This window comes from Enterobacter vonholyi (genome assembly GCF_008364555.1).
In the GTDB taxonomy this organism is placed as follows: domain Bacteria; phylum Pseudomonadota; class Gammaproteobacteria; order Enterobacterales; family Enterobacteriaceae; genus Enterobacter; species Enterobacter vonholyi.
Map to the genome: position 1 here is coordinate 629098 of NZ_VTUC01000006.1, position 57671 is coordinate 686768.

Below are 57671 nucleotides of genomic sequence, written 5' to 3' on the forward strand. Positions count from 1 at the left end.
CCGCGCCCCGCCGCCACGCTAAACCACTTCAGCGTAAGCCCCTGAGGCGGAAAGCTGAAAGCGGCGTCTTCGGTGTTGAAGGCGTAGGTCGCGATAATCAGCAGCGGGAAGTGCAGGAAGATGACGCCTCCCCACGCTGCCACTTTGAGGAACAGCGGTGCGCGTTCAGAGTGCATCGAATGCTCCCAGACGTTTCACGAACGCCAGATAAAGAGAAATCAGCACGATGGGAACCAGCGTGAACGCGGCAGCCATCGGCATATTGCCAATTGCGCCCTGCTGGGAGTAGACCATGTTACCGATGAAGTAGCCCGGCGGCCCCACCAGCTGCGGAACGATAAAATCCCCCAGCGTCAGGGAGAACGTGAAAATTGATCCCGCCGCAATGCCCGGAATGGCCAGCGGCAGAACAACGTAGCGAAAGGTCTGGCGCGGGCGGGCGCCGAGGTCGGCCGAGGCCTGCAGCAGCGAGGCCGGCAGGCGTTCCAGCGCTGCCTGGACGGGCAGGATCATAAACGGCAGCCAGATGTAAACGAAGACCAAAAACCGTCCCAGCCCCGAGGTGGACAAGGTGTTGCCGCCAATCGCCGGGAGCGTCAGGAGTGAGGTCAGAATCGGCTCCAGCCCGAGATGGTTGAGAAACCATTGCGCCACGCCGTCCTTCGCCAGCAGCAGCGTCCAGGCGTAGGCTTTGACGATGTAGCTCGCCCACATCGGCAGCATGACAGCGATATAGAAAAACGCTTTCCACTTGCCGCGGGTGTATCGCGCCATGTACCAGGCCATCGGGAATGCGAGGATGGCGCTGGCAATAGTCACCGCAATCGCCATCGTTAAGGTTCGCAGGATGATGTCATAGTTTGCCGGGTTGAAGAGCGCCTGAATGTTCGCCAGGGTCAGGTCCGGCGTGACCGCCATGGTGAAATCGTCAAAGGTGTAGAAACCTTGCCACAGCAGGGTCAGAAGCGATCCTAAATAGACGATGCCAAACCACATGAGCGGCGCGAGCAGAAGCAGGAACAGGCCGAGCGACGGTTTCCGCCAGAACAGCGCCGTCATTCGGCTGAAGCGGCCGTGCGAGGCGGGAGGATGCGCGACACTCATAGACATTTCACCTCTCCTCATGCAGGCGAATCATCGCCTCGCGTGACCACGACGCCATCACCGCCTGCCCCGGCGCAATGCCGCTCAGCGGCGAGGTTTCACTGAGATTGGCCTGGCTCACCAGCAGTTTGGCGCCATCGGCAAGCTTCAGCTCCAGCCGCGTGGCCGCCCCCTGGTACTGAACGGCCTGCACGATGCCCTGAACCTGAACGTCTCCGCCCTCGTTAAGACGGATATGTTCCGGACGCAGGGAATAGCTGCCTTCCATGCCGCAAATTTTGTGCGCTAGTCCTGCATCAAAGACGTTGGAAGTGCCCACAAAACTCGCGACAAACGGCGTGCGCGGACGCATGTAGAGATCGCGCGGGGTATCCACCTGCTCGATCCGCCCGTTATTAAACACCGCCACCCGGTCTGACATTGAAAGGGCTTCACCCTGATCGTGGGTGACAAAAATGAAGGTAATACCGAGTTCCTGCTGAAGTTTCTTCAGCTCGAACTGCATCTGTTCACGCAGTTTGAGATCGAGCGCACCTAAGGGCTCGTCCAGCAGCAGGACGCGCGGCTCATTGACCAGCGCGCGGGCGATGGCGACACGCTGCCGCTGGCCGCCGGAAAGTTGCGAAGGTTTGCGGGCAACGGCAAAGCTCAGGCCCACTTTTTCCAGGGCATCACGGGCCTGCGCATGGCGTTTTTTCTTGTCGATGCCTTTGACCATCAGCCCGTAGGCGACATTGTCGAGGATCGACATATGCGGGAACAGCGCATAATCCTGAAACACGGTGTTCACGTCCCGCTCCCAGGGGGGCAGTTCGCTCGCTTCTTTACCGAAGATAGAAATCGTCCCGCCTGACAGCTGTTCAAAACCGGCTATCAGGCGCAGGCAGGTGGTTTTGCCGGAGCCCGAAGGCCCCAGCATGGAGAAAAACTCTCCGTCACGAATCGCAATGGTGACCCCATCCACCGCCCGTACGTCGCCGTACAGACGGGAAACATTGTTAAACTCTACCGCGTACGTCATGTTCTGCTCCCGGGCAATTAACGACCGCCCATGATGGCGATGTAATCCTGCGTCCAGCGGCTGTAAGGGACAAACTTGCCGCCTTCGGCGATGGGGGTTTTCCAGAACATGATTTTGTCGAACTCGTTATAACCGTTTGTTTCACAGCCTTTATCGCCCAGCAGCGTGCTGGCTTTACACCCTTCCGGCACCACGGGCAGGGAGCCAAACCATGCTGCCAGATCGCCCTGCACTTTCGGCGTCAGAGACCAGTTCATCCACTTGTAGGCGCACATCGGGTGTTTTGCCTGCGCGTGCAGCATGGTGGTATCCGCCCAGCCTGTCACCCCCTCTTTCGGGAAGACGGTTGCAATAGGCTGGTTCTCGGCCTTCAGGGCATTTGCCTGATACGGCCAGGCGCTGGAGGCCACGACGCCTTCGTTTTTGAAGTCGCTCATCTGGACGGTGGTGTCGTGCCAGTAGCGGTGAATCAGAGCATGCTGGTCGCGAAGCACCTTAAGCACGGCGGCATACTGTGCTTCGGTGAGCTGGTACGGGTCTTTAATACCCAGCTGCGGCTGCGTGGCTTTGACGAACAGCGCGGCATCCGCGATGTAAATCGGGCCGTCATACGCCTGCACGCGTCCCTGATTGGTTTTCCCGTCCGGCAGATCCTGTTTGGTAAAGACCACGCTCCAGCTGTCCGGCGGCGTCGGGAAGGTTTTGGTGTTGTACATCAGCAAGTTTGGCCCCCACTGGTACGGCGTGCCGTAGACTTTCCCGCCGACGTTAAACCATTCCCCTTTCACAATCCGTTCGTCGAGGGTTTTCCAGTTGGGGATAAGATCGGGGTTAATCGGCTGGACGCGTTTGCCCATGATCAGGCGCAGGGAAGCGTCACCTGAGGCGGTGACCAGGTCATATCCCCCTTTCGCCATCAGGCTGACCATTTCATCCGACGTGGCCGCCGTTTTGACGTTCACCGCACACCCGGTCTCTTTTTCAAACTGGGTGACCCAGTCGTAGTTTTTATCCGTCTGTCCGCGTTCGATGTATCCCGGCCAGGCGATAATATCCAGTCGACCTTCCCCGTCGCCGATGGCCTTTGGTGGTTCTGCGGCTTGCGCTGTCATGATAGTCATGCCGAGCGCGCACAGGCTGCTGCGGGCAAATTTTTTGCTCATAAGGGTTACTCCTGTCGCAATGAAATTTAGCGGCAGCCGTGCCGTAAAAATATCTCCCTTATTAAACGTAGACCGCGCGAATGCGCCGCACCGTTCGGCTTAAGGAAATTTCATCAAGGTGTGACCGAGGGCGCATTCCCCGTTAACTGGATTATAGACAAGGAGTTAGCCGCGAGAGACGGTATGCAGATTTCCTATGACAGGGCACCGCGAAATATTCACAGTGCCGTCATCAGGATAAGAAATGAATATTTAAAAAACGAAAAAAGGATTATTCCAGCATCGTGCTAATTAATTTGCCTAACTGAATGACCGCCTGCTCTTCTCGCTCTCCCCAGGCCCACGACGTATTAAAACGGAAGAACGGCGTCCATGCGTCAGAAGTGGAAAACATCTTTCCGGGGGCAATGCTGATGTGATGCGTTAGGGCTTTTTCGCTCAGCAGCCCCGCGTCCAGATGCGCCGGAAGCTCCAGCCATAAAAAGTAACCGCTGTCGTTATGATGGATTTTGACGCCGGCAGGCATATGGCGCAAAAGGGACTGCCAGGCCTGCTGCTTTCGCTCGGCGAGCGTACGCCGCAGGCGGCGCAGATGGGCGTCGTAGCGTTTCGTCGCCAGGTAATCAACCAGCGCCAGCTGCACAGGTGAGCTTGTGGAGAGCGTGCTCATCAGCTGCAGCTGCTGAATACGTCGCGCGTGTTTTCCTGCCGCAACCCAGCCGATGCGAAAACCGGCCACCAGACATTTTGAAAAGGACGAGCAGTGCAGCGTCATATCCTGACGATCCCATGCTTTCGCCGGAAGCGGTTTTTCGCGCCCAAAATAGAGCTCGCTGTAGACGTCGTCTTCAATCAGAGGAACGTTGTGCTGCGTTAACAGGGCGACAAGCTGCGCTTTTTTCTCCGCGCTCAGCGTGAAGCCAAGCGGGTTCTGACTGTTGGTCATTATCCAGCAGGCTTTAACCGGATACTCCTTCAGCGCCTGTTCAAGGGCATTCAGGTCAATCCCTTCGCGGACGTCCGTCGCAATCGACAACGCTTTAAGCTTCAGGCGTTCCAGGGCCTGCAGCGCGCCGTAAAAACAGGGGTTTTCGACTATCACCCAGTCGCCCGGCTCGGTCACCGCCTGCAGGCTGAGATTGAGCGCTTCAAGGGCGCCTGCGGTGATCACGATCTCTTCCGGGGAGATGTTCATCCCCTGCTGCGCGTAGCGGCGGGCAATGGCGTGGCGGAGATCGACGTTACCCGGCGGCAGGTTCTCAATCACGCTCATCGCCGTCGCGGTTTTGCTGACGTTCGCCAGCGATCGGTTGAGCTGCTGCAGCGGGAAAAGCCGTGGGTCGGGAAAAGCGGAGGCAAAAGGGACAACGGACGGGTCGCGGCTAGCCTGTAAGACGTCGAAGATGTAGGTGTTAATATCCACTACTTCGTCACGCATCACCTGGGCAGGCGGAGCAGGCTGATGTGCGGTCGGGCGCGAGGCAACGTAATAGCCCGACTGCGGTCTGGCGACAATGCGCCCCTGACTTTCCAGCATCTGATACGCGTGGCCAACGGTCATAAAACTCATGCCGCTGCTCGCCACCTGCTCTCGCAAAGAAGGCAGCTTATCGCCCGGCAGCCATACGCCAAGCTCTATCTGCGAGATAATTTGTTGCGCCAGACGCTGGTATTTTTTCATCAGATTCTCCTTGTGGCTGATAGTGTATATCAGCAGGAGAAAAAGAGAAGATTTAGCTAACTGTTATAGTTCGGGAAACGAATTACTTACGGTACTCGGTAACGTGGCTTTGCGCCTGACGCGCAGCGGCCAGGTGATCGAGCGTTATCATCGACGATTTGCAAAAGATGCATTTCGCGCCGAGTGGGTTTTTCTCAGACACATCAAAGACTGAGGTACGGTACTGCGAGCCATGACAGCATGGGCAGCGGAAATGGATATAAGAAGTCATAGGATTCTCCTGTAAACGTAAAAACGTAAATTACTAATGGGCCGATTGGGCATAATGGTTTTAAACAAAACGAATCGGAATGTAGATAAAGACCCAAGAGAGGCTGCGGAGAGGCACAACGTGATGAGAACTGCTTTATAAAACTACGTCAGATATTTATTTGGACTCAAAACCAGAAGACCATTAACGCACGGCGCTGACGACAAAGCAAGCAGTTTTATGCGTAAAATTCATAAAAACAGTGTTTTTATTCCTCATCCGAGAAGTATATCAGATGGCTAAAGCATGAGTATTATGCCAACTGTTATGGTTAAAAATCACTTTTCTGAGTCTGATAGTGAGATCTTCGCCCCTATACCATAACAGCACACCGTTTGACATTGAGGCTGTGCATGTTTGGTTTAGATGCGTTTCACCTTGCACGGATACAGTTTGCCTTTACCGTATCCTTTCACATTATTTTCCCGGCCATTACCATCGGTCTTGCAAGCTATCTTGCCGTGCTCGAAGGGTTGTGGCTGAAAACAAAAAATCCGGTCTGGCGATCGCTGTACCATTTCTGGTCGAAGATTTTTGCCGTCAACTTTGGCATGGGCGTGGTGTCCGGGCTGGTGATGGCCTACCAGTTTGGCACCAACTGGAGCGGCTTTTCGCAATTTGCGGGCAGTATTACCGGCCCGCTTCTGACCTATGAAGTGCTTACCGCCTTCTTCCTCGAAGCCGGGTTCCTCGGCGTAATGCTGTTCGGCTGGAACAAGGTCGGACCGGGTTTGCACTTTTTCTCCACCTGCATGGTGGCGCTGGGGACCATTATCTCTACCTTCTGGATCCTCTCTTCAAACAGCTGGATGCAGACCCCGCAGGGCTATGAGATCGTCAACGGTCAGGTGGTGCCGGTGGACTGGCTCGCGGTGGTGTTTAACCCCTCCTTCCCTTACCGCCTGCTGCATATGTCGATAGCCGCGTTCCTGAGCAGCGCCCTGTTTGTGGGCGCCTCCGCGGCATGGCATCTGCTGCGCGGGAATAATACTCCCGCCATCCGGGCGATGTTTTCGATGGCGTTGTGGATGACGCTGATTGTCGCCCCCATCCAGGCCATGGTTGGCGATATGCACGGATTGAACACCTTAAAGCACCAGCCCGCCAAGATTGCCGCGATTGAAGGACATTGGGAAAATCCGCCGGGTGAGCCTACCCCGCTGCTGCTGTTTGGCTGGCCGGATATGGAGCAGGAGCGCACCCGCTTTGGGCTGGAGATCCCGGCGCTGGGGAGTCTCATCCTGACGCACAGTCTGGATAAACAGGTTCCGGCGCTGAAAGAGTTTCCAAAGGAAGAACGCCCGAATTCCACCATCGTCTTCTGGTCGTTCCGCATTATGGCGGGTCTGGGCATGCTGATGCTGCTTCTTGGGGTAACTGCACTCTGGCTGCGATATAAAAAGCGCGTTTATTCGTCGCGCCCCTTCCTGTGGTTTGCGCTGTTGATGGGGCCATCGGGGCTGATTGCCATTCTGGCCGGGTGGATCACCACCGAAGTGGGCCGCCAGCCTTGGGTGGTCTATGGGCTCCAGCGAACGAAGGATGCGGTTTCTGCCCATGGTGATTTGCACATGAGCGTGAGCCTGCTGGCCTTCTTCGTCGTCTATACCTCGGTATTCGGCGTGGGTTACAGCTATATGGTGCGCCTCATCCGAAAAGGCCCGCAGCCGCATGAATCTTTCGCCACCGAGTCCGACGGACGTCCGGCGCGCCCGCTTTCTGCCGTCACAACTGAACATAAGGAGCAGCCATAATGGGTATTGATCTTTCCATTATCTGGTTTGTGATCATCGTTTTCGCCACGCTGATGTATATCGTCATGGACGGTTTTGATCTGGGAATTGGCATTCTGTTCCCGGCCACGCAGAACGCCGACGATCGCGACGTAATGGTCAACAGCGTCGCGCCGGTCTGGGACGGAAATGAAACCTGGCTGGTGCTTGGCGGCGCTGCGCTGTTCGGCGCATTCCCGCTTGCCTACGCGGTGATCGTGGATGCCCTCACCATTCCGCTGACATTAATGCTGATCGGACTTATTTTCCGCGGGGTGGCATTTGAATTTCGTTTTAAGGCCACCCCGGCGCACCGTCCTTTCTGGGATAAGGCGTTCATAGGTGGTTCAATTCTGGCGACGTTTACCCAGGGCGTGACGGTAGGCGCCGTCATTAACGGCTTTACCGTCACCGGCCGGGCCTATACCGGCGGCCCCTTTGACTGGTTTACCGCGTTCAACCTGTTTTGTGGCGCCGGGCTGGTGGTAGCTTATGCGCTGTTAGGCTCGACCTGGCTGGTGATGAAAAGCGAAAATGCGCTGCAGCAGCGGATGCGCGAGGTATCTAAAACGCTGTTAATCGTGCTGCTGGCGTTTATTGCCGCCATTAGCCTCTGGACGCCGCTGGCGCAACCGGCCATCGCCGCGCGCTGGTTTACGGTGCCGAATCTGTTTTATCTGCTGCCGGTTCCTGCTCTGGTGGTGATTTTTAGCCTGTACCAGTGGCGCTGCCTGAATAATCCCGCCAGCCATAGCCGTCCGTTTATTCTGACATTGGGGCTGGTATTCCTCGGCTTTAGCGGACTTGGGATCAGCATCTGGCCGCATATTATTCCACCGTCGATTACCCTGTGGCAGGCCGCCGCACCGACGCAAAGCCAGGGCTTTATGCTGGTCGGCGCGCTGTTGATCATTCCCGTTATTCTGGTCTACACCTTCTGGAGTTATTACGTATTTCGCGGCAAAGTTCAGCATGGGGAGGGTTATCACTGATGCAACAACCGGTCTGGAAAAGATTACTGTGGCTGGCCATTATCTGGGGCGGCAGCGTACTGGCGTTGGCTGCTGTCAGCATGCTCTTCCGTATGCTGATGACGGCTGCAGGGTTTAAATCGCATTAACATCATTCCGGGCAACCGCTGCGTTGCCCTGTTCCCCCGCACTTTCAGATAAACCCCATTAACGCGCGACAGCGTATCGTTACACTGGAAAAAGAATCACAGTGTTTATAGTTTGAGAAGAAAAATGAAAAAGCTCATCGCGTTAAGTGTTATCAGTCTTGTTCTTACCGGCTGCGTTAACCCGGGTAAAGCCTCCGTTCAGCCGGAGCAACTTCAGAATCACCGCTTCGTGCTGGAAAACGTGAACGGTAAGGCCGTGAAGACCTCGACAACGCAACCTGAGCTCAGTTTTAGTGCGCTGCCAGACATCAGCCTGGTGAATAACATCAGCGTTTCCGGCCAGATGTGTAACCGCTTCAACGGACAGGGGAAATTGTCCGAAGGCGAGCTTAAGGTTAAAACGCTGGCCATGACGCGCAAGCTCTGTACTGAAAAGCAGCTGAATGAGCTGGATCAGGCCATCGGCGACATGCTGCGCAAAGGGGCGCAGGTCGACCTGACTGAAGACCAGTTAACGCTGGCGACAGCCGATAAAACGCTGATGTTTAAGCGTGTAGAATAATCAGTAGTTACCGCAGCTTCCAACGGCAAGCGACTGTTCGCTACAGCGTTTGCCGTTTGGCAAGGCGCACATCCCAATAGCAGAACCATCAAGCTGGCGAGCGACAGACAGCGAACCGCCAATCATTGCGCAGTTAGCCTGACCAGAGCTGGACATCGCCGCTTTCATTCCCGGCGCCACGTGGGCTGCCGTTGCCTGCTGAACGGGTTCACTGCTACATGCCGACAACAATAATGCGGCACACCCTACCAAAAACGCTGAGCGCATGCTTTCTCCCCCATAAATGATGCGAAACCTATGCATAATAGGCATCACAGCCCATGTCGTCGAGAGCGAAAGTGCGTATTTATGCGCTCCGGAAACAATTTCTCGCAATTTTTTCGCCAAAAGTTTGATCTACTCATTGATGGCGAGAATACCAAGGACACAAAAGCGAAAATCGTAAAATCCCCCGTTTGCTAGAATACACAGATAATATTCAGGGTTTGTTGCCGTAATACAGACCCCTATTTTTTGCGCAATGTAAGGGTGTTGTCCTATGCAAACTATTGACGGTAATGGTGCAGTTGCCTCAGTCGCGTTTCGCACCAGTGAAGTTATCGCCATCTACCCGATTACGCCAAGTTCTACCATGGCCGAGCAGGCGGATGCCTGGGCTGGTAACGGGTTAAAAAACGTCTGGGGCGATGTCCCGAGAGTGGTAGAAATGCAGTCTGAAGCCGGTGCGATTGCCACGGTGCACGGCGCGCTGCAAACCGGCGCGCTTTCCACGTCGTTTACCTCATCTCAGGGATTGCTGTTAATGATCCCTACTCTTTACAAACTCGCCGGTCAACTGACCCCCTTCGTTCTGCACGTTGCGGCGCGTACCGTTGCCACTCACGCGCTCTCTATCTTTGGCGATCACTCTGACGTGATGGCGGTACGTCAGACCGGCTGCGCGATGCTGTGCGCCAGCAGCGTTCAGGAAGCCCAGGACTTTGCCTTGATTTCGCATATCGCCACGCTCAAAAGCCGCGTGCCGTTTATTCACTTCTTTGATGGTTTCCGAACCTCTCACGAAATTAACAAAATCGTCCCGCTGGCTGACGAGACAATCCTGAATCTGCTCCCGCAGGCGGACATTGACGCGCACCGTGCCCGGGCCCTTAATCCGGAACACCCGGTTATTCGTGGCACATCGGCAAACCCGGATACCTATTTCCAGTCCCGCGAGGCCACGAACCCGTGGTACAACGCGGTTTACGACCATGTTGAACAGGCTATGAATGACTTTGCCGCCGCGACCGGTCGGGAATATAAACCTTTTGAGTACTACGGCCATCCGCAGGCGGAACGGGTCATTGTGCTGATGGGGTCGGCCATTGGCACCTGCGAGGAAGTTGTTGATGAACTGCTGACGCGCGGCGAAAAAGTTGGCGTGCTTAAGGTGCGGCTCTATCGCCCGTTCTCGGCCAAACATCTGCTTTCGGCTCTGCCTGAAAGCGCGCGCGCTGTGGCGGTGCTCGACCGTACCAAGGAGCCGGGCGCGCAGGCAGAACCGCTGTATCTGGATGTGATGACGGCCCTGGCAGAAGCCTTTAATCAGGGCGAACGTGAAACGCTGCCGCGCGTGATCGGAGGTCGCTATGGGTTATCGTCCAAGGAATTTGGGCCGGACTGCGTGCTGGCGGTATTCAACGAACTCAGTGAAGCGAAGCCCAAGCCGCGCTTTACCGTCGGTATTTATGATGATGTGACGAATCTGTCCCTGTCGTTGCCGGAAAATACCCTGCCCTCGACCGCCAAACTTGAGGCGCTGTTCTATGGTCTGGGCAGCGACGGCAGCGTCTCCGCGACAAAAAACAACATCAAAATCATCGGCAACTCAACGCCATGGTACGCCCAGGGATACTTCGTCTACGACTCCAAAAAAGCAGGCGGCCTGACCGTTTCCCACCTGCGGGTGAGCGAACAGCCCATCCGCTCTGCGTATCTTATTTCTCAGGCAGATTTTGTTGGCTGTCACCAGCTGCAGTTTATCGATAAATACCAGATGGCCGAGCGCCTGAAGCCCGGCGGTATTTTCCTCCTGAATACGCCATACAGCGCGGATGAGGTCTGGTCTCGCCTGCCGCAGGAAGTACAGGCGGTGCTGAACCAGAAAAAAGCCCGTTTATTTGTGGTGAATGCGGCAAAAATTGCCCGCGAATGTGGCCTGGCCGCGCGCATCAATACCGTTATGCAGATGGCCTTCTTCCATCTGACCAATATTCTGCCGGGCGACAGCGCGCTGGCGGAACTGCAGGGCGCGATTGCCAAAAGCTACAGCAGCAAAGGACAGGAATTAGTCGAGCGTAACTGGCAGGCGCTGGCGCTGGCGCGCGAGTCGCTGTATGAGGTACCGCTGCAGCCGGTCAATGCCGCAAGCCCGAACCGCCCTCCGGTGGTGTCCGATGCGGCGCCTGATTTCGTTAAGACCGTGACGGCGGCGATGCTGGCCGGTCTGGGTGATGCCCTGCCCGTCTCTGCGCTGCCGCCGGATGGCACCTGGCCGATGGGCACCACGCGCTGGGAAAAACGTAACATCGCCGAAGCGATCCCTATCTGGAAAGAAGAACTGTGTACCCAGTGCAACCACTGCGTAGCGGCATGCCCGCACTCGGCCATTCGTGCCAAAGTGGTTTCACCGGAAGAAATGGAATCCGCCCCAGCCAGCCTGCATTCACTGGATGTGAAATCCCGCGATATGCGCGGTCAGAAATACGTTCTGCAGGTCGCGCCGGAAGATTGCACCGGCTGTAACCTTTGCGTCGAGGTCTGTCCGGCGAAAGACAGGCAGGATCCGGAGATCAAAGCCATCAATATGATGTCGCGTCTGGAGCACGTTGAAGAGGAGAAAATTAATTACGACTTCTTCCTGAATCTGCCGGAAATCGATCGCAGCAAACTGGAACGTATTGATATTCGCACTTCGCAGCTGATCACGCCGCTGTTTGAATACTCCGGCGCCTGTTCAGGCTGCGGTGAAACGCCGTATATCAAGCTGCTTACCCAGCTGTACGGTGACAGGATGCTGATTGCCAACGCAACCGGCTGTTCGTCTATTTATGGCGGTAACCTGCCCTCCACGCCCTACACCACCGATGCCAACGGTCGCGGTCCGGCATGGGCAAACTCGCTGTTCGAGGACAACGCCGAATTTGGTCTGGGCTTCCGCCTGACCGTTGATCAGCACCGCGCACGCGTGATGCGCCTGCTGGAGCAGTTTGCCGGGCAGCTCCCTGCCGGGCTCAATGACGCGCTTCATGCGGATGCAACGCCAGAAGAACGTCGTGAGCAAGTTGCCGAGCTGCGTCAGGCGCTTCAGGGCGTGGCGGGAGCTGAGCAGCTGCTGACCGACGCGGACGCGCTGGTCGAAAAATCGATCTGGCTGATTGGCGGTGACGGCTGGGCTTACGACATCGGCTTTGGCGGGCTGGATCACGTGCTGAGCCTGACCGAAAACGTCAATATCCTGGTTCTGGATACGCAGTGTTATTCCAACACCGGTGGTCAGGCGTCGAAAGCGACACCGTTAGGCGCTGTGACGAAATTCGGCGAACACGGCAAACGCAAGGCGCGCAAAGATCTCGGTGTAAGCATGATGATGTATGGTCATGTTTACGTCGCGCAAATTTCGCTGGGTGCCCAGCTTAACCAGACGGTAAAAGCGATTCAGGAAGCCGAAGCGTATCCTGGCCCATCGCTGATCGTTGCATACAGCCCTTGCGAAGAGCATGGCTACGATCTGGCGCTCAGCCACGACCAGATGCGTCAGCTGACCGCGACGGGCTTCTGGCCGCTGTACCGGTTCGACCCGCGTCGTGCTGATGAGGGTAAATTACCGCTGGCGCTGGATTCGCGTCCGCCGTCAGATGCCCTGGCTGAGACCTTAATGCAGGAACAGCGCTTCCGTCGCCTTAACGCGCAGCAGCCGGAAGTGGCCGAACAGCTCTGGAAAGATGCCGCGGCCGATCTGCAAAAACGTTATGACTTCCTGGCGCAAATGGCGGGTAAAGCCGAAAAACCGACCAGCGACTAGTACCTCTGCCCGGCTTGTCCGGGCATATTTTTGCCATAAAAAAGCCCGGCGCATTCACACCGGGCGAATCCAGATAATCAATGAATATCTATTTTGTTTGCTTAATAGCATTCGTGTTAATTATGATTCAATCATCTTAAAAGCATATAAATGCATATAACACCATCAAGAAAACAGTAATTAATAACCACTTAATAATTGCTATTTAATATACTCACTTTTAAATCATTCATCCGACCAATGATCATTTCCGCTGATTTATTCGGTTTAGATTTAACTTATTTCGTAACAATTATATTTTATTACTCTCTCACAGGGGTGATTTAGCATGAGACAACTTTCTCATTCTGAAAGTTCAACAGGTAATTAAATAAAAACAACTGCAAAGGAATATCACAATGCAAAGAAAAGTACTGGCCCTGATGATTCCGGCTCTGTTAATGGCTGGCGCAACTCATGCAGCAGAGATTTATAATAAAGACGGTAACAAATTAGATCTGTATGGAAAAGTAGATGGTCTGCACTATTTCTCCGACGATAAAGGTGCTGACGGCGATCAAACCTACCTGCGTCTGGGCTTCAAGGGTGAAACGCAGATCAACGATATGATGACCGGCTACGCGCAGTGGGAATACAACATTCAGGCTAATAATACGGAAGGGTCTGATAATCAGTCCTGGACGCGTCTGGCCTTCGCTGGTGTAAAGGTGGGTGACTACGGCTCCTTCGATTACGGTCGTAACTACGGCGTGCTGTACGACGTGGAAGGCTGGACCGATATGCTGCCTGAGTTCGGCGGAGACTCCTACTCTAAAGCCGACAACTTTATGACCAGCCGCGCCAACGGTGTGGCAACCTACCGTAACACCGACTTCTACGGTCTGGTGCAGGGCCTGAACTTTGCGCTGCAGTATCAGGGCAAAAATGAAGATGCCAGCAACAACCAGGAAGGCACCAACAACGGCCGCGACACGCGTCACGAGAACGGCGACGGCTTCGGTATTTCTACCACCTATGACTTCGGCATGGGCATTACTGCAGGTGCGGCGTACACCTCTTCAGACCGCACCAACGAGCAGGTCATGAATACCACTGCGGGCGGTGACAAAGCGGATGCGTGGACTGCGGGTCTGAAATATGACGCCAATAACATCTATCTGGCGGCAATGTACTCTGAAACCCGTAATATGACACCGTATGGTGATAAAACCAATTCCGTAGCGAATAAAACCCAGAACTTTGAAGTGACCGCCCAGTACCAGTTCGACTTTGGCCTGCGTCCGTCCCTTTCCTACCTGCAGTCGAAAGGTAAGGACCTGGGCAACGGTCAGGGCGATCGGGATCTGGTTAAATACGCTGACGTAGGCGCGACCTACTACTTCAATAAAAACATGTCCACCTACGTTGATTACAAAATTAACCTGCTGGATGAAGATGACAGCTTCTACAAAAACAACGGCATCGGCACGGATGACGTCGTAGCGTTAGGTCTGGTTTACCAGTTCTGATTGTCAGAGCCCGCATCATGGTGCGGGCTCGCTTGTTTTTGAAGTAAGTCACAAAAGATAGTTTCAGAAAGGGATTGGTTGAGGGAAAGTTGAAAGAAAGCTGGTTAGACTACGGAGATAGCCCTTTTGTCATTAAGGATAACAGCGTTGTTTGGTCGTGTATCTCTTGCCGTCCTTACCCTTTTAGCATTGGTGTGGATGGCGTTAATTTTTGATTTTGGTGATATTGTCGGGCATCTCGGCTCGCTGTTAAACCATCTGGATGGCAGTTGACTGTTTACCAGGAAACAAAAAGCCACCAGCAGTGCCGGTGGCGGATATACGCATAGGTCGCGTTATTTTTTCACAGGTTGAGGCTTTTTATCGCCTGATTCAGGGGCCTCACGCGGATCGTCTTTTTCAACACAAAGCATAGTTTCTCCTGTATCAGATAACCATTCTCCACTATAGCCAGGCTGATTAAAGAGTGGCCAGGCGGCAATCATGCCTGCTGTTCACCTTTCTCTCGAAAAGTGAGATAGCCAAATACGCCACTTTCTCCATCCATGGGATGATTAACCCCGTCCATCACCTTCACCTCTGGAAAATCAAATGGTGAAACGTTTTCAAAACAGGCGACATTCACGCCATATTCGTTTGGGTTAGAACGCCGCTGATGGAACGTGTAGATCCCGCACACCGAGCAGAAGAAATGCCGTGCCGTTCCCGTGTTAAAGCGGTACTCGGTGAGCTTATCCTCACCTTTGGTCACCGTAATCCCCGACAGCGGTGCAGAAACGACGACAGCGCCTCGCATTCGACAAAAGGAACAGCTGCAGCGCCGCGCGGTGTTGAGGCCATCAGTAAGTTCAACGGTGAATGCCACCGCGCCGCAGTGGCACTTCGCATTTCGTCTTTCAGCCATGGGCTATACCCCTTTTCTCACGAGCTCGGCCGCTTTAACGAAAACCTCGTCTTCTACACCATCGCCTTTTTGCCTGCCGAGTCTGACCAGTTCATCCACTATACTGTTACGATGGATCGGTTTTTGCGCTGAAACCAGCCCAATAACGGCGGCCCCAATCGCCAGCCCCACTAATCCGGTTTGTTCATCTTTGTTTTTCATATTCATGCTCCTGGTACAACAAACAAGGGTAGCAGGAATATGGTAAAACGGAATGCCAGACACATGATCCGTGAATAATATTTAAATAGTTCAAACAGGTACGACTTCTAAAATCGACAGATACGAACGGGTGTCTATTATTTTGTTTAGCTTCAGACGAGTCTTTTCAAACAAGGTCTGATACTCAGACTCTGTTCTTGCCCGTCCTCCATCAAAGCTTGTTAACAAAAGAAGATCAATTTCAAATCGTCCCTGTTCATTATTTTCTTTTTTAATAAGTGGCTCAAAAATTAATAGCCTGGAGTTTTCTTTCATAGCATTTCTGCAGCATTCAAGTATCTGAATAGCCTTTTCATCAGGCCAGTCCATTAAAATGTATTTAAGTAGATAAATGTCTGCTACAGGACAGGCTTCAAAAAAACTGCCCTCAACGGTCTCCCATCGGCGATGATCATTCAACAGATAAAGTCGATTCCGCTCAAGCACGTCTGTTTGATCAAAAAGGATCCCCGTCAGGGTCGGGTTTCGACGTAAAACGGCCAGCAATAAATTACCCAGCCCACCGGCGATATCGGCAACGACAGCGTTTTGAGGGAATGAATAGCTATCTGCGATGACTTCATTCTCTACGGATGACATAGAGGCCATACCGGCATGAAAAATGTTGCTGTCAGCCCCACTATCGTCATGCTGCCAGTACTCGTAAAAAGGCTTGCCAAACAATTCATTAAAGACAGGTTTGCCTTGCAATATCTCATCCATTTTTGCCGCTGGCTGCCAGAATGTCTGGTCTGTCAGCATGAGCACTGCCGCACGCAAGGAAAATTCATGCTCAGAACACAGGAATTGTGCTGATTGGCTAAGGCTGTATTCGGCGTCAGATAATTCGTTGAAAACCCCACGAGAGGACAATAAGCGCATGATTCGATGAAGATAGTCAACGTCGACATTCAACTCCTTCGCCAGTTGATTCACGGATTTTTTTCCATCAACCAGAAGATCTGCGACCCCTAATACCGCGACAGCCCGAAGTGCTGCCTGCCAGACAAAACCCATGCTTTGCTCTAACAAACACATTCCTTCTTTACGGCTTAGTAAATCCAGACTATTACGTTGTGACATTTTCTGCTCCTTACCAATAAAGATGTGTTGAACAACTAAAAAGTTGCTAACAAGCCTAAGTCTGGCAGTGAGCTTTATCCATAATCTCAGCAAGGTTTAGTTATGCTGTTTCGTATTGGTTTGCATACAGTACATTTAAACACGTAAAAAAACAGGGCCACTTACTCTTCATTTTGATTAGTAATGCGTAGAAACTATTACTTTGTAAATGATTATCTTACACCCAAAAAAAGCCTGTAACAAAACAGGCATTCTCTATTTAGAATCTCGGCGTCAGCCCATACTTTGGCGTTTTGATATTTGCAGCCCAAACCTTGATATTGTTTTGCAACAGAATAGTGAAATCTGATTTTAAATGCGTCACCATACCATTGACGCTGTCCGCATCAACCACAGAAAAATGTTCAATTCTATTTTGCCCCACCTCAACACAATAATATTTTGCGGGCAGCTCCTTACCATTCACATTTAGCGGCTGGTTGTTTTCACCACAACGGCCTTCAGTAATAAATGACACCAGCAAGTTAGCGGATTTCTTCCCTGGCTGAGAAACACTCACCATGACCGGGAAACCTTCCGATGTCTGTGTCATATCATAAAGGACGGCATTTTTTATATACCAGGTATTATATTCCCGCTCCTGAAAAGCAGACCAGGAAGGCGCAGAAAAGACCACCAGCACAACCAGTATAAGAGATTCTATTTTCATGGGATGTTGTCGTCCGTGTTGTTGCACGTATTATTCAGATTGTGCAAAAAACAGCAACCCCTTAAGAAAAGCCCTACTACTATTGGCAGTAACGGAGGGATTAATACAAAGAAGAATAAGAAGATAAATGGTAAACCACCGCCATCATGGCGATGCTGACCACGACGCTGATGAAAAAGTACTTTTTGAAAGGCTGCTTTTGGGTTTTATGGCGAAAGAGCTGTTGCCCCACAATGGCACCAGGCCAGCCACCTGTTACGCCAAATACCAGCAAAGTAGCTTCCGGCACCCTGCGCATCCCCTTCCGCGCCGCCATTTTATCGGCGCCATACATGACTATTGTCAGCAGATTGATCAGCAGAAACCACGTGACCAGCGGATTGGTAGTAAGCAGGCTGCCGATCGCAGCGGTCATCAGGAGTAAGTAACAAAAGCGATTAAGGGACATAGCACGAGCCACTGGGGATTTAGCGGTTTTGGATGACGCATTATACGCTAAATCACGGAAATCTCAGAGTGTGACGTTTATTCTAAAATCATACTGAGACTCTGGCCATTACTGGTTGATATTCATACTGCGGTAATACGTAAGTATTATTTCATTATGCTTTGGCCGCTAGCATTTTTTTCTTAAAAAATTAACCTGAAATGCCTTACTTCGAAAACACAGCGCCAGAGCATTATTTTAACAAAAAAATAATTTTTACATCCATTAACCTGACGAGTATACGACAACATTGATTAGAATCATATTAAAGCTTAGGCTACTAATGTTTCTGATCAATCATTCCTTTTAGAACATTCAAAATAATGTTGAAAACAATTAATTTGACCACCAGGTCAATAGACAACAAAATACGACTGCGGTTAAAACAATAATTGTCTGCATTTTTGGGGGATGATGCCCCCCCTTTTTTAATTCCCTCAGAAACAACCGAATAAAGATTATTCAACTCTTACTTTAACTTTGGGCTTCGATAAGAGAACTTTGATCAGCTCCTTGAAAGGAAGAGGTTTGTAGAAGTAGAACCCCTGTAAAAAACGGATATGATTGCTTGTTAGGTAATCAAGTTGCTCTTCTGTTTCAACGCCTTCCGCCACGATACTTATTGACAGTTTTTTTGCCAACTCCAGTACCGAATCAAGGATTAGCGTTGAGTCCTCATTCGCGTTAACCCTGGCAACAAAGCTTTGATCGATTTTAATGTAATCGATATGCAGGTCCTGCAGATAGGATAGACCGGAATATCCCGTGCCAAAGTCATCCAGTGCAATGGCAAATCCGTTATTGTGTAACTCATTCAGTGTGTTAACGAGGTGCTCATCAATGTCGAGTGGTTCACGCTCCGTCACCTCAACGACAAGGTTAAGATCCTGTTGAGTAAAACTGCGTTTGTAGTGGAGACACTCGCCAACAAAGGTAGGCGCAACGATATGAGAAGCGCTGAAGTTAATCCCTATGTGAAACCCTTCTGGCAACAATGACGAAATAGAATTCATTTGTATTGCAACCTGCTTCATTAAGCTCTGAGTCAAAGGAATAATTAAACCAGATTTCTCGGCAAGAGGAATGAAGGACGCGGGAGAAATAAACCCTGATTGAGGATGCTTCCATCTGGCCAGCACTTCGACGCCCCGCAAGATTCCCTCTTTGCCGCTCACAACAGGTTGGTAATACGGAATAATTTCATTTCTGTAAATGGCGATGCGCAGTGACTCTTCGGGTGAGACATCCTTAGAAATATAGCGCTGAAGAATATAAGCAGAAAGAGACGATATTATCAGCAGGAATAACACCACGCCTCCGGCTCGATTGAATAATCTCTTAAGACTAAAAAGAGGTGGAGAATTAAATTGTACCGAGAAAGGAAAAGCTGAGGCCTTGACCGTTAATACCTCTTTCTTCGTATGGTCTACCGTAGTCACATCGCCTGTCAGGCCTAAAAGGGTATTGCCTACTCTTAGAGAATATTCAACGCCGTTTAATGGCATATCCAGCGCATCCCGGATATGGCTATCACTGATACTAACGATGATTCGGCTTCCGGCGTGGGTTGTCTGGTATAAGAGAACCGGAAGACCGTTGACGGTACTCCCCGAAGGAACCAGGAGCAATGATGACTCAGGCAGCACTGAGCTATTAACCAACAATACGCGGTTTCCCGGTAATGAGGAGCACCAGACCGCGTTCTTTTTCAGAATAATGATCGTTCTCAGGTGAGGCTGTAATGCTGCCTCGGTACCCAGCCGATATTGCCCTTCTGCATCACACTCATTCTCGGCAAGTTGCATTGCCATCTGAGTCGCATGACGGGCTTCTTTAAGAATAACGTTCATGTTCCGTACGACGTAGCGCGCCTCTGCCAGGCTGTCAGCACGTGCAGAATACCAAACCTGTAAATTGATGATAAAAACGCCGAGCAAAAAAATTGTCGTGGCTGCAGCTAAGGGAATAGATGCATGGCGCATTCAGGGTTCTCGATTTGAGTAAAGTTGCCGCTTCAGCGATCCTGGAGTGATTGAATTATCTTCGTCTTAAGCATGGTTGATAAAGAAATAAATACCATATCAGGCGTCAGAAATTTTCTCGCAAGCCAGATGGAGGGGAAACAAAAGGCCGCCGAACGGCAGCCCTGGTGGATAAGTGTTTATTAGTACCGCTTTATTGTATTGATCGGGGTTCTTTCTGACCAGTCAGGTCGCTCGCCAGCCATGATTGCACGCTGTTGCGTTGGCGTCACAGACTGCGTTATTTCTGGCATTGACTTGTATTCGGGTTGCTTAGGTGGATTGAGAACCAGTTCGGAGCTACAGCCTGACATCAGCAAAACCGCCAGTAGGTATGAATTAAGCTTGAACACGTTAAACCCTTCCAATGGGATAAAGTTTTTAGAAAAGCGTGGTGCTGGTTGCATCCCGGTGACTCGTTACTCATATACAAAGCCACGCGCGTGGCTGCAGACAGCAGATTCACCACACAGATAACCCCATAAGGTTATATTTACTCGGGCAATACACGCAACGCTTTGTTTTCGTACCCACCAGAGCAAAAAGGTGGAAGGAAAGCCGACTACGCTTCTAATATCGAGGGGGTTTATGCTAAAAACGCTACTTCGTTTCTTTTGGTCAAGTGTTAAGAAGGAATTTAAATGGTTAAGGTTGAGGAATTAAAAACGAAGTACCCAGGCGCAGCGGCCTGGCAATTGGGTGACAGCCCGGAACTGGCAAGCAAGCTTGCGGACCTGATTAAAAAAGGAATCAAAACGGCCACCTGCGGATCTTTTGCCTCGTACTCGCAGGATGTGTCTGCACCGCGGGTGGGGAGCTACAACATAATCCTTGATGGACAAAACGTCCCGGTCTGTGTGATCAGGCTGGTTTCACTGCGGCTGGTGCGTTTTTGCGATGTTACTGAAGAATTCGCTCGCAAAGAGGGTGAAGGTGATTTAAGCCTTGAATACTGGCAGAAAGAGCATCAGCGATTTTTCGTCCGCGAAGGCCATTTTTCTGAAGATATGGAACTGATCGCAGAAGAATTTGAATTGGTTGAGGTGCTGTAAGCGGAGATTAAGTGGCCAGGATGGTACCTTCGCTGAATTCGTTCCGGTAAAACACAACGTAAGTACTCCCCGCGCTGGTCCTCATGGAAGCATCAAAATCTGCGATTTGTTTTTATGCCCAGAATGCGCAGGGGCACTCAGAAAGCCTGCTACGCTTTTCGCGTATCGGCTCCGGATTTAATGAGCTGTAAAACGTGCTGGTATTCGTCGCCGGAATCCGTACCATACGCGGCATACAATGTTTGCCCCTGCTGGCTCCGAAGGTAGTACTCAATGCAAGAGAATCAAGAGATTAACAAAAAAGAGCAATACAACCTGAACAAACTGCAAAAGCGACTGCGCCGTAACGTGGGCGAAGCCATTGCAGACTTCAACATGATTGAAGAAGGCGACCGCATCATGGTTTGCCTGTCAGGGGGTAAAGACAGCTATACCATGCTGGAGATCCTGCGTAATCTTCAGCAAAGTGCGCCGGTGAATTTTTCCCTGGTGGCGGTCAACCTTGACCAGAAACAGCCGGGTTTCCCGGAGCACATTCTGCCGGAATACCTCGAAAAGCTGGGCGTCGAGTACAAAATCGTCGAAGAGAATACCTACGGCATTGTGAAAGAGAAAATCCCGGAGGGGAAAACCACCTGCTCACTCTGCTCTCGCCTGCGCCGCGGCATTCTGTATCGTACCGCGACGGAGCTGGGCGCGACCAAAATTGCGCTGGGCCATCACCGCGACGATATCCTGCAAACGCTGTTCCTCAATATGTTCTACGGCGGCAAGATGAAAGGCATGCCGCCTAAACTGATGAGCGATGACGGCAAGCACATTGTGATCCGCCCTCTCGCCTACTGCCGCGAAAAAGACATTGAGCGTTTTTCTCAGGCTAAGGGATTCCCGATCATTCCATGTAACCTGTGCGGCTCTCAGCCGAACCTGCAGCGTCAGGTAATTGGCGACATGCTGCGCGACTGGGATAAGCGTTATCCGGGTCGTATCGAAACCATGTTCAGCGCGATGCAAAACGTCGTCCCTTCCCATCTCGCGGATGTGGAGCTGTTCGACTTTAAAGGCATCAACCACAAGTCAGAAGTTGTGAACGGCGGGGACCTGGCGTTCGATCGGGAAGATATTCCCATGCAGCCAGCGGGCTGGCAGCCGGAAGAAGATGACAATCAGTTTGAAGAGCTGCGTCTGAACGTGCTTGAAGTGAAGTAAACGATTAGCGTCTCAGAAAAACCGTCTGAGACGCTTCATTCTTTATTTCAGCAGACGTACGCGACAGGTTTTACCCTTAATTTTCCCGTTTTGCAGCTGCTTCCATGCCTTATGGGCAACCTTCTGGCGAACCGCTACGTAGACATGCGCCGGATGGACCGCAATCTTACCGATATCCGCCCCGTCCAGCCCCACATCCCCTGTCAGCGCGCCTAATACGTCACCTGGACGCATCTTAGCTTTTTTACCGCCATCAATGCACAGCGTCGCCATTTCAGCCTCCAGCGGCACAAGGCTAACGCCGGCCGGTGCATTCACCCAGTTCAGCTTAATCTGCAGCATCTCAGAAAGAATATTGGCGCGCTGCGCCTCTTCAGGTGCGCAGAAGCTGATGGCCAGGCCGCTGTTTCCCGCGCGCGCGGTACGGCCAATACGGTGCACGTGTACTTCAGGATCCCATGCCAGCTCAAAGTTCACCACCAGTTCAAGCGATTTGATATCCAGACCGCGTGCAGCGACGTCGGTTGCGACAAGAACGCGGGCGCTGCCGTTAGCGAAACGAACCAGCGTCTGATCGCGATCGCGCTGTTCCAGATCGCCATGCAGCGACAATGCGCTCTGACCGGCGGCATTCAGAGCATCACAGACCGCCTGACAGTCTTTTTTGGTATTACAGAACACCACGCAGGATGCAGGCTGATGCTGGCTCAGCAATTTCTGCAGGAGCGGGATTTTACCCTGCTGAGAGGTTTCAAAGAACTGCTGCTCGATGGCGGGCAGCGCATCGACGCTGTCGATTTCAATGGTGAGTGGATTTTTCTGCACGCGACCACTGATGGCGGCGATAGCTTCGGGCCAGGTCGCAGAGAACAGCAGCGTCTGACGATCGGACGGTGCGAAACGGATCACCTCGTCAATCGCATCGCTGAAGCCCATATCCAGCATCCGATCGGCCTCATCCATGACCAGCGTTTGTAACGCATCCAGCGAGACGGTGCCTTTTTGCAGGTGATCCAGCAGGCGTCCGGGCGTGGCGACAATAATGTGCGGCGCATGCTGGAGTGAATCACGCTGGGCGCCGAACGGCTGTCCGCCACAGAGGGTTAAAATCTTGGTGTTGGGCAGGAAACGCGCCAGGCGACGCAGTTCACCCGCGACCTGGTCTGCCAGTTCGCGAGTCGGGCACAGCACCAGAGACTGGGTCTGAAAAAGCGCCGCATCGAAATGCTGCAACAGGCCAAGGCCAAATGCCGCCGTTTTCCCGCTGCCCGTTTTCGCCTGTACGCGCACGTCACGGCCCTCGAGGATGGCGGGCAACGCGGCCGCCTGAACAGGCGTCATCGTGAGGTATCCCAACTCGTTGAGGTTAGCGAGTTGGGCGTCGGGCAGAACATTCAGGGTAGAAAAAGCGGTCACAATTGTCTCTCGTGGTGATCTTAGCGGTCAGATGGCGCGTATCCTCGCAGATCTCGCGGTCCGATGCGACAATTTAATCGGTTCTTCATCGGGCGGCGGGTCGGGCATTGGCTGCGGACGCGGTATGGGATCGGGCATGGGCACCGGATCGGTGGGGATGGGATCGGATTGACGTGAATGTTGCAGTAGCAGAGCGTAAAGGATGCTCATCATTCCCTCCAGAATTGGCTGTCATCCCTTTTAGGGTAGACGCTGAGAATCAGGAGGCAAAAAAAAGCCGACTATGAAGTCGGCGTCGTACGAATCAATTGTGCTATGCAGTAATTCAAAAAAGGAAGTAAGACAATATGGAGCGCAACGCCCATCGCTTGACGTTGCATTCACCTGCGGGAGTAATATTGCACCTTACGGGTTAGATGTTTATTGACTTCGCTCAATTAAAAGAGCGTTTTAATCCCGGAAAAAGAGGAAAAAAGCGTAAATTTACAGCCATTTACTACGATGCAACCACCATGCAACACCCCCAATCAAAACAACTAACATCACGCAAAAGGCCGTAAAGCCGTAGCGATAAGCGCCCCCCGGAATACCGCCCAGGTTGACGCCAAACAACCCGGTCAGAAACGTGCTCGGTAAAAACACCATCGCCATCAGGGACATCGTATAGGTTCTTCTCGCCAGCGATTCCTGCATCACCTGCGCGATTTCGTCCGCCATCACCGCCGTTCTGGCAATACAGGAATCTATTTCATCCAGCCCGCGGCCCAGCCTGTCGGCAATATCCTGCATTCTGCGTCGCTGATCGTCATTCATCCAGGCGAGCCTTTCGCTGGCAAGACGCGCATAAACGTCGCGCTGCGGCGTCATATAGCGGCGCATCACAATCAGCTGCTTACGGAGCAAGGCCAGAAAACCGCGCGGCGGGATCTGCTGATCGAGAAGGTTATCTTCCAGGTCGATGATTTTGTCGTGCAGCTCTTCGATGAACTCACTCGCGTGATCGGTAAGCGCGTCGCACACGTCCACCAGCCAGCTGCCGCAGTCGGTTGGCCCGGTGCCCTCTTTCAGATCGTTGACGATGTCATCCAGCGCCAGAACTTTTCGCTGCCGGGTAGACACAATGAGCCCATCGTCCATGTAGACACGCATCGCAACCAGCTGATCCGGGCGTTCATCCGTGCTGCCGTTAATGCAGCGTAGGGTGATCAGCGTCCCGTCACCCATTCGGCTCACGCGGGGCCGCAGGCTTTCACCCGCCAGCGCATCGCGCACGTTATTAGGCAAGAGCGGAGTCGAGGCCAGCCAGTCAGCGCTGTCCGTGTGGGTGTAGTTCAAATGTAACCAGCAGGGATGCGCGCTATCGATCGCATCATTATCTTCCAGCGGTCGCGCACCGCCACGACCATCCAGCACCCACGCAAAAACTGCGTCAGGAACGTTAAGTTCAGATCCTTTAATGCTTTCCACAGCGCCTCCGCCTTTTTAGCTCTTTCGGTGTCAGTCTAGCCTCCATCAGGGCTTAATCAACAACTATGTTTTCCATCGCGCTGAAATCGCTCAGGAAATGAACATGCTGGCAAGAGGCAAAAAAAAGCCTGGCACGCCAGGCTTTGAGGTTTAATCAGAGAGAGTGTTCTGGCCGGTGGAGGAAGGATGGCGAGCCGCCAGGTAATGAGGAAGAAGTGCTCTGGTCAAGTCTGAAATTGCGCGTTCTGGCCTGCAGCTCAATCACCTGATTACGCAGTACATCAGAAGAGCCATTGAGTTCCTCTGCCATTGACACGTTACTTTGCGTGACCCGCTCCAGCTCAGATAGCGCCAGCGTGATCTGAGAAATACCTTTCTCCTGCTCTGACGTCGACGCGGAAATTTCGTCCATTAAGCGGCTGACATTCCCCGAACCCGTTACGATTTCATGCATATTTTTCTCTGCCTGTGACACAACGCTGGCTCCCTGCGTGACGTTACTGCTGGTGACTTCAATCAGCGTTTTGATATTCTTCGCGGCCTCTGCGCTGCGGTGTGCCAGGTTTCTTACCTCTTCCGCGACCACAGAAAAACCCTTGCCATGATCGCCCGCCCTTGCCGCCTCAACGGCCGCGTTGAGCGCGAGAATATTCGTCTGGAACGCAATGCCGTCAATGAGCGAAATAATCTCCGTCATCTGCTGCGCACATTCGGTAATGGACTGCATATTGCTGGCGACCTGTCCCATCAGCTCACCGCCTTTGCGCGCCTGCAGCGTCGCCACATTTGCCTGCTCGCTCGCCAGACGCGTGTTATCGGCATTGTTTTTGGTGCTCGCGGCCATTTGCTCCATGCTGGCTGCGGTTTGCACTAATGATGCAGACTGCTGCTCGGTTTTCACCGAAAGCTGAGCGCTACGTTGCGAGAGTTGATCCGATAAGGTCATGGCGGTTTGCGATGACGCCCTGATCTCACGTACAAGCGTCGCAATATTACCGGAAAGACTATTGATCCCGGGGATGAGTCGGCCCGCACAGTTATTGCCAAATTCAGGGATAGATACACCAAGGTTGCCTGCTGTCACCTCTTCAATACTTTTCTTCACCGTATTGATCGGCGTCACAAGATACTTCGTCATGTAGACCCAGAGCAAAAATAGTGCAACGAAATTGATGGCATTAAGCAAAATAAAGAGAGAGGGATTGCTGGAAAATAGAACAACGACACCTGCACTTACCAAAAAAAGAGATAAAAGGAACCCGATAATAAAGGTCCTGACACTAATATTTTTTAGCATGATAATACCCACGTTTTATATTTAAGTCGGCACTTAGACTTATAGCATTGGCCCAGAAGTTTTTCATCGCAAACAACGCTTGTTTTTTGTTTCGCCGTTAGCATCCTGAGATTTACCTTAAGTCAGATTAAAAGAACGTATTAGTAAAAATGTTCTACTCAGCATGCTGCAATACTGGTTTCCAGCCATGTTAAGCGATAGTATCGCCCGCGGTGAGACGATACGATCGCACTCATATTTAAGGAGCTTTGCTACTGTTATTCGTTCTTGTTTAGCAATGCTTAATACATTAACAAAAAGAATATATTTTATATTCTTGATGAGTTTTAGAGTATTAATATGACTGGTCATTATTCACGATAAATAACTAATATGGTTTGAATGCGCATGTTCGTTGCCCGATAAAGATGTACCCGGCAGGCGAAATCGGTAACCCTCTCAGGCGTGGGATTGCATAATGCTCAATATATCGTGGGACCCTGTGTTAATCGCTATCTCTTATCTGGTGGCGTTTATTGCCTCATTTGTGGCGCTGGACAGCGCCGGAAAAATCCCTCTCTCCAGCCGAAAGGCTGCACTCTTCTGGCGGATTGCCGGTGGGGTCACGCTGGGTATTGGCATCTGGTCGATGCACTTTATCGGCATGCTGTCGATGCAAATGCCCATGATGATGAGCTACGACCTCTGGTTAACCCTTGCGTCACTGGGCGTCGCGGTGGTTGCGTCGACAACGGCGCTTAATATTGCCGTCACGGGTAAAAAACTTTCCCCTTTTCGACTGATCTTTGCCACGACGCTTCTGAGCGCTGGCGTGGTGTCTATGCACTATATCGGTATGGCGGCCCTGATGCTGGATGGCGGCATCATCTGGGATCGCCGGATTGTGGGGTTATCCGTGGTCATTGCCGTTGTTGCCTCAGGCACGGCGCTGTGGCTGGCTTTCCGACTGCGCGATAAACATAAAGGCGTCTTTATCGATCGCATTATCGCGGCCTTCGTTATGGCTGCCGCGATTTGTGCGATGCATTATACCGGCATGAGCGCCGCGCAATTTCAGGAAATGGCGCATGCCGTCCCCGGAGGGATCGGCGAGCTGGGTTTATCCATCTGGGTTTCAGTCACCACGCTCTGCCTGCTCGGCGTGATGTTAATCATTTCACTTATCGATTCTCACCGGCGCACCAGCCGGCTGACGGATAATCTGCAGCAGCTCAACCGTCAGCTAGAGCTGCAGGCGCGTTTTGATGCGCTCACCGGGCTCGCAAACCGCCACCAGATGGATCTCCGCATGCAGGACTGTCTGCGCAGCGCGCTGCTGAGCAAGAAGCCATTTGCGGTTATTTTCCTGAACGTCGATCACTTCAAACGCGTTAACGATACGTGGGGTCACAGCGTCGGTGATGAGCTATTGATCGCTGTCGCGCAGCGCATCACGGCAAGGCTCACGCGTGAGATGACCCTGGCAAGACTGGGAGGAGACGCCTTTATCCTGCTGGTGCCTGAATGTGATGACGACAAGCTCAGCGCCCTGGTCACCGCGCTGCTTGAAGATGTACGACGCCCTCTGTCGATATGCGGACATACGTTAAGCACGACCATCAGCGCGGGCGTCAGCCTCTATCCTCAGGATGGCGAAACGCTGCATGAGCTGAAACTCAAGGCGGATGCAGCTTTACACCGCGTCAAGGAAGATGGCCGTAACGGCTGGGCGATTTACCGGGCCGAGATGTCAACAGCGATCCCGGCGAAACCCGGCTTTCTGCAGGAACTCTCGCAGGCGCTTGAACGGGATCAGTTTGAACTCTGGTATCAGCCAACCTGGCATGCGGGAGAGAAAACGATTCATGGTTTTGAAGCCCTTCTTCGCTGGCGGCATCCAGAGCAAGGCGTTGTATTGCCCAATCTGTTTATCCCCTCGCTGGAACAAACAGGTTTAATTATTCCGGTAGGTAACTGGGCCATTGAAGCGGCATGCCGACAGCTTCATTTCTGGACTGAACAAGGGTTCAGCCAGTGGACGTTGTCGCTCAACCTATCCCCCGTTCAGTTCGAACAGCCGGACATTTTCCAGATCATCTCGTCAATGCTGGAAAAATATAACCTGCCTCCGTCCCGTCTGATCCTGGAGGTAACGGAAAGCACCGCGCTTAAAAATCTCGACCGCAGCATTGAGTTGCTTAACGCGTTTAATCATGCGGGGATCGTCGTCTCGATTGATGATTTTGGTACGGGCTATTCCAACCTGCTGATGCTTAGCGTGCTGCCGGCTAAAGAACTCAAGATCGACAGAAGCTTTGTGACCTCAATGCTTGAAAATGAAAAAAGCTACAAGCTGGTTGAAACCATCATCAGTATCGCCCGGACCATGGAGATGAATGTGGTGGCAGAAGGGATCGAAACGGAAGAACAGCAGGCGGTCCTCACCCGTCTCGGCTGCGATTACCTGCAGGGGTATCTTTTCTCCCGGCCCTTACCTGCCGAACAGGTACCGTGGCTACTGCTGCAGATAAACTCAGACAAACAGATTATCCCCATTAATAAAATTCAAACGGACCCCGCATTTATTTCACAAAAAAATCATGCCTGACGGGGTTAAGTGGAGTATGTTTCAAAGGAGTACACGCGAGTCAATTCTGGCATGATTTGTCAGGCACATGTTGTCGATGAACAGGAAACGCCTATGTCGCAACCTTGTTTTGATGCGTTGAATGTAATTAAAACACCCGTGTGGCTCGTTTCACCCGTGTCGGAAAAGATCATTTTTGCGAATGTGGCCGCAAGGCAGCTCATGGGGGATAAAACACTCGAGGACCTGCGCAAAGGGATCTATTCTGCCAGGGCGCAAACCCTCCTGACGATGTATGTACCTGAACTGAAAACAGAGCAGGAGATCGTCGAAATCTGGACGGCTAACCGGGATGGAAAGGATACGCCGTTAAGCTGTCGGCTCTCGCTCGCCCACTACGCTCCCTGGGGAGATGTGATTGTTTTCGAAGGCATCTCCCAACAAATGCTCTCAGGATTGAAGGCAAGCCGTTCTGCCACCTATCGACGGAAAAAACAGGGTTTCTATGCGCGCTTTTTTCTGACCAACAGCGCCCCGATGCTGTTAATCGATCCGGCCCGCGACGGGCAAATCGTCGATGCAAATCTGGCCGCACTCAATTTTTATGGTTACTCACATGATGACATGTGCAGTAAGCATACCTGGGAAATCAATACGCTGGGGCGAGATGTGATGCCCATTATGACTGCGATTGCCGCGCTGCCCGGTGGTCATAAGCCGCTCAATTTTATTCACCGCCTTGCCGATGGAACCACCCGCCACGTTCAGACGTATGCCGGGCCCATTGAGATTTACGGCGACAAGCTGATGCTGTGCATCATCCACGATATCACCGAGCAAAAAAGGCTAGAGCAGGAGCTTGAACATGCCGCGTTACGTGACTCCATGACGGGACTACTCAACCGGCGCCAGTTCTACGCAATTACCGATCAAAGCAACCTGAATAAACTTCCTGCGCAGCAGCAATTTAGCCTGCTGCTGGTGGATACCGACCATTTCAAAAACATTAATGACCTGTTCGGTCATCTGAAAGGCGATGAGGTGCTTATCGCCCTTTCCCGAACGCTGGAAGCCTGTAGTCGGGAGGGCGACATGGTGTTCCGCTGGGGTGGCGAAGAGTTCGTTATCCTGCTGCCGCGTACCTCTCTCGATACCGCCCTGCAGATTGCCGAGTTAATCCGTGCAGCCGTTGCACACATCACGATTCCGGGCTTGCCGCGGTTTACCGTCAGCATTGGGGTGGCGCGGCACAATCAGGGGGAGAGTATTGACGAGCTGTTTAAGCGTGTGGACGATGCCCTGTATCGCGCTAAAAATGATGGACGCAATAAAGTCCTTGCTGCATGAAACTGGAGTATCCGGAAAAGCCCCGCTACAATGCCCACCTCGAATCAATTAGCTTCAGGTGGGTAAAAGCAGCAATGGGAAAAACTGAAATAATACTCACCTTTATTATTTTGCTCCTTATTATATTTGGCTTCTGGTTTATTTTTAGCGGTGAGATCTGGTATCTCGTAGAATTCCTTGAAAATAGCCTTTACCCGACCTTCGACGCACTGTAACGCACGTTTAATCGCTTGTTTCACCTACCGAATATGTCAGGTATCAGCTTGTCTTACTGCCGCGTAAAATATACGGCGTTATCCTCCAACAACGTTGATAACGAATCATTTATTCATTTGCTTATGTTGCCCGTGCTCTGACGGGCTTTTTTATTTCCGGCAATTCAGCCATGCCAGGCTATATCTTAATCATCTTTATTGAAAAAGGTGAGGAATGATGAGCAAGAAGATCCTGATGCTGGTTGGCGATTACGCCGAAGATTACGAAACCATGGTGCCTTTTCAGGCTTTGCAGATGATTGGCCATCAGGTTGATGCGGTCTGCCCCGACAAACCGAAAGGCGACTACATCATGACGGCAATCCATGATTTTGACGGTGCCCAGACCTACAGCGAAAAACCCGGTCACCGCTTTACCCTCAACGCCGATTTTTCAACCGTAAAGGAGCTGGATTACGACGCGCTGCTCATCCCCGGCGGGAGAGCCCCCGAGTATCTGCGGCTAAATGAGGACGTGTTAAAGCTGGTACAGGCATTTGACGCCGCGCGTAAGCCGATTGCTGCGGTGTGCCACGGCCCGCAGCTGCTTGCTGCCGCGGGCATTCTGAAAGGACGAACCTGTAGCGCCTACCCGGCCTGCGCACCTGAGGTACGTCTCGCGGGTGGACACTACGCCACTATCGGCATCGATCAGGCCCATGTAGACGGCAACCTGGTGACGGCTCCCGCCTGGCCTGCGCATCCGCAGTGGCTGGCGAAGTTTAGTAAGTTGTTAGAATAGCCCACCTCTGCTCCCGCCAGCTCCGCATGGGCGGGAGCGATATCTCAGACAAAGCCAAAAAAATAGTATGTATGGAGCACTGGTTAGCAGGGAATTATTTACTCATTCTGGCGACGCCATTGCGCTTCTCTCTCTCGCTCCTTTCTTCGAGCTTCTTCTTTTTTACGATACAGCGGTGGATAATAAATATTTCCCCAGTCCCATTTGCCGAACCAGATATTCATCAGGGCGCTAAATATAATGATAAGGACGATATAAAATATAACAAAACCCTCATCACCACCCAGATTAAGAAGATCGCTGGCTAAGGAATGCTGAGCGTGACTGAACCAGTGCGGATGGTAATCAAGTATCATGAAAAACAGGATACCAAAAAGTAAATCGCCAACTTTGAATCTTTCAGTGAATTTACTGCGCCAGGCTGAATCATGTTTTTCATAGTAATTAAGTAAAAACTGATTATTCTCTTCCAGTGCTAAATCAAGGACTTCTCTTGAGGGTACCTTACCCGGGTATCTCTCGTAATCGCTCTGCGGGCGAAGAATATCCGGAAAGATGCTGCTATATATGATCTCATTCAGCACTTGCCTGAAGATACTGGCGACAAAGGGCATGAGGGTTGTGGCTATCAGCCCCAGAGCCGCCAGCGCGACGCAGAAGAAACCAAGGTGTTCGGTCCAGCTATTGACCTGTACGGGCCAGGTCAAAACTCCCTGTCCGCTGTAAGCCAGCAGCGCCAGATCGGCGAAAAGGACAATATAAATAAAGCGTATAATCCACTGCCATTCCCAGATTTTATCCATAATGCCTAAGCCTGCCGGAAAAGAGGGTTTATCTTTCTTTTCTTCCGTCATAATTTATCCCTGCGATTATATGTAAAACAGACATCTTTTCTGGAATAAAGAAACTGGCGCTAAATGCGCCAGTTCTTAATGTACTCTCATTAACGACAGTTACCGCATAATCCGGGCTCGTCAGTGCTTCTCAATATACATGGTCCGGCTATACGCCACGTCTTCCGGGTTATTAATAGGGTAACCTTTCACCCAGGGCTTAATCAGGCGACCGTTGGTGTACTGATAAATTGGCGCGATAGGTGCTTTCTCCATGAGGATTTTCTCCGCCATGTTGTAGTCCGTATTACGCGCTTTCGCCGTGGTTTCCAGCGTCGCCTGGTGGATAATTTTATCGTAGGCCGGATCGTTATAACGCGAGATATTGCCGCTGTGGGTTGAGGTCAGCAGGGACAGGAAGGTCGAAGGCTCGTTGTAATCCCCCACCCATGACGCGCGGATCACATCAAAATTGCCGGTGTTGCGGCTGTCGATATAGGTTTTCCACTCCTGGTTTTGCAGTTTGACATCCACACCGAGATTTTTCTTCCACATGGACGCCACCGCAATGGCGATCTTCTGGTGGTTTTCCGACGTGTTGTACAGCAGGTTCAGCTTCAGCGGACGCTGAGGACCGTAGCCTGCGGCCTGGAGCAAGGTTTTCGCCTGAGCGTTCAGCTCCTGCTGCGACATCTGCTCGAACGGTGAAGGGTCAGGGGTGAAACCCGCCGTCACGTCAGGGGTGAAATGCCAGGCCGGCTTCTCGCCGGTACCTAACACCTTCTCTGCCATAATGCGGCGATCGATAGTCATGCTCAGCGCAAGACGCACCCTGGCATCGGCAGTCGGCCCCTTTTGTGTGTTAAACGCGTAGTAATAGGTCCCAAGCTGGGGCGGCGTATACACCTGTCCCGGAATGTCCTTCAGGAGTTTCTGATACATGTTTTTCGGGAACGATTCGGTGATATCAATATCCCCCGCCAGATAGCGCTTAGTGGCGGACGATTCCTGATTAATCGGAATGAAGGTCACTTTTTGCAGGACGGTGTTCGCATTGTCCCAGTAGTGCGTATTCGGAACGACAACCAGTTTTTCATTCACCACGCGGTCGTTCAGGACGTAGGCGCCGTTACCTACCAGTGCGCCGGGACGCGTCCACTCCTTACCGCTTTCAACGTTCGCTTTTTGCACCGGATAGAAGGCGAAGTTCGCCGTCAGGTTGCTAAACCACGGGAGCGGTTTGTCCAGCTGGACGCGTACGGTTCTGGCATCCACCGCCGTCACGCCCAGGGTATCTGGCGCCGCTTTGCCATCAATAATGGCCTGCGCGTTGTTGATGCCTGCCAGCGCCGCAAACCAGGCAAACGGAGACGTGGTTTTCGGGTCAACCAGGCGCTGCCAGCTGTAGACAAAATCCTGAGCGGTGACGGGCGTACCGTCAGACCATTTCGCGTTATCGCGCAGGGTAAACGTCCAGATACGGTTATCATTGCTCTGCCAGCGCGTCGCTACCCCAGGGGTCAGTTCCCCTTTCTCGTTCTGATTCACCAGCCCTTCGAAAAGATCGCGAATTACCTGAATCTCGGGTAATCCCACCGCTTTTGCCGGATCGAGCGAAGCGGGTTCGTCTTTAATATGCCTGACCAGCTCCTGTTTTTGCGCCAGTACCGTGCCCTGTGGCACATCAGCAGCGTACGAGAGTGTAGAGAGTCCGCACAGGTACAGTGCAGCACAGAGACGCGAAACAGGATGCTTCATAAGATCCCCTTTAGTGAATTCAGGTAACAAGCAGATGCGTAATTATTTGTTTCGAAACAGAGAAATGCAAATACCTTCGTCCGGAATAGTGATTTGAGGCAATTCTCAGCCGTCACGGAAACTATTTGATTAACAGCGGGTTTTGCACAACACTGCCTGTAGAGACTTCTTTATCAGGATTTCGTATGGCAACCACCCGACCGCGAGCGGAGCGCGGCGCCTTTCCGCCGGGCGCCGAGCAATATGGCCGCTCATTTTTAGGCGCATCGCTGATCTGGTTCCCGGCGCCCGATGCCGATCGCAACAGCGGTTTGATCATTGCCGGCACGCACGGAGACGAGAACTCTTCCATCGTCACGCTTTCCTGCGCGCTGAGGACGCTGACGCCTTCGTTGCGACGTCACCATGTGATTCTTGCCGTCAATCCGGACGGCTGCCAGCTGGGATTGCGGGCGAATGCGAGAGGAATCGACCTGAACCGTAATTTCCCGGCGGCAAACTGGCGCGCAGGGGAAACGGTATATCGCTGGAACAGCTCCGCCGAGGAGCGGGACGTGGTGCTGCTAACAGGAGATAAGCCCGGATCGGAGCCGGAAACGCAGGCGCTGTGCCAGCTTATCCATAAAATCCACCCAGCATGGGTTGTCTCCTTCCACGATCCGCTGGCCTGTATTGAAGATCCGCGCCACTCCGAACTGGGCGAGTGGCTGGCGCAGGCTTTCGCCCTGCCGCTCGTCACCAGCGTGGGCTATGAAACCCCAGGTTCCTTTGGTAGCTGGTGCGCCGATTTGAGCCTGCCCTGCATCACCGCTGAATTCCCGCCGATTTCCTCCGACGAAGCCAGCGAAAAATACTTAAAAGCGATGGTGGAGCTTCTGCGCTGGCAGCCTCAGAGATGAAGCACGCCGCTGGTAAAATGAAGCGCCGGTGAAACGTCAACAGCCAGCCACGTCGGACCATCGAGATCGGCGAAACGGACCTGATTGACCAGCGGAAGCACCGCGCCGATCGCCCGGGAGGTGCAAAGCATGCACCCCAGCATCAGGGCAAACCCCTGCGCCCGGGCTTCCGCCGCCAGAGCCAGGGCTTCTGTCAGTCCGCCTGCCTTGTCGAGCTTGATATTGACCATGTCATAGCGGCCCTTAAGCTCGCTCAAATTTTCGCGGGTATGGCAGCTTTCATCCGCGCAGACGGGCAACGGATGGATAAAATTCTTCAGCGCCGCATCATCTTTTGCTGGCAGAGGCTGCTCCAGCATCGCCACGCCCAGATCGGCCAACAGCTGGCATCGCGCTGCCAGCCCTTCAGGATGCCACGACTCGTTGGCGTCAACAATCAGCGTGGCTGAGGGCACCGCAGAGCGAATGGCGACCATCCGCTCGCTGATCAGACGATCGTCGAGCTTCACTTTCAAGAGCGTGGCCCCGGCGTCATAGAGCGCTTTCGCACTGGCGGCCATCTGCTCCGGCTCACCAATCACGACCGTTTGCGCCGTCACGACGGACTCAGGCAGCACCACACCCAGCAAGGACGTCAGCGATTTTTGCTGCTGAGCGGCTTCAAGGCTCCAGAGCGCACAGTCGATAGCGTTACGCGCCGCCCCGGCGGGCAAACGCTGCTGTAACGACTCACGCGTGAGACCTTTTTGCAGGTCAGGCACAAGGGTCATGATCTGCGCCATCACCGACGCAAGACTTTCTCCGTAGCGCGGGTAAGGCGTACATTCCCCGACGCCTTTAAACCCCTCTTCTTCGATTTCAACCACGACCACGCTGGCTTCACTTCGGCTGCCGCGGGAGATCACAAACGGGGTATGCAATGGCCAGGCTTCTTCATAGACCTTAACGCTTCTCATCACTGACTCCTTGCGGCCCGGAAAGGCGAAAAATTTGGTTTGCCGTGTTATCCGCTGATGGCATACACTAGCCCCGACGTTAACTATATGTAAACAGGAAGATATCTATGTCACAACTCGTTCATTTCCAGGGCAACCCGGTTGCTGTTGCAGGTTCCATTCCGCAGGCTGGCAGCAAAGCGCAGGCTTTTACTCTGGTGGCTAAAGATCTGTCTGACGTCACACTGGCTCAGTTTGCGGGCAAACGCAAAGTACTGAACATTTTCCCAAGCATTGATACCGGTGTTTGTGCCGCATCCGTGCGTAAATTCAACCAGCTGGCGACTGAAATGGACAACACAGTTGTGCTGTGCATTTCCGCTGACCTGCCGTTTGCCCAGTCCCGTTTCTGCGGTGCCGAAGGCCTGAGCAACGTCATCACCCTCTCCACCCTGCGCAGCGCTGATTTCCTTGAGAAATATGGCGTCAGCATCGCGGAAGGCCCACTTAAAGGTCTGGCAGCACGAGCTGTACTGGTTCTTGATGAAAACGACACTGTTGTCTTCAGCGAACTGGTTAATGAAATCACCACCGAGCCAGATTACACTGCCGCGCTGGACGTGCTAAAAGCATAATAAGTCCTTAGCATTCTATACAACTCATTCTCAACCTCGCCGCGGCGGGGTTTTTTATTACTCTGAAGCTGAATCGTTAAAGCTAATATGCTCGCAAGTCACATTAATCATGCAATAACATGAGCAACATGCAACATGAGCGTGATTAACAACGCATAATAATCGTTAAAACTCCCTATTTTTGGCCGCAGTGAAGCACATCACATTTCCCTTTTTGCCTAAACATTAGATTTGCTTACGAAAGAAAATAATCGTTTCAGCAAAAAGGATTAAATATGAAGATTAAATTCGCTTTTACGCTCCTCGCGGTACTGATTTCTGGCCATGCAGCGGCCAAAACCTGGGTGCTGACAAGCGCTGAAAGCAGCGTAGAAAAAGGAAACTGGAAAATTTCCAGTGATGAGCTGAAAGTTAAGGATAAAACGTTCAGCATTGAACAAAAAGTCTTACACGGCGGTAAACAGGAAGGCAGCAAAGTCATCATAATTAGCAGCAAAGATGGCCTGACCATTACCCTGAGCCCTACCCGTGGCATGAACCTTCTGCACGTGGAAGGGTTTGGCACCCGACTGGGTTGGAATTCTCCTGTTAAAGAGGTCGTGAACCCGGCTTACATCAATCTTGAAAGCCGCAACGGTCTCGGCTGGCTGGATGGTTTCAACGAGATGATGGTGCGCTGTGGCTACGAGTGGACAGGTCATCCGGTCACCGCAGATGGGCAAATTTACACCCTTCACGGCAGGGCCGGAAATACACCGGTATCGCAGGTGGAAGTTGAGGTGGCGGATACCGCTCCGCATGAGATCCGCGTTCGGGGTTTGATCAAAGAGAGCACGTTTAAAAAATCGGATCTGCAAACCATGACCGAGCTGCGCTACGTTCCCGGAACCAACCGGTTCAGCCTGCACGATGTTCTGACAAACCATGCCGATTACCCTCATGATTATCAAATCATCTATCACAGCAACTTCGGCACGCCGATCCTAGAGGAAGGCGCCCGTTTCCTTGCGCCTGCGGCGAGCGTGAGCCCGTTCAATGACTACGCCAAAGCGGGGGTTAACGACTGGCAAACCTATGCCGGGCCGACAAAAGGCTTTGATGAGATGGTCTTTAATATTAAACCGCTGGCAGACAATAACCACGAAACCCTAGCGGCGGTGGTCAATAAAGCCGGAGATAAAGGCGCGTCAATCCAGTTTGATACCCGCCAGCTGCCCGTGCTGACCTTATGGAAGAACACCGACACGCTGAAGCAGGGCTACGTCACGGGCATCGAACCGGGCACTAGTTACGCCTACCCCGTCACGATTGAACGTGAGCAGAAGCGGGTTAAGCAGCTGCAGCCCGGTGCCAGCGCGCAGTTTGATCTGACCTACACCCTGCTCCACAGCCCGCAGCAGGTGAAAGAGGTTGAAAGCAGAATTGCGTCGATTCAGGGCGAGACAAAAACAGAAATCGTTAACACGCCGATGGCGAAGGAATAAACGTAAAGTAAAAAGCCTCTTAGCAGAGGCTTTTTTGTTATTCGTCACCTTTCTTATGATTCAAACCGTACTCACGCAGCTTGTTCGCGATCGCGGTGTGCGAGACGCCAAGGCGTTTTGCCAGCTTGCGGGTGCTGGGATAGCTGCGGTACAGCTGCGTCAGCACTGAGCGTTCAAAACGGCTGGTGATATCGTCCAGCGAACCTTCCATCGCCTCTTCCCCTACCGATACCGTTCCGGCGTCGTAATCCGGCAGCAGGATATCCTGCGGGCGCAGTTCGTAGCCTTCAAGCTGGGTCAGCGCGCGATAGACGGCGTTTTTAAGCTGACGAATGTTGCCCGGCCAGCCGTAGCGCATCAGCACCGTGCCGAGATCGGCAGACAGCTTCGGACGCGGCACACCCTGCTCGTCGGCAAAGCGGGCGACGAACAGCTCAGTAAGCGGCATGATGTCCTGCGGGCAATCGCGCAGCGGCGGAATGTTGAGCGTCAGGACGTTGAGGCGGTAATAGAGATCCTCGCGGAAGATCCCCTTTTGCACCAGTTCAACCAGGTTTTTCTGGGTGGCGCATATAACGCGCACGTCCACATGCACTTCGTGATCCTCACCGACGCGGCGGAAGGTTCCGTCGTTCAGGAAACGCAGCAGCTTAGCCTGCATACGTGGCGACATTTCGCCGATTTCGTCCAGCAGCACGGAGCCGCCGTTAGCCTGCTCGAAGAACCCTTTCTTACCTTCCGGCGCGTGACCAAACAGCTCGCTTTCAACGGCATCTTCCGGAATAGAGGCGCAGTTAAGTGCCAGATAAGGCTTAGCCGCACGCGGACTCGCCAGATGCACCGCATGAGCCAGGAGGTCTTTCCCTGTGCCGGTGTCCCCGGTAATCAGCAGCGGCGCGGTCAGGCTTGCGAGCTTACGCGCCTGATCAACCACATGGCGCATTTTCGGGCTGACGGCAATAATCTGGCTGAACGCACCAACGTCCTGACTGGAGAGGTTTTGCAGCTGGCGACCCATGCGTAGCGTCGAGCGCAGCATGATCACCGCCCCGGTGAGCATGCGAGTGTTCCCTTCCCCTTTCAGATAGACCGGCGTGATCTCCATCAGGAAATTCTGCCCGTTAATCACCACATGCTCGCTAAGCGTGTTCTGCGGATTGCTGTCCAGCCAGCGCTGGAAGTTAAAGCCGGGGATCAGCTGCGCGGCGTTATGATTGCTGAGCTTCTCCTGGCTCTGCGCGAAAAGCTGGCAGCTCGCGTGGTTAACGCGCTCAACTTTGCTTTTCAAATCCAGGGAGAGGAACGGTTCAGGCATGGCCTCCAGCAGCGCGCTCAGTGCCAGGTGCTCACGTTCAGAAGGCATCCAGGGAATGGTGCGTACATCCGTAACGCCAGCGATACGGCGGATTTCCGCCATCAGGCTGCTGAATGTATTAAATTCAATTTCGGCAAAATTGAGGTAAATTCGCCCGACAGGATCGATCTCAATGCCACGTAAATCAATGCTACGTAAAACAAGAAGATCGAGTAATTCGCGGGTCAGACCGAGACGGTCTTCACAGAAGACTTCAAGACGCATGGGAAATTCACCGTTTTAAGCCAGTAACAGTAAAATGATATGTCAGAACACGGTGATCGGGAAGATGGCTGTCAACAAATATTGACAGCCAGCACGATTAGTGAACAAAACCTCATGGAGCCGGTTTTTTATTGAGCGTCTCTTTGAGCTGGCCGATCAGCTCGCGCCTGAAATCCCCCAGTCGCGGCTTATCGCCGTCAATCCAGGGCAGCGGACGGCAGACTTCCATCGCTTTAATCCCCAAACGCGCCGTCAATAATCCTGCGCCAATCCCCTGGGCGGCACGAGCAGAAAGACGCGCCGCCAGATCCTGCGACATCCAGTCCATTCCCACTTCGCGCACCAGCTCACTCGCCCCGGCAAACGCGATATTGAGCAGGACCAGCTTAAACAGCCTGAGCCGACTGTAGTAACCCAGCTCTATGCCGTAAAGGTTCGCGATACGGTTGATCAGGCGCAGATTACGCCAGGCGATAAAGGCCATATCGACCAGCGCCAGCGGGCTGACGGCAATCATCAGGGTGGATTCCGCCGCAGAACGGCTAATCTCGCGCCGCGCCTGGGCATCCAGCACCGGCTGAACCATGTGGGAATATAGCGTCACCACTTCCCGATCGTTCTGGGTTTCATGGATGGCGGCGTACCAGCGCTGAAGCGCCGGGTGCGACTGATCGATTCCGGCCTGGCTGGCCAGCTTTTCACAGAAGGCACGACCTTTGCCGGTGCCGTGACTGTGGAGCAGATCCCGCGCTTCATCACGCTCGTGCGCGCGCTGGCGCAAACGCCAGAGCCGACGCCACTCGGTGGTAACCGACCCGATGCCCGCCCCCACAATCAGCGCGCCTGCGGCACATCCGCCCAGCGCGACCCAGTCCTGAGTTTGCCAGGCATTCATCGTCCACTGCACGCCCTGCCCAACCACGCTTACGCCAAACAGCGCCAGACCGGCGGTGACCATCCTGCGCCACAGGCTTCGTTTTGGACGCAGAGCGGCTTCCACAACCGCCTCTGCCGGACCTTCCTCAACGGCGGGCTCCTCTGTCAGGGCCGGGGAAAAGTTATCGGCCTGCGTGCCGCTGAACGTCTGCGCGGTTTTGAACGCCTCCTGAGGGTCGTGCTCAAGCGTTCCGGTAAAGTCTATGCGCGGTTTTAACGGTTCCGTCATCGCAATTTATCTCCAATCAAAAACTCCAGCGCCGCATCCAGACGGATGTGTGGTAAAGGCCTGTCGACACTCATTGCCTGCGGGCGGAAGGCTTCAAACTGGAAGCCCTGGTTCTGCCAGAAGGCCTGACCCGGCAGCCGCGCAGGCACTTCGCCCGGATAGACGGTAAGCGGTTCACCGTCGCTGAGCCGGTTCCCGCGTAATGCCGGTATTTTCTCGCCGTTAAGATCAATCAGCCCGCTTTGTGTCGCCTGCACGGACGCGAGCCCAAGGCAATCCATGCCGATCCCTTCGAAGGCGGCGTTTTGCCAGGCGTCCTGCACCAGCTGCTGCAGCAGCGATACCATATTGGCATGCTGGTCGACCGTGACGTGATCGGCCTTCGTGGCCGCAAAGAGCAGTTTGTCGATCACCGGTGAGAAAAGACGACGGAACAGCGTCCGCTGCCCGTAGTGAAAACTTTGCATCAGCTGCGTCAGCGCCAGGCGCATATCGTTGAAGGCCTGCGGCCCGCTGTTGAGAGGCTGCAGGCAATCCACCAGCACAATCTGACGATCAAATCGCAAGAAGTGGTTTTTATAGAATCCCTTGACCACTTTTTCACAGTAGTAATTGTAACGCTCGCGCAGCATCCCGGCGTTAGTGTGCCTGTCGGCCTGCACCAGCTTCGACTCACCCACCCCATCCACATCCGGCCAGGGGAAGAACTGAAGCGCAGGTGCGCCCGCTAAATCACCCGGCAGAACAAAGCGACCCGGCTGAATGAAGTGCAATCCTTCCTGTTTACACTGGTGCAAATACGCCGTCCATGCGTCGGCAATGGCCGCAAGACGGTTTTCATCTGCTGGCGCAAGCGGGTCCAGTCCTTCGCAAAGCTGTCGCCATTTGGCCGACCACCCTGCGCGTTGCCCCTGCAACAAGCCCGTCATCTGGCGGGACCAGCTGAGGTAATCCTGCGCCAGCATCGGCAGGTCGAGCAGCCATTCGCCGGGATAATCGACGATTTCAAGGTACAACGTGGAGGTATCCTTGAAGTGGCGCATCAGGGATTCATTCGAGCGAAAACGCAGCGCAAGACGAATTTCACTGACCCCTCGCGTCGGGGTCGGCCACGCGGGCGGATCGCCATACAGCTGCGCCAGCCCTTCGTCATAGGTAAAACGAGGAATACCAAAATCGCGCTGAGGGACGCGCTTCACGCCCAGCAGACGTTCTTCCCGCACCGCGCTGAGCAACGGCAGACGCGCCCCGGCATGCAGGTTCATGAGCTGGTTTACCATCGCAGTGATAAACGCCGTCTTACCGCTGCGGCTCAATCCTGTTACCGCCAGTCGAAGATGACGGTCAACGCCACGGTTAACCAGTGAATTAATTTCGTTTTTAAGTCGCTTCATCGCCGTCCTTCGTTGCCCGGAAGCCTTGAATGCATGGCTTCAGAATACAATAAATGGGGGCAGATCGTTGATTATCAATTCTTATTTATTGCTATTGCCGTTTTCTCTCCAGTAAGATGAACGGCATTGCTGTCAGTCCGGAGTGAGTAAGGTGTATGTCACCCACCATCTATGATATCGCACGGGTTGCGGGCGTATCGAAATCAACCGTTTCCCGCGTTCTGAATAAACAAACGAATATTTCTCCCGAAGCGCGTGAAAAAGTGCTGAAGGCGATTGACGAATTAAATTATCAGCCCAACAAACTGGCCCGTGCCCTGACCTCTTCAGGCTTTGATGCCATCATGGTTATTTCGACCCGTTCAACCAAAACCACTGCCGGTAATCCCTTTTTCTCCGATATCCTTCATGCCATTACGGCAAAAGCGGAAGAAGAAGGATTTGACGTTATTTTACAAACGTCAAAAAGCAGCGAGGACGATCTGCTGAAATGCGTGAGTAAAATTAAACAAAAGATGATCAAAGGGATCATTATGCTGAGCTCACCGGCAAATGAATCCTTTTTCACCACGCTGGATGAGTATGGCGTACCGGTAGTGGTTATCGGCAAAGTGGAAGGTGCGTATCAAAATATCTATTCCGTCGACACAGATAATTTCCATGACAGCGCCACGCTGACCGAAACCTTTATTAAAAATGGACGCCGTAAAATTGCCTGTCTGCATGCCCCGCTTGATTATCATGTTTCGATCGATCGTCTTGCGGGCTACAAAGCCAGTCTGGAAAAGCACCACATTGCCATTAACCCGGACTGGATCAGGGATGGCGGTTATACCCATGAGAGCGCGCTTACTGCGGCTCTGGAGCTGTTGTCTTCATCCACGCCGCCCGATGCGGTATTTGCTACCGACAGCATGAAGTTGCTCAGCCTCTATCGTGCGGCGGATGAGTTGAATCTGATGATTCCAGAGCAGGTGGTGATAGCCGGATACAGTGACCCGATGCTGTCTCTCATTTTAACACCCGCACCTGGCGGGTTTGATATCCCCACCCGAAAGCTGGGGGAAGAGAGCTGCGATCTACTTTTCAGGCGTATTGCAGGTCATCCCGCCCCGCAAAAAGCGCTGGTTGATACCCATTTTATACTGGCGGCCTCGCTGCGCTAAAACCAGGGGCAGTTAGCCCCTGGAATACACACGATCAGAAAGCGTAATTTACCCCAACGCCCGCATAGTGGAAGCGGTCGTTTTTACCCTCGTCATGGTTTTCCCATTCATAGGCGTATTCAAGCGTCATGGATAAACCGTTATTGAAGTCATAGGCGTACTGCATACCCACGCGGTTGAAATTATGTCCTTCACGCTCGGGATCGTCCCGCCAGTCCCAGTTCGACCAGCGATCGAGCCCCAGTCGTGTGTAAGGCGTTAAGGTGGTCTGGCCTAACGAAATTGGCAGATAGGCACGAATTTCCTGGGTGGAGAATTCTCCGTTATTACGGGAACCGTCCATGTTGAACCCGCGTTCTAAATAGTAATTCACTTTAGCGGCAAAGGTGTCGTTAATGGTCCAGGTAAAGCCCGTTTCGGTTTCGACGCGGCTGTCTGAATAGCCGGTTTTTTCCAGATCGTTAGCAAACTGATACATGGCAAACCAGCCGCCAAAACGCCAGTCGTCGGTTAATTTTATATCCCAGTCAGGCTGAATTTTGTAGCGCTGCATATTAGCGCTGCCGTCTCTGGCGCCGTGTTCATCCTTAAAGTGATAGCCGTAATTACGGAAGCCTCCGGTCAGACCGAACGTAAAATCATCTGTTCCGATAAAGCGATAGCGTAATTCAAATTCAGGACGATCGAAATAGGTGCCACGGGTCATGCTGCTATAATCAACCGGCCCTTCCTGATACATCGCCAGCGAAATAGTCCAGGCATCCCAGGTCGCATTAAACCACACGGAAGGTTCATATAACCCGTCTTTATCCTCCCCCTGGCCTTCGACGTTTTCTATTTCATACATCGCGCCAATATTAAATTCCCACTTTTTAGCGCTTTCTGTTGCATGTGCGCAGCTAACCCCTGCGCACAGCACGAGCGCAGCACTTTTTAGTAGAGTACTCATCAAATATTCCCTTTATAAGTAACAAACAAAAAAAACCGGAAATAGGTATTTCCGGCGAACACCTTTCTTATCTAATAGCCGCTTCGGTTTCAGCGTCGAAGAAATGGCACTTATTCATATCGAACTGGATGCCGATATTATCCCCAGCGGCATAATCATTCGCAGCGCCAGCACGAACAACCAGCTCATGACCGCCAACGGTGGCGTAGAGCATGAACTCCGCGCCGGTCAGTTCGGCTACGCTGACTTTCGCCTCGATATTTTTACCGCTGCTCTGCAGAGTGAGAATATCTTCCGGGCGGATCCCAAAGACCACGGCTTTGCGCTGATACCCTGCGGCATTCAGTGAAGCGAGCTTGTTTTCCGGGATCGCCAGACGCAGCGTTTCCGTGACGAAATAGCGGCCATCGATAGCACCGCGAATGAAGTTCATAGCTGGCGATCCAATAAACCCTGCGACAAACATGTTTGCCGGTTCGTTATACACCTGCTTAGGTGCACCGACCTGCTGAATAATTCCGTCTTTTAAGATCACGATGCGGGACGCCATCGTCATGGCTTCCGTCTGATCGTGGGTCACGTAAATCATGGTGGTGTTAAGCTTCTGATGCAGCTTGCTGATTTCAGCCCGCATCTGCACGCGAAGCTTGGCATCGAGATTTGAGAGCGGTTCATCCATGAGGAACACGCCCGCCTCACGTACGATCGCCCTGCCTAACGCCACGCGCTGGCGCTGGCCGCCGGACAGCGCGCCGGGTTTACGCTTTAGGTATTCACGTAATCCGAGGATCTGTGCCGCCCAGTTAACGCGCTCTTCGATAACCGCAGGCGCAATTTTTTGCATCTTCAGGCCGAACGCCATGTTGTCGTAGACCGTCATATGCGGATAAAGCGCATAGTTCTGGAATACCATGGCGATATCGCGTGACTTGGCGGGCACATCGTTCATACAAACGCCGTCAATCACCAGTTCGCCAGCGGTGATCTCCTCCAGACCGGCGATCATGCGCAGTGTCGTCGATTTACCGCAGCCTGAAGGCCCGACGAAGACGATGAACTCCTTGTCTTCGATTTCGAGATTGAAATCCTTAACCACGTGGACCTGGTTATCATAGATTTTCTGAATGTTTTTCAGAGACAGTTGAGCCATTGTTAATTCCTTATCAATACGTCCGGGATGCCCAAAACTCGGTAAGGCATTTCCAGGTCAGTTCCCGCGTTGAATGAAGCTGTAGTCCCGCATGGTTCAGGCCAGAACCCACCCCAACCGACAGCATGCCCGCCGCGTTGATCGCCGCTACGCCTGCAGGTGCATCTTCGATGCCCATGGCCTCTTCAGGACGCACCTTCAGGCCAGCACAGGCTGCAAGGAAGATCTCCGGATCTGGCTTTGAGCGGCGAATACGGGAAGCATCGGCGCAATAATCGAAGGCCTGATAAATGCCCAGCGCGTGCAGGATCCCTGGGGCATTCAGGGAAACGGAGGCGAGTCCAGTTTTGACGTTCGCTTTACGTATATCCGTCAGAACGTCACGAATACCCGGAAGCAGTGAATCTTCCGTCAGCGACGCCAGAGACTGGACATAAAGCGCGTTTTTTTTCGCCGCCAGCGCGAGGCACTGCTCTTCACTAAACATCCCCTCTTTCCCGCCATGCTTCAGGATGCGCTGAAGGGAATCCATGCGGCTAATTCCCTTCAGCTGTTCATTAAACACTTCGTCGAAGGTGATGCCGATTTCGTCAGCCACTGCACGCCAGGCCAGAAAATGGAGGTGTGCGGTATCGGTGATAACACCGTCGAGATCGAATACAACAGCCTTAAGCGTCATCGCGCCCCTCCGTGGTAGCGGTCCCATTTGCAGGTGCAAGAAAATCCTTATAAGCGCATACCTTGCGCCCCGATACGCGTAGCGTCTTGCCCCAAAGCGTCAGCGTGACAGGTGTCGTCGTTTCAATGGTTAACACCTCATTTTCATAGGTGAAGTGCAGCGTTGCGTTCCGCCAGCGCAAGGGGAAAGCAAGCCTTCGCCAGTGGGCAGGCAGGCTGGGCGCAAGGTGTAGCTCCCCTTCCACAATCTGCATACCTGCAAATCCCTGAATGACGCCGGACCAAATAGCGCCGGTCGCTGCGGCATGAATACCGTCATCGCAGCTGTGTGGATCGTCCCCAAGGTCAATGGCGACGCCATCACGCCAGAAGGCGTAGGCACCTTCGGTGTCACCACAGCGGGCGGTCACAATGCCGTGTATGGCCTTACTCAGCGAAGAGTCATGGATCGTGCGGGGCTCGTAGAAAGCCAGATTGGCGGCACATTGCTGTGGGGTAAACCGCTCCGGCAAGAGGTAGGTAAGCATTACCACATCAGCCTGCTTCAGGATCTGCATGTCGTTTACTTCCGCGCGGGAGTAATCGAGCAGAATGGTCTGCTTCCCTGCTTTTGCTTTATAGCGGCTCAGGTCAATGGCTGGTTTCGCCATGAAGGTATCATCCTGTGGGATCACACCGTCTGAATTGGCCTCAGGCAGCCATAAGCGCGTCAGAAACCGCGTAGCATTCTCCGTAAAACGCGCATCTTCACGCCCAAACTGCGCCATAAACCGGCGCGCGCAGGCAACGTTATGCCACGCCAGATAATTGGTATAGGCGTTGTTGTTCACATGCTCGGTGTATTCGTCAGGCCCAATCACATCATGAATTTCCAGGCGACCGTCTACCTCCGTGGCGCGGCCCATCCAGAACGCAGCCGTTTCCATCAGCAGCGTCAGGCCTTCATTTCGCATAAAGGTATCATCGTGTGTCGCCTGCCAGTAAGCGACGACGGCCCAGGCAACGTCCGCCACGATGTGGTGTTCAGCCAGCGCGGAGGCCACCTTCTGGCGCATGCCGGTTCGGATGTTGATAGCCGCGAACTCCGGCGTTTCCTCTTTGCCGCTCGAGGCGCTCTCCCACGGGAAAAGTGCGCCTGGCCAGCCGTTGCGGCGGGCTTTTTCCCGGGCCCCGGCCAGGTTAAGCCAGCGATAGCGCAGCAGATTGCGGGCCACCTGCGGACGGGTGAAAAGATGGAAAGGCAGCAGGAATATTTCGGTATCCCAGAAGACGTGTCCTTTATACCCCTCGCCGGTCAATCCCTTAGCGGCAATGCTGCTCCGCTCATCATGGGCTGGCGTCATGGTGGTCAGATGCCAGACGGCATAGTCCAGCGCCATCTGATCGTCAGGAACTGCAGAAGCCACTTCCACCCGGGCGTTACGCCATACGTCTGCCCATGCGCAGGATGAACTCTCCAGCAGCGAGGCATACCCCCTTGCCGCACAAACCTTGAGATCCGCCAGCGCCCTTCGCGCGAACGACTCCTGCGAAAGGGCTTTATCGCTGCGATGGGCAACCCAGACAATCTTATCCAGTGTGACAGTGTCACCTTGCGCTATCGTCAGGCAATAGTGGGCAGAGACCCGACGATTTTTAGCGGTAAAACAGCTTTCGCTGTCGGCTGATAGCTGACAAAAGGCCGAGATAACAACATCAGCGGCCCGGTCCTGCGTTTCATACACACCCTGCATATAGTGCTGGTCGAACACCCTGACAGAAATTTCATCCAGATGCTGCCGGCCGGTATTGGTTTGTGTCGCATCAATGCCGGTTTTCATCACCACCTGTGAGGCAGCATCAAGCGGGGTGATCGCAAGCTGCATGGCCACCAGCGGCAGCTGATCCAGAGAGACAAAACGGCGACTCTCCAGTCGATAGCGTTTCCCGTCGGGCGAGCGCCAGATGACGCTGCGACGAAGTTCGCCATTAGCAAACGCCAGCTCGCGCTGCCACTCGATAATGTCCCCCGACAGAAGGGTAAAATTCACCCCGTCCAGCTCAACCTCAATACCGGTGATATCGGGCAAATTGACCAGCTCAGTGGTCTCGTTGCGACCAGCACGATGATACAGACCCGCAAGATACATGCCTCGGGTTTGCTGGGTGTAATCCTCTTCATGCGCAGCGCGGATCCCCATGTAGCCATTACCGCAGGCCATGATGGAGGCGTATTTATTCAGACTGTGCGGACAAAAGCCCGGGTCGGTTAATACAGACACGTTTAGCATAACGTCACGCTTCCCCCCGTTTCTGCTGATTCATACAGCGCGGCGACAAGCTGCTGGATAATCAGCCCCTGCTCCGCATCAGCGATCATGACGGGCTCTCCCTGCACATGGCGCACGAAGGCATCCATACTGCGCAGGTGGCGTTGGTCGTCAGCCTCTTCGCGTTGGGTAAGAGTTTGTAAAACACCAGCTTCGTCGTTGTAAATGTGCGCCGGGAACAGCGTGGCACCCGCCTTTTCACCGCAGAATGCGACGTTCATGATCGATTGCTCGCGGATATTGAGCGCAAACGACGTGTCCAGACGCAGAATGCCGCCGTTGCAAAATTCAATCGTGCCAAACAGAGCATCTTCCACGGTAAACTGCGTGGGATCCCACGCGCCAAACTGACCGCTGCTTTTACGGTTGCCCAGCCTCTGAAAGCTATGCGCGGTCACCCGTTTTACCGCCGGGAACCCCAGAACATACATTGCTGCATCAAGCATATGGATGCCGATATCAATCAGCGGACCACCGCCCTGTAGCGATTTATTGGTAAAAACGCCCCACCCTGGCACACCGCAGCGACGCAGCGCCTGCGCTGACGTGAAGTAAATTTCTCCGAGCGTTCCGTTCATTACCGCATCGCGCAGCAGCTGAGTATCCAGGGCAAAACGATGGTGAAAATCATACGCCAGCACTTTTCCTGCCTTGCGCGCAGCCAGGCGCATCCGATCGGCCTCCTGCGGCGTCATAGCAGGCGGTTTTTCACACATCACATGGCAGCCTGCGTCCAGCGCTGCTATGACGTGCTCGAAATGAACCCGGTTAGGCGAGCAGACGCTCACCGCATCCGGCTTAACCGCCTCGAGCATTTCTCGCGCATCCTGCCATGCCGAGGGAATACCATGACGTTCCGCAAACGCCCGAGCCTGTTCAGAGTGGCTGTCCATGACAGCCACCATCTGAACATCACTGCGCGTGGCGTAATACGAGGCGTGCACTTTATCCGCGACCTGCCCGGCGCCAATGATGGCGACGCGCAGAGGCGAAGGTGTAGAAGCACTCATCACGCTCGTCATCCTTAGCATTTACGCAGATAAGTGAGCGAATCCCGGTATGCCTGAGCCGGATCATCGGCGCGAACACGGCACTCATATACCACGTAACCCTGGTAGTTATCCGCACGCAGCTGATCGAACAGGCTGGCAAAATCGAGGCTGCCGCTGCCCGGCTGGTAGCGGTGATTATCGGCGATGTGCACATGGCCAAGCAGATCGCGGTTCCGATGCAGCGCATCCGTCAGCGAGTCTTCTTCGATGTTCATATGATAGAAATCGCCGATGATCTGCACATGCTTCAGGCCGTTCTCTTCGATGTATCGACGCGCGTCTGCCAGGGTATTAATCATATGATCCTGATAGCGGTTCAGCGGCTCCAGATAGACGGTGGTTCCGGTGCGCGCTGCCACCTCATCCAGCCAGCGCAGCGAAGCACTCACCGCTTTGCGGTCGCCTTCAAGGCTGCGTGGAGAGATCATTGGCGGCAGTCGAAAGGTAAACATCCCCCACGCGGCAGGCACGATAATGCCCTTACCGCCCACTTCAGCCAGCGCTTCCAGAATGCGTTCAATCTGCTGTAATCCGTTCAGACGGCGCTCTTCGATGAAATCGCCGATCCAGCCATCGTATCCACCGCAGGCCGTCGTCACTGGCAGACCGGTGGCCTTAATCGCCGCTTTCACCTCGGCGAGGTTTTCCACCAGCAGCTTGCCGTCAATTTCGTAGCCATCAAAACCCATCGCTTTGATGTACTCGAATTTCTCCATGATATTGACCGGGAAAAAGCCCTGGTTCTGTGTTGCGATTTTCATGATTTGCTCTCCTTAGCTTAAAAAGTGACGCCCATTTTGATGCTCAGTTCCGGATGCTGGTCCACATATTTCATGTAGCTTTCAGCGCTGGTGGTGAAGGTCACGACCGGGTCGATCAGATCTTCACAATTGAGATAACCGTTCATCAGCAGTTCCCAGCAGGTCTCTTCGATACGCTTGCGGCTCCAGCGCGGATAGTCCGGGTTTGGTTCGCTGCAGGCGCGGGAGAAGACAATCTTCGCATTATTGAAATGCGCTTCGCGGCCGAGGTTAAAGCCTTCAGCGAACGGTTTCGCGAAGGCTACGTAGGAGATGGTGCCGCCGTAGGCGAGCCCGCGCAGCGCGGACTGCAGCGCATCGGCAAAACCACTGGTTTCGATGATCACGTCCGCGCCCTGCTTGCCGGTCAGCTTTTTGATTTCCAGGCCGACATCGGTGCCGATTGGGTTCAGGCAGTGGTCCGCGCCGTGACGACGGGCGATCTCGCAGCGGTGTTCGATTGGATCAACGCCGATAACCACTGACGCACCGGCTTTTTTAGCCAGCTGAATCGCAATCTGCCCGATTGCTCCCAAACCGACCACGACGACAAAGTCGCCCACGCGGACGTTGGCATCACGCACGCCGCTCATGGCGAACTGCGCCGGATCGTAGCAGACGGCGTTCTTCCAGGACGCGCCCTGCGGCATTTTACGCAGCTTATAGTTGTTCACCGCGTTGACGATGACCGTTTCCTGCAACGGGCCGTAGCAGCAGACAAGATCGCCGATCTGGTAATCCGTCACGTCCGCACCGCATTCAATAATGTCGCCAACAACCATGTTACCCAGCTGGAACTTACCGAACTCAATACCGCGCGCTGCGCCCTCTTCACGCGGCGTGAACATCTGCCACTCTGCGTTGAATTCTTCATCAATAAACGGGCTGGCGGCGCGGAAATCCACCACTTCTGTACCGTGTTTCGGCGCGCCAAAACGGGCGCGAATTTTTACTTCATGGACTGCAACCGGACGATCTTCATATTCCACCAGCGCCGCCACGCGTGGCGCTGTCGCAACTAATTTTTTCATGACTGACTCCTTGTTAATATTGGCCGCCTCAGCCCTTCACGCCACCGGCGGTCAAACCACTTTTAATAAAACGTTCAGACAGGGCGTACATGATGACCACCGGAAGCGCCGTCACCAGCGATGCCGCCATCATGCGGCCCCAGATATAATCTGGCGTGCTAAAGAGCGTGTTCAGCCCGACCGGCAAGGTAAAATTGCCAGAGCTGGACAGGAAAATTGACGCAAACAGATAGTCGTTCCACGCCACCATAAAGCAGTAGACAAACACTGATACGAGTCCTGAGATCGCAAGCGGGACGGTGATGCGAAAGATGATTTGCAGGCGGTTGAGGCCGTCCATCATCGCGGCTTCTTCGATTTCGTCCGGGATGGTGTCGAAATAGCTGCGCAGCATGAACACCGCTGTCGGCAATGTCTGGGTCACCATGGTGACGATCAGCGCCAACTCGGTGTCGTAGATCCCGAGGGCAGTGATGATTTTGAACAGCGGCACTACCAGCAAGATCCCGGAGAACATATAGACGGTGTAGAAGCTTGCATTGATCGTCGTGCGTCCTTTAAAACGCAGTTTGGACAAGGCATAAGCACCCAGCGTGCCGAGAAATACGGCAATCACCGAGGAGGTCAGCGATACCATCATGCTGTTTTTGAAGTAATCCACAAACGGGAAGATCAGCGGGTTAAAGATGTCGATGTAATGCTGCAGCGTCCACTCCTGGGGCAGAATGGTCGGATGGAGCGAGATCGCCTCTTTCGCACTCTTAAACGACGTCATTAGCATCACGAAGAACGGGAACAGCGTGATAACCAGAAACACCGCCAGCCCCAGATAAAAACCAATACGGCTCAGTACGCGTTTATTTGTTGCCATTGAGGTTTACCCTTTTTCTGGTCAGCAGAATCACCGCGAAGATGATCACGAACAGCACGACGGAGATCGCCGCAGCTTTACCCAAATCATTGAAAGCGAATGCCGTTTTGTAGAGGTAGACGCCCAAAATATCGACCTTGGTAGTCAACAGGTAGACATCCGCAAACATGTAGAACATCCAGATAGTGCGGAGCGTCACCACCGTTGCCAGCACCGGCATAATCGCGGGCAGCGTAACGATTCGAAAACGCTGCCAGGCATTCGCGCCGTCCATTTCCGCCGCTTCATACAGGGATTTATCAATGGTCTGTAAAATCGCCAGGAATGAGATAAACGCGTACGGGAAGTAACGCCAGATGGCGAACAGCACCACCAGTACAAAGCTGCTGCCGGGATTGTCGAACCACAGGGGCGCCTGGTCATACAGATGCAGTAGGTCAACGCCCAGATAGTTCACGATGCCGTAGCCGTTGTTGAACATGTATTTCCATGCAAACACCAGCGAAATGGACGGGGTAACGTAGGATAAAATCACCAGTGAACGTGCCGTTTTCCGCAGACGAAACTCCCGGTTAAAGAAGATGGCGACGGCAAGCCCCAGCCCGGTACTGCCGAGCACGACCAGCGCGGTGTACCAGAACGTCATCCACAGCGAGTGCCAGAAGGCGGCATCGCTGAGGATGCGAATGTAATTATCCAGCCCGACAAACACAGCGCTAATGCGCGGGTTAAGCGGCAGTCGTAAAAAACTGATTTCAATATTGGAAATCATTGGCCAGGCCACCAGGCCCCCCAGCAGAATCAGGCTGGGGGCCAACAGCAGCATGGCGAAAGGCATATCTGAACGACCAGAAAACAACGTCTTCATAATTTCCTTCCGCAGAGCGCTCCTATCGTTGTGAAATAAGATCAGTCAGTCGCTTCTGGCTGCTGCTTAACGTTGTATTAAGGTCCTTCTGCCCCACCGTGACGTTATGCACCATGGAACTGATAATGCCGGAGCCCGTTACATCGCCCATGCGGGTGAAGTTTTTATCCCCAACCGCGCCAAACACCTGCACGTTCGGGAACTGCGCAATCAGTTCATAAGGCAGTTGCCCAAACGCTTTAATCACGTCGTTGTTTTTCCAGGTATCGGTGCCCACCACTAGCTTGTTCACCGGCAGTGCCGCGCCAGGCGACATCATGACCCAGTCCGTCGCGTTTTGAGCCTGTTCCATCCAGGTCACAAACTTCTCGGCCGCTTCGGTCTCCTCTTCAGTTTGTCCGGTGGTGATCGTCAGGGAGGTGATCATGCCGTACACCGCCGATGACTTTTCAGTCGGGACAACGAAGCCCAGGTTAGCGGGGTTTCCGTCCTTGTAGACGGCAGGCAGGATGTAGGTGGAGTAAACCGCCATAGGCGCTGAACCGTTCATGAAGGCGTCTTTGATCTCCATGACATCGTTTGAACCCGGCATTGTGGTCGCGGCCAGCGCTTTATAAAACGCCAGGGCTTTTGCCATTTCAGGGGTATCGATGTCGACGTTCCCTTTGGCATCAAACACGTTTGCGCCGCCGGAAAGCGCAAACTGAGAAAACGACTGCTCGGTCATCACGCTTTCCGCCGTCGGCAGCGCGATGCCGTAATGCTTTTTAGCCGGGTCGTTAAGGCGCTGGCTGGCTTGCAGTAGCTGTTCCCAGTTATGTGGCTCCTGAATGCCCGCCGCGGCCAGCACATCTTTGTGATACCAGACGCCGGAAAGCCAGGCGCTGACCGGCACGCCCGTCCAGGCTGAACCGTCTTCCGTACGAACAACACGCAAGATGCCGTCATAGAAAGTGTTTTCGCCTACCGCGTTAATGGCTTCGCCGATAGCTTTGCGATCCAGCAGCTGTTCCTTGTCCATTACTTTTGCGTAGTCATGGCTGACTTCAATCACTTCAGGCAGCGCGCCGGTTCTCGCCAGCGTAATCACCTTAGTGTTGTAGGCATCCTCTTCCACCGGTACCTGTTTTACCGTGATGCCAGGGTTCTCTTTCTCGAACTTTTCGATCAGCTTCGTGATAACCGCCTGACGCTCCTGCTCGACTGATGAGTGCATAAACTCAATGGTGACAGTGGACTTTTTGTCATCCTTACAGCCTGATAACAAAGCGCACGAAACCAGTGCTGAAATCAGCACAATTCTGGGCATTTTCATTTTTAAGGTCCTTTTTAGTTTTCTTTAATCCACAACACCTGCCATGGATGTAGGGTCAGCGTTTTATCTGTAATAACTTCTCCTGAAATCAAATCCGTTCCGGATTGAATATCGGATTCTACCGTTTGAATGCCATCACTGAAATTAAACAGCGCCGTTATTTTCTCGCCACAATCCGCCACGCGAACGATTTTTAAAACATGTTCACCCGACGCACTAAAATAAGCCTGGCTGTCAGGGTGGAATGCTTTTTCCGCACGACGCAGCGCGATTAACTGGCTTAACGCACAATAGACCTGATAACGCAGACTGCTTTTATCTTCAAGCGCACTATCAATTTGTCCTGCGGTATATTTCTCGCGATTTATCGCACGGTTATATCCCAGACATTTAACACCTGCATAATCATTACGGGAGCCGAGAATACTCTGGATATAAACAGCAGGCACGCCGGGGAAGCTTAAGAGGACGGCATGCGCCAGAATAAACCGGGCAATGCGTTCGCTATCATGACTTTCTCGCGTACTCAAAGCATCCAGATAGGTCACATTAATTTCATACGGGCTTCGTGTGCCATCCGGGTTATTTTTCCAGTTAACCAACGCACCTTCGGTCTGAAGCTTTTCTACAAGCGAGAGGATCTCTGACTCAGGTAATATTCCGCGTAATGGGTTGAGACCAATGCCATCATGTGAGGCCAGGAAATTGAACCAGGTCGTTTTTGTCGAAGGTAACGCAAGCGACGCCGCCCACTGGCTCAGCGTACGGACGTCCTGAGAATGCACCGCGTGCAGCACCAGCGGCGGCAAAGAGAATTGATAAACCATCTGCGCTTCATTTTCACCGTCACCAAAGTAAGCAACGTTATCTTTATGCGGAACATTCGTCTCGGTGATAATCACCGTGCCCGGAGCAACAGCCTCGGTAATGGCGCGGAAAAGCTGGATGAGCTGATGGGTTTGCTTAAGATGGATGCAGGTTGTTCCGGGTATTTTCCACATGAAGCCCACAGCATCCAGACGAATGTATCGCGCCCCTTCAATCAGGTAATGCAGCAGCACGTCGACCATCGCAATCAGCACCTGCGGGGAGGCGAAGTTGAGATCAACCTGGTCCTCGCTGAAGGTAGTCCACAGGTATCGCACGCTGCCATCATGCAGTGTGAAAGGCGTAAGAAGCGGCAAGGCACGCGGACGCGTCACCGCGGATAAGTCTGTTTCAGGATCGACAGAAATAAAGAAATCGTCATACCCTGGCGTTTGCTTCAGGTAATTAGCGAACCATTTGCTTTTGGCTGACATATGGTTGCATACGAAATCAAACATTAAACTGGCTGACTGTTTTAATTCGGCAACGTCTCGCCATGTTCCGGTTTCAGGTGCAACCTCATGATAATCAATAACAGAAAATCCGTCGTCAGAAGACCATGGATAAAAAGGCAAGAGATGGACATGAGAAAAAGAACGAGAAAGCCATTTGTTATAAAAACGTGTAAAAACAGGGAGTGCTTTCTCCCCTTTCGCTGAAAACTGGTCGGCATAGGTTATCAGAACGACATCTTTTTCATCCCAGCCCATTTTACGTTTTTCTGTAATAACAGAGGCGGCCTTTCCGATATTTTCCAGCAGCACATTCAAATGGGCTTCAGAAAACGTTACCCCGTAAACAAGATTAATGAGTTCTTTAATTTTTGGATTCATTTCATTTTCCATGGTAGCGGTCCCACGAAGTGGCAATCTACTCCCATGAAAAATATCTGTCAACGGACCGGGGAGGTGAAAAAGGTGATTGCAAAGCAGCTCAGCACAATATTGTGAGCTGCCGCAAAGAAAGAACGGGTAAGAGGAAATGCGGTAAGCTATCGCCAGTCCCTCGCCCGTCAGGAAAAAGACTAGCGCCAGCAGGAATTATAGGGATAAGTAGCGGCGAGAAAGCCGTTTTGCCACCTTTTGCAACAGCGGTTCGAGCGCCACGGCCAGCACCATTCTGATCGGCTTGCGGGCAACGGATTTGATCGCCCAGCCCGCCAAGCCTGCCGGGCCGAACCGTAACGCGGTCAGCAGGACCAGTTTACCTGCGATTTTCAGGCCGGGTTTTACCTTCTGACCGGCCTGTTGCCAGTGTTGTTTCATCTCATCTCTCTCTCAAAGCTGACGAAAACGACTTCTCAGCGTAAAGGTGTCCGACGTGACATAGCGTTCCATTTCCCGTAACCGCTTCTCACCGGCGGCGAGTTGCGCATCGACCGCATTAAGAAGATCGCTGCTGGTTGGGGCACCCTCCGCAGCCAGCTCTCCTTCCGGCATCGGGTCAAGAACAAACGACAGCACGATGTAAGCTACCAGGGTGATAAATGCCAGACCAAAGAAGATCGACAGCACCGTCACCACGCGTACCAGCTTAACCGGGACGTCAAGATAATGCGCCAGCCCGGCACAGACGCCGCGCACCATGCCCTGCTGTGGAATTCGCCACAGCTTTTTGTTCAGATTCAGTCCAGACATTAACGGTCCCTCCAGTTTGGATGTTCAGCATCCAGGATGGCTTCCAGCGCCTGAATGCGTTCGCGCATTTTGTTAGCCTCATCGGAGAGCTGTACCAGACGCTGTTGTTCACTCTGGGAAAGTTCGCCCCGTGAAGAACGGTTGCTATAGTGCAGCCACAGCCAAATCGGCAAAACGAACAGCACGAAAATTGTCAGGGGAATGGCCAGAAAAAGCGCGCTCATGTGTACTCCTTGTCTTACGATGCGGCACGTTCAGGTGCCGCAGGAATTATTATTGGTTGTCTTGCTTCATTTTGGCTTTCAGTGCCGCCAGCTGCTCGCTGATTTCATCATCAGCCTTCAGGTCGGCGAACTGTTGATCCAGCGACTTCGGCTTACCGATGCCGTGGCTTTCGGCTTCAGCTTCCATCTGATCGATACGACGTTCAAACGATTCAAAACGGGCCATCGCTTCATCCAGCTTACCGCTGTCCAGCTGACGACGCACGTCGCGGGAGGAGCTCGCAGCCTGGTGACGCAGGGTCAGCGCCTGCTGACGCGCACGGGTCTCGCTCAGCTTGTTTTCCAGCTCGCCAATCTCTTTCTTCATACGGGTGAGCGTGTCGTCCACCAGCGTCACTTCATGCTCAAGCGTCGCGACCATATCAGCCAGCTTCTGTTTTTCGATCAGCGCCGCACGGGCCAGATCTTCTTTGTCTTTGCGCAGCGCCAGTTCCGCTTTTTCCTGCCATTCGTTCAGCTGAGCGGTAGCCTGTTCAATGCGACGCGTAAGCTGTTTTTTCTCCGCCAGCGCGCGGGCGGAGGTTGAACGCACTTCAACCAGCGTGTCTTCCATCTCCTGAATCATCAGACGCACCAGCTTCTGCGGATCTTCCGCTTTCTCAAGCAGTGAGTTGATGTTGGCGTTCACGATGTCGGCAAAACGAGAAAAAATACCCATAATCTAATCCTCATAGTTCTGTTATCGGGCTATGCCCTGCTGTACTGATAATACAAACATCATGCCAACTTTTTATCTTATTGATTTCACTGAGCCTGATTGATTTTTATGCAATGAAGGATTACTCTTTCCTGGTGAATATCGCTAAGGAGTGGTTAATTTCATCATGCCTGGATACAAAGACAATTTACTCGGCGAAGCAAACAGCTTTCTCGAAGTGCTGGAACAGGTCTCTCGCCTTGCGCCGCTTAACAAA

The 57671-nt window shown here is 53.0% G+C and carries 56 protein-coding genes (2 of these 56 only partly in view); 17 read left to right on the forward strand and 39 right to left on the reverse strand.

Annotated features, from left to right (window positions below):
* The 6 genes from F0319_RS11665 to ymcF form a co-directional block, all read right to left on the reverse strand.
* Positions 1–176: the beginning of an ABC transporter permease gene (locus F0319_RS11665; RefSeq protein ID WP_029741505.1), read on the reverse strand. It extends 631 nt beyond the left edge of the window; 176 of the gene's 807 nt are visible here — the first part of the coding sequence; its start codon is at positions 174–176; its stop codon lies off the left edge, out of view.
* Positions 166–1104 (reverse strand): ABC transporter permease, encoded by a 939-nt coding sequence (locus F0319_RS11670; RefSeq protein WP_376708929.1) that lies wholly within the window; start codon positions 1102–1104, stop codon positions 166–168. The genes F0319_RS11665 and F0319_RS11670 overlap by 11 nt, the downstream gene beginning before the upstream one ends.
* A gap of 7 nt (positions 1105–1111) precedes the next feature.
* Positions 1112–2125: an ABC transporter ATP-binding protein gene (locus tag F0319_RS11675; RefSeq protein WP_115875285.1), complete on the reverse strand. Its 1014-nt coding sequence runs from the start codon at positions 2123–2125 to the stop codon at positions 1112–1114.
* Between the two features lie 17 nt (positions 2126–2142).
* Positions 2143–3288, reverse strand: a complete 1146-nt coding sequence (gene ydcS, locus F0319_RS11680; protein WP_023344246.1) for a putative ABC transporter substrate-binding protein YdcS — start codon at positions 3286–3288, stop codon at positions 2143–2145.
* 271 nt (positions 3289–3559) lie between these two features.
* Positions 3560–4969: an aminotransferase-like domain-containing protein gene (locus F0319_RS11685; protein WP_127731091.1), complete on the reverse strand. Its 1410-nt coding sequence runs from the start codon at positions 4967–4969 to the stop codon at positions 3560–3562.
* Positions 4970–5051: 82 nt separating this feature from the next.
* Positions 5052–5240: a cold shock small protein YmcF gene (gene ymcF / locus F0319_RS11690; RefSeq protein WP_028013309.1), complete on the reverse strand. Its 189-nt coding sequence runs from the start codon at positions 5238–5240 to the stop codon at positions 5052–5054.
* 392 nt (positions 5241–5632) lie between these two features.
* On the opposite strand from ymcF, the gene F0319_RS11695 reads away from it, so the two are divergent.
* The 4 genes from F0319_RS11695 (at position 5633) to hslJ (ending at position 8733) form a co-directional block, all read left to right on the forward strand.
* A complete protein-coding gene (locus tag F0319_RS11695) occupies positions 5633–7033 on the forward strand; it encodes a cytochrome ubiquinol oxidase subunit I (RefSeq protein WP_149366994.1) in 1401 nt (466 codons plus the stop codon).
* On the forward strand, positions 7033–8043 hold the full coding sequence (gene cydB, locus F0319_RS11700) for a cytochrome d ubiquinol oxidase subunit II (RefSeq protein WP_149366995.1): 1011 nt from the start codon (positions 7033–7035) through the stop codon (positions 8041–8043). Before F0319_RS11695 ends, cydB begins: the two co-directional genes overlap by 1 nt.
* Positions 8043–8171: a DUF2474 domain-containing protein gene (locus F0319_RS11705; RefSeq protein ID WP_008501283.1), complete on the forward strand. Its 129-nt coding sequence runs from the start codon at positions 8043–8045 to the stop codon at positions 8169–8171. The genes cydB and F0319_RS11705 overlap by 1 nt, the downstream gene beginning before the upstream one ends.
* A gap of 124 nt (positions 8172–8295) precedes the next feature.
* Positions 8296–8733: a heat shock protein HslJ gene (hslJ, locus tag F0319_RS11710; RefSeq protein ID WP_149366996.1), complete on the forward strand. Its 438-nt coding sequence runs from the start codon at positions 8296–8298 to the stop codon at positions 8731–8733.
* Here hslJ and F0319_RS11715 read toward each other — a convergent pair whose 3' ends face one another.
* A complete protein-coding gene (locus F0319_RS11715) occupies positions 8734–9000 on the reverse strand; it encodes a putative hemolysin (RefSeq protein WP_032658293.1) in 267 nt (88 codons plus the stop codon).
* Positions 9001–9271: 271 nt separating this feature from the next.
* Between F0319_RS11715 and nifJ the strand changes: the two genes are divergently transcribed.
* The gene (gene nifJ / locus F0319_RS11720; protein WP_149366997.1) at positions 9272–12796 is read left to right on the forward strand and encodes a pyruvate:ferredoxin (flavodoxin) oxidoreductase; all 3525 of its coding nucleotides are present in this window, start codon (positions 9272–9274) and stop codon (positions 12794–12796) included.
* Positions 12797–13194: 398 nt separating this feature from the next.
* Positions 13195–14304 (forward strand): porin OmpC, encoded by a 1110-nt coding sequence (gene ompC / locus F0319_RS11725; protein WP_149366998.1) that lies wholly within the window; start codon positions 13195–13197, stop codon positions 14302–14304.
* A gap of 335 nt (positions 14305–14639) precedes the next feature.
* Here ompC and F0319_RS22350 read toward each other — a convergent pair whose 3' ends face one another.
* The 7 genes from F0319_RS22350 to F0319_RS11755 form a co-directional block, all read right to left on the reverse strand.
* Positions 14640–14717, reverse strand: a complete 78-nt coding sequence (locus tag F0319_RS22350) for a hypothetical protein (protein WP_223239581.1) — start codon at positions 14715–14717, stop codon at positions 14640–14642.
* A 68-nt stretch (positions 14718–14785) separates the two neighbouring features.
* Positions 14786–15208, reverse strand: a complete 423-nt coding sequence (locus F0319_RS11730; protein WP_111963684.1) for a GFA family protein — start codon at positions 15206–15208, stop codon at positions 14786–14788.
* A gap of 3 nt (positions 15209–15211) precedes the next feature.
* On the reverse strand, positions 15212–15409 hold the full coding sequence (locus F0319_RS11735; protein WP_023312007.1) for a hypothetical protein: 198 nt from the start codon (positions 15407–15409) through the stop codon (positions 15212–15214).
* Positions 15410–15499: 90 nt separating this feature from the next.
* Positions 15500–16531, reverse strand: a complete 1032-nt coding sequence (locus F0319_RS11740) for a methyltransferase (protein ID WP_149366999.1) — start codon at positions 16529–16531, stop codon at positions 15500–15502.
* Positions 16532–16790: 259 nt separating this feature from the next.
* Complete coding sequence (locus F0319_RS11745; RefSeq protein ID WP_111963686.1) at positions 16791–17240, reverse strand: hypothetical protein; 450 nt, start codon at positions 17238–17240, stop codon at positions 16791–16793.
* Positions 17241–17340: 100 nt separating this feature from the next.
* Positions 17341–17688: a DUF1294 domain-containing protein gene (locus tag F0319_RS11750; RefSeq protein ID WP_149367000.1), complete on the reverse strand. Its 348-nt coding sequence runs from the start codon at positions 17686–17688 to the stop codon at positions 17341–17343.
* Between the two features lie 497 nt (positions 17689–18185).
* The gene (locus F0319_RS11755) at positions 18186–19709 is read right to left on the reverse strand and encodes an EAL domain-containing protein (RefSeq protein WP_149367001.1); all 1524 of its coding nucleotides are present in this window, start codon (positions 19707–19709) and stop codon (positions 18186–18188) included.
* A 680-nt stretch (positions 19710–20389) separates the two neighbouring features.
* Here F0319_RS11755 and F0319_RS11760 point away from each other — a divergent pair.
* Positions 20390–20800: an ASCH domain-containing protein gene (locus F0319_RS11760; RefSeq protein WP_149367002.1), complete on the forward strand. Its 411-nt coding sequence runs from the start codon at positions 20390–20392 to the stop codon at positions 20798–20800.
* Between the two features lie 273 nt (positions 20801–21073).
* Positions 21074–22009, forward strand: a complete 936-nt coding sequence (gene ttcA / locus F0319_RS11765) for a tRNA 2-thiocytidine(32) synthetase TtcA (RefSeq protein WP_149367003.1) — start codon at positions 21074–21076, stop codon at positions 22007–22009.
* Positions 22010–22051: 42 nt separating this feature from the next.
* Here the strand turns inward: ttcA and dbpA are convergent, their stop codons facing one another.
* From dbpA to F0319_RS11785, 4 genes are all read right to left on the reverse strand, one after another.
* Entirely contained in the window at positions 22052–23425 is a 1374-nt protein-coding gene (gene dbpA, locus F0319_RS11770; RefSeq protein ID WP_149367004.1) for an ATP-dependent RNA helicase DbpA, read from the reverse strand.
* Positions 23426–23452: 27 nt separating this feature from the next.
* A complete protein-coding gene (gene ynaL / locus F0319_RS22355; RefSeq protein ID WP_115875320.1) occupies positions 23453–23635 on the reverse strand; it encodes a proline-rich small protein YnaL in 183 nt (60 codons plus the stop codon).
* 273 nt (positions 23636–23908) lie between these two features.
* Positions 23909–24892, reverse strand: a complete 984-nt coding sequence (gene zntB / locus F0319_RS11780; RefSeq protein WP_111965070.1) for a zinc transporter ZntB — start codon at positions 24890–24892, stop codon at positions 23909–23911.
* 154 nt (positions 24893–25046) lie between these two features.
* Positions 25047–26189 carry a methyl-accepting chemotaxis protein gene (locus F0319_RS11785; RefSeq protein ID WP_111965071.1) on the reverse strand — a complete coding sequence of 381 codons (1143 nt, stop codon included), beginning with the start codon at positions 26187–26189 and terminating at the stop codon, positions 25047–25049.
* A gap of 457 nt (positions 26190–26646) precedes the next feature.
* Between F0319_RS11785 and F0319_RS11790 the strand changes: the two genes are divergently transcribed.
* From F0319_RS11790 to F0319_RS11805, 4 genes are all read left to right on the forward strand, one after another.
* Positions 26647–28776, forward strand: a complete 2130-nt coding sequence (locus tag F0319_RS11790) for a putative bifunctional diguanylate cyclase/phosphodiesterase (RefSeq protein ID WP_149367005.1) — start codon at positions 26647–26649, stop codon at positions 28774–28776.
* A gap of 93 nt (positions 28777–28869) precedes the next feature.
* Entirely contained in the window at positions 28870–30102 is a 1233-nt protein-coding gene (locus tag F0319_RS11795) for a sensor domain-containing diguanylate cyclase (RefSeq protein ID WP_149367130.1), read from the forward strand.
* A 74-nt stretch (positions 30103–30176) separates the two neighbouring features.
* Entirely contained in the window at positions 30177–30317 is a 141-nt protein-coding gene (locus tag F0319_RS11800) for an Ecr family regulatory small membrane protein (protein ID WP_143345725.1), read from the forward strand.
* A gap of 217 nt (positions 30318–30534) precedes the next feature.
* Positions 30535–31098 (forward strand): DJ-1/PfpI family protein, encoded by a 564-nt coding sequence (locus F0319_RS11805; RefSeq protein WP_149367131.1) that lies wholly within the window; start codon positions 30535–30537, stop codon positions 31096–31098.
* 98 nt (positions 31099–31196) lie between these two features.
* Here the strand turns inward: F0319_RS11805 and F0319_RS11810 are convergent, their stop codons facing one another.
* Together F0319_RS11810 and F0319_RS11815 are read right to left on the reverse strand one after the other, a co-directional pair.
* A complete protein-coding gene (locus tag F0319_RS11810) occupies positions 31197–31952 on the reverse strand; it encodes a hypothetical protein (protein WP_149367006.1) in 756 nt (251 codons plus the stop codon).
* A 120-nt stretch (positions 31953–32072) separates the two neighbouring features.
* A complete protein-coding gene (locus tag F0319_RS11815) occupies positions 32073–33689 on the reverse strand; it encodes a peptide ABC transporter substrate-binding protein (protein WP_149367007.1) in 1617 nt (538 codons plus the stop codon).
* Positions 33690–33874: 185 nt separating this feature from the next.
* Here F0319_RS11815 and mpaA point away from each other — a divergent pair, with 185 nt between their 5' ends.
* The gene (gene mpaA / locus F0319_RS11820) at positions 33875–34588 is read left to right on the forward strand and encodes a murein tripeptide amidase MpaA (RefSeq protein WP_111965078.1); all 714 of its coding nucleotides are present in this window, start codon (positions 33875–33877) and stop codon (positions 34586–34588) included.
* On the opposite strand, the gene ycjG is transcribed toward mpaA, so the two are convergent.
* Positions 34579–35544, reverse strand: a complete 966-nt coding sequence (gene ycjG, locus F0319_RS11825) for an L-Ala-D/L-Glu epimerase (RefSeq protein WP_149367008.1) — start codon at positions 35542–35544, stop codon at positions 34579–34581. The two genes, mpaA and ycjG, sit on opposite strands and share 10 nt — an antisense overlap.
* A gap of 107 nt (positions 35545–35651) precedes the next feature.
* Between ycjG and tpx the strand changes: the two genes are divergently transcribed.
* Both tpx and F0319_RS11835 read left to right on the forward strand, forming a co-directional pair.
* On the forward strand, positions 35652–36158 hold the full coding sequence (gene tpx / locus F0319_RS11830) for a thiol peroxidase (protein WP_023335907.1): 507 nt from the start codon (positions 35652–35654) through the stop codon (positions 36156–36158).
* Between the two features lie 275 nt (positions 36159–36433).
* On the forward strand, positions 36434–37642 hold the full coding sequence (locus F0319_RS11835; protein ID WP_149367009.1) for an aldose 1-epimerase family protein: 1209 nt from the start codon (positions 36434–36436) through the stop codon (positions 37640–37642).
* A 37-nt stretch (positions 37643–37679) separates the two neighbouring features.
* On the opposite strand, the gene tyrR is transcribed toward F0319_RS11835, so the two are convergent.
* The 3 genes from tyrR to F0319_RS11850 form a co-directional block, all read right to left on the reverse strand.
* Positions 37680–39221 (reverse strand): transcriptional regulator TyrR, encoded by a 1542-nt coding sequence (tyrR, locus tag F0319_RS11840; RefSeq protein WP_133294547.1) that lies wholly within the window; start codon positions 39219–39221, stop codon positions 37680–37682.
* Between the two features lie 112 nt (positions 39222–39333).
* Entirely contained in the window at positions 39334–40386 is a 1053-nt protein-coding gene (locus tag F0319_RS11845) for a YcjF family protein (RefSeq protein ID WP_136194958.1), read from the reverse strand.
* Positions 40383–41780: a YcjX family GTP-binding protein gene (locus F0319_RS11850; protein WP_149367010.1), complete on the reverse strand. Its 1398-nt coding sequence runs from the start codon at positions 41778–41780 to the stop codon at positions 40383–40385. Before F0319_RS11850 ends, F0319_RS11845 begins: the two co-directional genes overlap by 4 nt.
* A 155-nt stretch (positions 41781–41935) precedes the next feature.
* On the opposite strand from F0319_RS11850, the gene F0319_RS11855 reads away from it, so the two are divergent.
* The gene (locus F0319_RS11855; RefSeq protein WP_149367011.1) at positions 41936–42946 is read left to right on the forward strand and encodes a LacI family DNA-binding transcriptional regulator; all 1011 of its coding nucleotides are present in this window, start codon (positions 41936–41938) and stop codon (positions 42944–42946) included.
* 34 nt (positions 42947–42980) lie between these two features.
* Here F0319_RS11855 and F0319_RS11860 read toward each other — a convergent pair whose 3' ends face one another.
* The 15 genes from F0319_RS11860 to pspA form a co-directional block, all read right to left on the reverse strand.
* Positions 42981–43895: an OmpG family monomeric porin gene (locus F0319_RS11860; RefSeq protein WP_149367012.1), complete on the reverse strand. Its 915-nt coding sequence runs from the start codon at positions 43893–43895 to the stop codon at positions 42981–42983.
* A gap of 67 nt (positions 43896–43962) precedes the next feature.
* Complete coding sequence (locus F0319_RS11865; protein ID WP_149367013.1) at positions 43963–45045, reverse strand: ABC transporter ATP-binding protein; 1083 nt, start codon at positions 45043–45045, stop codon at positions 43963–43965.
* Between the two features lie 13 nt (positions 45046–45058).
* Positions 45059–45724 (reverse strand): beta-phosphoglucomutase, encoded by a 666-nt coding sequence (pgmB, locus tag F0319_RS11870; protein WP_149367014.1) that lies wholly within the window; start codon positions 45722–45724, stop codon positions 45059–45061.
* A complete protein-coding gene (locus tag F0319_RS11875) occupies positions 45714–47993 on the reverse strand; it encodes a glycoside hydrolase family 65 protein (protein WP_149367015.1) in 2280 nt (759 codons plus the stop codon). Before F0319_RS11875 ends, pgmB begins: the two co-directional genes overlap by 11 nt.
* Complete coding sequence (locus tag F0319_RS11880) at positions 47987–49045, reverse strand: D-glucoside 3-dehydrogenase (RefSeq protein ID WP_149367016.1); 1059 nt, start codon at positions 49043–49045, stop codon at positions 47987–47989. Before F0319_RS11880 ends, F0319_RS11875 begins: the two co-directional genes overlap by 7 nt.
* An 11-nt stretch (positions 49046–49056) precedes the next feature.
* Positions 49057–49845 carry a 3-dehydro-D-guloside 4-epimerase gene (locus tag F0319_RS11885; protein WP_149367017.1) on the reverse strand — a complete coding sequence of 263 codons (789 nt, stop codon included), beginning with the start codon at positions 49843–49845 and terminating at the stop codon, positions 49057–49059.
* Between the two features lie 17 nt (positions 49846–49862).
* Positions 49863–50915 carry a D-guloside 3-dehydrogenase gene (locus F0319_RS11890; protein WP_115875353.1) on the reverse strand — a complete coding sequence of 351 codons (1053 nt, stop codon included), beginning with the start codon at positions 50913–50915 and terminating at the stop codon, positions 49863–49865.
* 28 nt (positions 50916–50943) lie between these two features.
* Positions 50944–51786: a carbohydrate ABC transporter permease gene (locus F0319_RS11895; RefSeq protein WP_149367018.1), complete on the reverse strand. Its 843-nt coding sequence runs from the start codon at positions 51784–51786 to the stop codon at positions 50944–50946.
* The gene (locus tag F0319_RS11900; protein ID WP_114977065.1) at positions 51773–52654 is read right to left on the reverse strand and encodes a carbohydrate ABC transporter permease; all 882 of its coding nucleotides are present in this window, start codon (positions 52652–52654) and stop codon (positions 51773–51775) included. Before F0319_RS11900 ends, F0319_RS11895 begins: the two co-directional genes overlap by 14 nt.
* A gap of 22 nt (positions 52655–52676) precedes the next feature.
* Positions 52677–53969 (reverse strand): ABC transporter substrate-binding protein, encoded by a 1293-nt coding sequence (locus F0319_RS11905; RefSeq protein WP_149367019.1) that lies wholly within the window; start codon positions 53967–53969, stop codon positions 52677–52679.
* A gap of 14 nt (positions 53970–53983) precedes the next feature.
* Positions 53984–55681: a sugar phosphorylase gene (locus F0319_RS11910; protein WP_149367020.1), complete on the reverse strand. Its 1698-nt coding sequence runs from the start codon at positions 55679–55681 to the stop codon at positions 53984–53986.
* A 195-nt stretch (positions 55682–55876) separates the two neighbouring features.
* Entirely contained in the window at positions 55877–56101 is a 225-nt protein-coding gene (gene pspD / locus F0319_RS11915) for a phage shock protein PspD (protein ID WP_149367021.1), read from the reverse strand.
* 12 nt (positions 56102–56113) lie between these two features.
* On the reverse strand, positions 56114–56473 hold the full coding sequence (pspC, locus tag F0319_RS11920) for an envelope stress response membrane protein PspC (protein ID WP_008501237.1): 360 nt from the start codon (positions 56471–56473) through the stop codon (positions 56114–56116).
* The gene (gene pspB / locus F0319_RS11925; protein WP_023312045.1) at positions 56473–56697 is read right to left on the reverse strand and encodes an envelope stress response membrane protein PspB; all 225 of its coding nucleotides are present in this window, start codon (positions 56695–56697) and stop codon (positions 56473–56475) included. Before pspB ends, pspC begins: the two co-directional genes overlap by 1 nt.
* Before the next feature lie 49 nt (positions 56698–56746).
* Entirely contained in the window at positions 56747–57415 is a 669-nt protein-coding gene (pspA, locus tag F0319_RS11930; protein ID WP_023335926.1) for a phage shock protein PspA, read from the reverse strand.
* Positions 57416–57581: 166 nt separating this feature from the next.
* Between pspA and pspF the strand changes: the two genes are divergently transcribed.
* On the forward strand, positions 57582–57671 hold the start of the coding sequence (pspF, locus tag F0319_RS11935; RefSeq protein ID WP_136194970.1) for a phage shock protein operon transcriptional activator. 888 nt of this gene lie beyond the right edge of the window; the window shows 90 of its 978 coding nt (coding positions 1–90); the start codon lies at positions 57582–57584; its stop codon lies off the right edge, out of view.

Excerpts from the sequence above, each read along its gene's own strand:
- F0319_RS11705 (WP_008501283.1), top strand. The coding sequence starts at position 8,043 with ATGCAACAACCGGTCTGGAAAAGATTACTGTGGCTGGCCATTATCTGG.
- pspD (WP_149367021.1), bottom strand. The coding sequence starts at position 56,101 with ATGAAACAACACTGGCAACAGGCCGGTCAGAAGGTAAAACCCGGCCTG.
- F0319_RS11715 (WP_032658293.1), bottom strand. The coding sequence starts at position 9,000 with ATGCGCTCAGCGTTTTTGGTAGGGTGTGCCGCATTATTGTTGTCGGCA.
- F0319_RS11670 (WP_376708929.1), bottom strand. The coding sequence starts at position 1,104 with ATGAGTGTCGCGCATCCTCCCGCCTCGCACGGCCGCTTCAGCCGAATG.
- cydB (WP_149366995.1), top strand. The coding sequence starts at position 7,033 with ATGGGTATTGATCTTTCCATTATCTGGTTTGTGATCATCGTTTTCGCC.
- ycjG (WP_149367008.1), bottom strand. The coding sequence starts at position 35,544 with ATGAGAAGCGTTAAGGTCTATGAAGAAGCCTGGCCATTGCATACCCCG.
- F0319_RS11835 (WP_149367009.1), top strand. The coding sequence starts at position 36,434 with ATGAAGATTAAATTCGCTTTTACGCTCCTCGCGGTACTGATTTCTGGC.
- F0319_RS11800 (WP_143345725.1), top strand. The coding sequence starts at position 30,177 with ATGGGAAAAACTGAAATAATACTCACCTTTATTATTTTGCTCCTTATT.
- F0319_RS11805 (WP_149367131.1), top strand. The coding sequence starts at position 30,535 with ATGAGCAAGAAGATCCTGATGCTGGTTGGCGATTACGCCGAAGATTAC.
- F0319_RS11745 (WP_111963686.1), bottom strand. The coding sequence starts at position 17,240 with ATGAAAATAGAATCTCTTATACTGGTTGTGCTGGTGGTCTTTTCTGCG.
- F0319_RS11845 (WP_136194958.1), bottom strand. The coding sequence starts at position 40,386 with ATGACGGAACCGTTAAAACCGCGCATAGACTTTACCGGAACGCTTGAG.
- F0319_RS11685 (WP_127731091.1), bottom strand. The coding sequence starts at position 4,969 with ATGAAAAAATACCAGCGTCTGGCGCAACAAATTATCTCGCAGATAGAG.
- pspA (WP_023335926.1), bottom strand. The coding sequence starts at position 57,415 with ATGGGTATTTTTTCTCGTTTTGCCGACATCGTGAACGCCAACATCAAC.
- F0319_RS11875 (WP_149367015.1), bottom strand. The coding sequence starts at position 47,993 with ATGCTAAACGTGTCTGTATTAACCGACCCGGGCTTTTGTCCGCACAGT.
- F0319_RS11740 (WP_149366999.1), bottom strand. The coding sequence starts at position 16,531 with ATGTCACAACGTAATAGTCTGGATTTACTAAGCCGTAAAGAAGGAATG.
- nifJ (WP_149366997.1), top strand. The coding sequence starts at position 9,272 with ATGCAAACTATTGACGGTAATGGTGCAGTTGCCTCAGTCGCGTTTCGC.
- F0319_RS11885 (WP_149367017.1), bottom strand. The coding sequence starts at position 49,845 with ATGAAAATCGCAACACAGAACCAGGGCTTTTTCCCGGTCAATATCATG.
- F0319_RS11850 (WP_149367010.1), bottom strand. The coding sequence starts at position 41,780 with ATGAAGCGACTTAAAAACGAAATTAATTCACTGGTTAACCGTGGCGTT.
- tyrR (WP_133294547.1), bottom strand. The coding sequence starts at position 39,221 with ATGCGTCTTGAAGTCTTCTGTGAAGACCGTCTCGGTCTGACCCGCGAA.
- F0319_RS11855 (WP_149367011.1), top strand. The coding sequence starts at position 41,936 with ATGTCACCCACCATCTATGATATCGCACGGGTTGCGGGCGTATCGAAA.
- pspC (WP_008501237.1), bottom strand. The coding sequence starts at position 56,473 with ATGTCTGGACTGAATCTGAACAAAAAGCTGTGGCGAATTCCACAGCAG.
- F0319_RS11750 (WP_149367000.1), bottom strand. The coding sequence starts at position 17,688 with ATGTCCCTTAATCGCTTTTGTTACTTACTCCTGATGACCGCTGCGATC.
- ttcA (WP_149367003.1), top strand. The coding sequence starts at position 21,074 with ATGCAAGAGAATCAAGAGATTAACAAAAAAGAGCAATACAACCTGAAC.
- F0319_RS11730 (WP_111963684.1), bottom strand. The coding sequence starts at position 15,208 with ATGGCTGAAAGACGAAATGCGAAGTGCCACTGCGGCGCGGTGGCATTC.
- F0319_RS11900 (WP_114977065.1), bottom strand. The coding sequence starts at position 52,654 with ATGAAGACGTTGTTTTCTGGTCGTTCAGATATGCCTTTCGCCATGCTG.
- mpaA (WP_111965078.1), top strand. The coding sequence starts at position 33,875 with ATGGCAACCACCCGACCGCGAGCGGAGCGCGGCGCCTTTCCGCCGGGC.
- F0319_RS11810 (WP_149367006.1), bottom strand. The coding sequence starts at position 31,952 with ATGACGGAAGAAAAGAAAGATAAACCCTCTTTTCCGGCAGGCTTAGGC.
- F0319_RS11865 (WP_149367013.1), bottom strand. The coding sequence starts at position 45,045 with ATGGCTCAACTGTCTCTGAAAAACATTCAGAAAATCTATGATAACCAG.
- F0319_RS11675 (WP_115875285.1), bottom strand. The coding sequence starts at position 2,125 with ATGACGTACGCGGTAGAGTTTAACAATGTTTCCCGTCTGTACGGCGAC.
- F0319_RS11910 (WP_149367020.1), bottom strand. The coding sequence starts at position 55,681 with ATGGAAAATGAAATGAATCCAAAAATTAAAGAACTCATTAATCTTGTT.
- ompC (WP_149366998.1), top strand. The coding sequence starts at position 13,195 with ATGCAAAGAAAAGTACTGGCCCTGATGATTCCGGCTCTGTTAATGGCT.
- pspB (WP_023312045.1), bottom strand. The coding sequence starts at position 56,697 with ATGAGCGCGCTTTTTCTGGCCATTCCCCTGACAATTTTCGTGCTGTTC.
- F0319_RS11815 (WP_149367007.1), bottom strand. The coding sequence starts at position 33,689 with ATGAAGCATCCTGTTTCGCGTCTCTGTGCTGCACTGTACCTGTGCGGA.
- pgmB (WP_149367014.1), bottom strand. The coding sequence starts at position 45,724 with ATGACGCTTAAGGCTGTTGTATTCGATCTCGACGGTGTTATCACCGAT.
- hslJ (WP_149366996.1), top strand. The coding sequence starts at position 8,296 with ATGAAAAAGCTCATCGCGTTAAGTGTTATCAGTCTTGTTCTTACCGGC.
- F0319_RS11695 (WP_149366994.1), top strand. The coding sequence starts at position 5,633 with ATGTTTGGTTTAGATGCGTTTCACCTTGCACGGATACAGTTTGCCTTT.
- ydcS (WP_023344246.1), bottom strand. The coding sequence starts at position 3,288 with ATGAGCAAAAAATTTGCCCGCAGCAGCCTGTGCGCGCTCGGCATGACT.
- F0319_RS11760 (WP_149367002.1), top strand. The coding sequence starts at position 20,390 with ATGGTTAAGGTTGAGGAATTAAAAACGAAGTACCCAGGCGCAGCGGCC.
- F0319_RS11735 (WP_023312007.1), bottom strand. The coding sequence starts at position 15,409 with ATGAAAAACAAAGATGAACAAACCGGATTAGTGGGGCTGGCGATTGGG.
- ymcF (WP_028013309.1), bottom strand. The coding sequence starts at position 5,240 with ATGACTTCTTATATCCATTTCCGCTGCCCATGCTGTCATGGCTCGCAG.
- F0319_RS11795 (WP_149367130.1), top strand. The coding sequence starts at position 28,870 with ATGTCGCAACCTTGTTTTGATGCGTTGAATGTAATTAAAACACCCGTG.
- F0319_RS11755 (WP_149367001.1), bottom strand. The coding sequence starts at position 19,709 with ATGCGCCATGCATCTATTCCCTTAGCTGCAGCCACGACAATTTTTTTG.
- F0319_RS11905 (WP_149367019.1), bottom strand. The coding sequence starts at position 53,969 with ATGAAAATGCCCAGAATTGTGCTGATTTCAGCACTGGTTTCGTGCGCT.
- tpx (WP_023335907.1), top strand. The coding sequence starts at position 35,652 with ATGTCACAACTCGTTCATTTCCAGGGCAACCCGGTTGCTGTTGCAGGT.
- F0319_RS11895 (WP_149367018.1), bottom strand. The coding sequence starts at position 51,786 with ATGGCAACAAATAAACGCGTACTGAGCCGTATTGGTTTTTATCTGGGG.
- F0319_RS11785 (WP_111965071.1), bottom strand. The coding sequence starts at position 26,189 with ATGCTAAAAAATATTAGTGTCAGGACCTTTATTATCGGGTTCCTTTTA.
- ynaL (WP_115875320.1), bottom strand. The coding sequence starts at position 23,635 with ATGAGCATCCTTTACGCTCTGCTACTGCAACATTCACGTCAATCCGAT.
- F0319_RS11890 (WP_115875353.1), bottom strand. The coding sequence starts at position 50,915 with ATGAAAAAATTAGTTGCGACAGCGCCACGCGTGGCGGCGCTGGTGGAA.
- F0319_RS11790 (WP_149367005.1), top strand. The coding sequence starts at position 26,647 with ATGCTCAATATATCGTGGGACCCTGTGTTAATCGCTATCTCTTATCTG.
- F0319_RS11860 (WP_149367012.1), bottom strand. The coding sequence starts at position 43,895 with ATGAGTACTCTACTAAAAAGTGCTGCGCTCGTGCTGTGCGCAGGGGTT.
- F0319_RS22350 (WP_223239581.1), bottom strand. The coding sequence starts at position 14,717 with ATGCTTTGTGTTGAAAAAGACGATCCGCGTGAGGCCCCTGAATCAGGC.